The sequence below is a fragment of the Actinosynnema sp. NPDC050436 genome, assembly GCF_040655415.1.
Lineage (GTDB): Bacteria > Actinomycetota > Actinomycetes > Mycobacteriales > Pseudonocardiaceae > Actinosynnema.
On record NZ_JBFAJV010000014.1, the window covers coordinates 56638 to 114139 of the forward strand.

Consider the following 57502-nt stretch of genomic DNA (forward strand, 5'->3'; position numbering starts at 1 on the left):
GTTCGACGAGGGCATGGCGCGCGCCAAGGCGACCGGGCTGTCGTGGAGCTCCTACGGCCTGGAGCTGCGCATCCTCCAGGTCCTGACCAGGTACTACGTCGGCGAGTGGGAAGGCGCGGCGGTCGCCGCCGAGCCGCCCGGCCTGCGGGTGTCCAGCACGGTGTCCGCGCGGCTGGCCGCGTCGGGCACCCACGTCCTGGTCAGCCGGGGCGAGTTCGAGCAGGCCGAGCGGCTGATCGGCGAGCTGCGCGCGGACTGGCACCGCGACCTCCAGATCGCGCTCATCACCGGCGGCACCGGCGCGGAGCTGGCGCTCTGGCGCGGGCAGCCGGAGCTGGCCGTGGACCGGGTCGCCGACGCCATCGCGTGGTCGCGCCGGGAGGGCGGCGACTGGGCGCTGGCGGGCATCCGGCTGGCGGCACTCGGCGTCGCGGGGTACGCCGAGCTGGCCGCCCGCGCCCGCCGGCGCCGTGACCGCGACGCCGAGGAGGCGGCGGTGGCGGCCGGCCGCGACCTGGCCGACTACGCCCGCACGACGGCCGAGATGGGCTCGCCGCGCACCGGCTCGCTGGGCCCGGAGGGTCGGGCGTGGCTGGCCAGGGTGGCGGCGGAGGAGAGCCGGCTGCGCGGCCCGTCGGACGTGGACCTGTGGCGCGCGGCGACCGACGGCTTCGCCTTCGGCTCGGTGTTCGAACAGGCGGTGTGCCGGTGGCGGCTGGCCGAGGCGCTGCTCACGGCCGAGCGCCGGGACGAGGCGGTGGCGGAGCTGAAACTGGCCGACGAGGTGGCGGACCGCCTGGGCGCGGCCCCGCTGCGCGACGCGGTCCACCTGGCCGCCCGCCGCGCCCGGGTGGCCCTGCACGCCGAGACGTCCCGGACCCGCGTGGACCCGTTCACCCCGCGCGAGCGCTCGGTGCTGGCCCTGGTGGCCCTCGGCCGCACGAACCGCGAGGTGGGTGAGGAGCTGTACATCTCGGAGAAGACGGTCAGCGTCCACCTGACCCGCATCATGGCGAAACTGGGCGCGAGCCGCCGCGCGGAAGCCGTGGCGATCGCCTTCGACCGGGGCCTCCTCGACCAGGCGTGACCTGACCCGTACCGGCACTTCGCCTGTTCGGATCGCCAGCGCTGAGGCGCTTGGACGAACGCATGGCTTCGTGCGGGCGTGGCACCGGGGCTCGGATAGCTCAGGCGAGGACTTCGAACCGGCGCACGTTGTCCAGCGCCTGCTGATGTCCCACCCGAGCCAGGTGTCCGACGGCGACGACGATGAGGTTGTCGGCATGTGCGCGGATGGCGTCCTGGTACTGGACCGGCGACAGCGAGACGGAGATGCTCTGCCCGGGGATCTCCCTGCCTTCCAGTTCCAGCAGACCGAGGATCATGACCTGTCCGCCGCGTCCCCCGCCGCCGCGTTCCAACCTGGTCACCCGTCCGGTGGCGGTGGTAGTCCCCGCTCGGATCGTGGCCCGGAGGTGTCTGCCTCCTTCACGCAGGGCAGGCAGGAGCGATCGGTCGAACCTCAGGTCAGGGGTACTCCTGCCCAATGGTCGTGCGGGTGCCCAGGCGAAGTTGAGTTCGAAGGGGATGCCGTCGCCGCCGCTGATGGCGACGAGCGCCTCGCAGAGATCTGCCGAGACCCCCGAGCCGACCACTTCCTCGAAGACCCGGCTGTCCCGCGAGCGGACGCTCTCGACCGCAGCCTGCCGTGCGCCTTCGGCTGCCCGGTACAGCTGGTCGAGGACCACGCGTGGAGGGAGGGCCAGGCCGTCGGTCGTGGGACCTAGCTGGGTCTCAACGCGCATGATGTAGCTACCGCGCTGGCTCTCGCCCAGCCGAACGTGGTCGAGGAATCGCCAGACATCCCGAGGCATCGTCGAGGGCAGGACGGCCGTGGGGTCGTCCAACGTCGCGGTGGAGGCAGCGGCGGCGAACAGGTCGCGGATGCCCTTCACGGCCTGGACGCCCTGCCGGAGGGGAATGCTCCCGCTGGGCGACGCGGGTTCCGTGCGGACGTTCTGGACGTCGACGAGCAAGGACCGGACATCGTGCAGGACGGCCCCGGTGGTGCGTCCCTCCGCCTGCGCGATCGCTTCGAGGACGTCCGCCACCCGTGCCGGGTAGTCGCGCAGGTCGGGGCTGTCCGGGACGAGGGCCTCGAACTCCTCACCTCCACTGGTGCGGTTCCAGACCGTGCTTCGCCGCCACCGACCGGCGTCCCGCCATCCGGCAGCGGTCAGGTAGGTGACGATGTCCGAGGGATCGATCCCGGTCAGCTCGTGCAGCGGCACGTGGAGGCTCATCAGCGTCCGATCCTCGTCGACTGCGGTCCGCTCACCAGGTCGAGCAGTGTCCGGGTGGTGAGCAGGTTTCCCAGCGGGATGTCCACCGCTACCGTGTGCTGCCGCTTGGCATCGACCCGCGCCTGATGCTCCAGCGAAACCCAGTAGGCCAGGTTCCGCACTGTGATGGCGTGCTCCCCGGCGGACACGTAGTCCTCGGGATTCGCAGGAACGATCACCACCACCAGGATGCGCGGTAGTCCGTAGTCATCCCCGGCCAGCTCGTTGTACTGCCGTGACAGCATGCGGTATTTCCAGCGCATGTCGTCGCTCTCAGGCCGCGACCAGGTCTTCACCTGGATTTCGATCTTGGGGTGCCGGGTGCGGCCGGCCTGACCCTTGTACCCGACGACCAGGTCGGCGCCGTCGACGTCCGGGTGCGTGCGGGACACCGTCAAGCCGGAAGCCGCGGCCATCAACGCGACGTACGCCTCGCCGAAGTTGCCCTGCCAGTGCTCCGGGTTCATGCCCATCCGAGTCAGCTGCCTCCTGCAAGAGCGTCGACCACGATTGCGCTGGAGTCGAGCCTCGGTGCCGGACCGCGTCCGGTACCTGCGTGTGCCTCTTTCGGTCCGACCAGGTGTCGGTAGGACTCCGGCAGATCGGCGGGCGCTACCGCGAGGGGAACCCGCTTGCGCCGGCGCACCGGGAGGACCGGCTCCTCGGGGAAGTCCACCGGGGTGTCCAGCACCTCTTGCACGACCAACGCCCTGGCGATCGCTTCGGCGAGCGGGGGAGGGGTGGCGTTTCCCGCGAGCCTGATCCTGCTCCGTTCCTCACCGACGAGTTCCCAGTCCGCCGGAAAACCCTGCAGTGCCAGACGTTCTTGTACGGACAGCGGCCGGTTGTCCCAGTGGAACGGGCCGGCACCAGGTCCGGGAGAGGCGGGCAGGGTCCAGGACGGGCGGTCTTTTGCGAGCTTCAACAGGAAGGACCAGTACCGCGTGCGGTACCCGAACACTTCGGGACCACCTCCCTTCGCGGTCAGGTGCAGGTAGTTCCCGCCCTCGGGGACACAGGCGAGCAGCTCTGCCCACTTGCCCTTCATCGTGGGCAGGGGCTCCGAGTGCTTGATGTGGCCGATGGCGTCCCAGGCACGCAAGGGGCTGTCCTGGTGAGTGGCGACCGGTGGCCTGACGACCGTGCCCTCCCTGCAAGCGATGCAGATCGAGCGCAGGCGGTGTTGGGCCGTCCCGTAGTGCGCCGCATCGAGTTCGAACACCTGCAAGCGGTACTTGGTCTTCCTCTTCCGGTTGATCTCGTTGAGGTGCTGCTCGAGCACCGGCAGCGCGCTGTCCTTGCCGTGGGTGAACCCTCGTACGTTCTCGATGAGCAACACCTTCGGCAGGAAGGAGTCGACGAGTTGCATCATTCCGGTCAAGCTGGCGGCTCGCGGATCGGTCACGCCGGCTCGTCCGCTGCGCGTCCACTGCGCGGCCTTGCTGAACGGCTGGCAGGGTGGACCGCCCGCGATGACGTCCAGCTCACCGCGCGCGATTCCGAGTTTGCGAGGTGTGAGGTGCCTGCCGGCGGCATCGACGTCACCATCCTCGAAGACGCGCCACCCCTGCGGGGCCGAGTTGAGGGTTGCGCGCGCATCGACGTCGATCTCCAGGCACCCGACGGAGTCGAAGCCGGCGGCGTGGAGGCCGAGATCGAGCCCCCCGGCCCCGCTGTAGCAGCTCAACACCCGCGGTCGGTAACCCGCGCTGGTCACTCCGTACCTCCGTTGTGGCGATCCCGCCCAGTCCCCGCCGTCCACCGCCACGTCCGCTCACGACAGGAGCGATCACCACGTCGCGTGGTCGCATGATCATCCACCCTGAACGCGGGCCGACCATATCGCGCCCGGACGGCGCACGAGTTCGTAGGTGGTGACCGGGTGCAGGTCGGGCATGGGCGGCGACGCCTCCAGCGGGTGTCGGACGACGAACGCCGACGAGCCCTGCCCCTCCTCGTACACGACCGGCACACCGTCGGCCTCGTCCACGACCCACCCGAAGTCACGGCTGAACGAGGCAGCCAACGAACGGCTGAGAGTCCGCACGGGGGACAGGTCGATGGTCGAGCCGGTTCCGATGTCGAGGAGGTCGACTGCGAGCCGCCAGTCGAGCAACGGGTGGTAGGGCGTGTTCGAGTGGTCGCGCAGGCACTTGTAGCAAGCGCTGTCACAGACGCTTTCGTGCTCGCGGTACCCGTCAGCCAACTTCTGGGCGTGGTCGATCAAGTCCGCGAAGTTCTTCCCCAGGAAGGTCGCATATCCGGCACCGTTGTCCAGCTTGTCGGCGAGGAAGGCGGCACCGCGTGGCACGTTGTTCTGCGGATTCGGGAAGACACCGACCTTGAGTTCGTCGGGTTCGACATCCATCATCACGCTCGCGGCGTTGCGCAACAGGAACGCGAAGGAGAGCCAGGCGGCACGTCCCTCCAGTCGGAGGGGGCTCAAATCGAACCCTTTCGGGACGCTGGTGATGTCGACGACCAGCGTGTCGGTGACCGACCAGGAGCCCAAGGTGAGCTTCAAGGGGTTCTTGTGGTCCACCGCGGATTCGCGGGGCAGTCGCAGGGCCCTTTGGCGTTCCTGGTCCCGGATGAGGTCCAACGACAGCAGGCCGTCCTCTGACGACCTGACGAACTGGAAACCGTCACCCCGGTTGTCATTGAACACCAGGACCTGGGCCCTGTTCCCGTACAGGAGACCGAATTCGGCGCACGTCCGGGTGACTTGATGGTCCTCCGGTCCCCTGGCCAGTCTGCCGACACCCGCACGTGGGCGCATCTCGAAAGTCCCGTGGTAGTCGGCCGGCTCCTGGTAGTCGGTGCGGAATCCCAACGGCTCACAGACCTGGTCGACCCGGTACTGGTTGTCCTGAGCTTTCGCGCGGCAGGACGAACAGGCATCGGTCTGGCCGTTCTCCTCCACCGCGTAGCAGTTGCGGCACAGACCCACGGACCTGCGTTCGCCTTCCGGGCGGGGCTCGGACACCCACTGGTACGGGCCTCGTCGCCGGTAGTCGACGAGCCCGACCGCCGTGTAAACGCCCTTGTCCTTGACCTGCTCGCCCCCCGGTGCGAACTCGCTGATCGCGATGTCCATGTCCCGGCTGATGACGTCCGTCGCCTCCCGGTCGTGCGGTCGCTCGTGGTACAGGTTCCGCTGTCTCGTCGGGAACCCGAACATGGGAAGCAGCCCGCGCTCGGACAGGTGCTGCGACAGTTCCCGGTCTCTGGGGCCGCCCGACACCAGTTGGTTGATCTCCGCCACCAAGCAGTCCGACAACACCCAGTCGACGAAGGCGTCCCGCTGTTCCGTCACGTCGGCAGACACCTCGGCGAGAAGCTGATCCAACGCGTGCGCCACCGCTGCCGGATTCCGCTTGATCCACTCCTGGACGAGTGGTCGGTAGGAAGCCCAGGTGCTCAACAGGCCGAACTGGCCGTGTGGATTGTGGCCGGACTCGAAGTCGTCGCCCTGGACCTTGGCTATGTAGAGGAACGCCAGCCTGAGGACTTCTGCGGTGAACGAGCGTCGGAGTATGTCCTCGCGCTTGAGGTCGATGTAAGGCTTGGGAGGCGGATCGCCGGTGATCGCGTCCGGGTTGCGGAAGTAGTGTTCGTCATGGCTGCGAGTGCCGCGGCAGACTGTCAACGCCACGGCGAGTGCGTCCTTGCGCCGTCCGGCGCGACCGACTCGCTGCTGGTAGTTGAAGCGTCGCGGAGGCATGTTGGCCAGCATCACGGCCTTCAAACCGCCGATGTCCACCCCGGCCTCCATGGTGGTGGTGACCGAGAGCATGTCGATCTCGTCGACGAGCGGGATCTCGTTGTCGCCCAGGAACACGCGTTGGAACTGCGCTTGGCGCGTCGGACCGTCGTTGGTGTCGGTCTGGCCCGTCAACTCCTCCACGTGCAACCGGAACGGTCGCCCGGCTTCGGTTGCCAGCCAGGCGTAATAGTCGCCCTGTGCCCGGACCGGGGAATAGCCGGTGGCGTCCGGAAGAGCCGCGCAGCACCGGGTGCACACCCCGGCCGCGCCGTGCAGGTGCCGTCGTCGACACTTGGTGCAAACCCACTCGGAGTCACCCGGCACGTAGAACCGGAACCGGTCGGCGTGTACCAGGTAGACACTGCCGATGCCCAGTGCCTGCCGGACATCGTCGAACAAGTCCTCCCAGTGCACCCCGTACTTGTCGGCGACTGCCTTGAGATAGGTGGCGACGTCCTTGGAGAAGCCCTTGGGAGTCCATTCGGCGATTTCGGTGATGCGGTGCTTCAACCCCATTCCCCGGACAACGCTGGACAAGACTTCGCCGAACACCTCCTTGCTCAGGCCGCTTCTGCTCGCGTCGGCGGGGTCCGTACCGATCCTGGCCAATCCCAGCGCCTCGATGTCCCTGTCCGTCTTGGAGAAGACGGTGAACGCGGTCTGCACAAGCAGGCCCGAGCCGAGTCGGGAGCGAAGTTCCGACTGGTCCTCGTTCAGTTCTCGGCCGGGCCGCCTCGTGGGCTTCCCAGTCTCCCACGACTGGTAGAGGGAGGTCCACCGTTGGGAGCCCTTACCCCGAAGGCTCCGGTCCGGCCCACCGGGGTTGACTCCGAGTGCGGTCAGCTGCGGTTCCAGCGCGTTGGCGAGTTCGACCAAAGTCCGACCTCGGCTCCCGTGCTGGAGCCGGAAGCGCTCGATGAGGTCCAGTTGGTCCTGAGACGCCTTCTGGTAGTACGCGGCCTGGAGTGCCTGGCCCAGCGGTGGCGATTCGCGGGAGATGGCCAAGTACGCCTCAGCGGCCTCGAGGCTCGGGTCGCCCTCCACGTAGTCCATGGCCAACTCGAGCTGGGTCTTCGTGGTCTGGACGACGACCCCGACCGCGAGTTGACGCACGAGGTCGAGGTAGTGGGAACGCTCCAGCCCGGCCGCGATCCGTGCAGCATCCTGCCTGCTGTCGGAGAAGACGACGATCTTGCGGTACTCGTCGAGCCAGCGCATGAGCGTGTCGGACAGGATCTGGTTGGTCTTCTCAAAACCGGTACCCATCGTGCGGATGGGTGAGCGGCTGCGCGATGAGTCCGTGACCGGTCTCGAAGATTTGAACATCTCCCAGTCATCGCCGCACTGCGGGCACAACACCGGCATCGGGGGCATGTTCTCCAGAACGGAGTCCGGCTTCCCCGCCGGTTTCTGAACGTGGAAGGCCCACCCCGTCGTGTTGCCGCCGCCCCATTGCAGCCTGCCGCTCGACGGGTTGAAGTGCACCTTCTTGAACCTGAACGTGAATCCCGTGCGTTCCCACTGCTTGGTGTCCACAGACTTGCTCGCGGTGGGCCAGTACACCGTGTAGTTCGCGGCGCTCCGGCTCAAGCCGACTCTGTCGGGCAGCGACTCCAGGTCCACCAACGTGCTGACCAGGAAGTGCTGGCTTTCTCCGAGGTCGCTTTGCGCGTGGAACCCGCCGAGGAGCAGTTCGCCGCAAGTCTGGCAGTACAGCAGTTCAAGAACTCGCGCGCCGCACTCGCACCGGTACCGGGGTTGCGCGTAAACGCGCCCGACGGTGCGTGGGACCGGCGTGAGGTCGGTGCCCCCTCGATCTGGGATGGAAGAGCAGTCCGGGTCGGCGCACGCCCACAACCCCGGTAGGTTCCGGAAGAACAGATGGGCACGGAGACGGATGTCTTGGGGGTTCTCGGAGAGGACGAGCAGAAGATCGTCGAAAGTGCTTTCCGCAGTGTACCCATCCGCATTCGGGAAGAGCTTGGCCGACCACTCTGCGACGCTTTGAGCCCGTGAACTGCCGGACTCGTCGCGCGACGCGCGATCCAACGCCGCGTGAGCCTGGAGACGGTCCTCCAAGTGGTCGATGGGTCGGCCCTCGCGGATGGCGGATGCGGCGTCCCGGAACGACGCGCCGTCATCGTGGATGGTCCGGGGACCGTCCGGTTCCACCTGTCGTCCGCTGAACACCTCGAACGAGTCGGCCGGCTGACCGAAGAACTCCCGGAGGAACTGCTCGTCGCGGCCCTTCTCCAACGAAGCACTGGCGGCGATGATCGACAGCTGGTCCGGCTTCCGGTCGAGACCGAGTCGGGCGAAGAGCTTGCGGAGCAGGTAGGCCACCTCGGTTCCGGCGGTGCCCCGGTAGCCGTGGAGTTCGTCGACGACCAGGGTGAACACGTTCGACGGATCGGCGTCCAGCCACCTGCGCGTGCGTTCGAAGATCCCGTGCTCGCGGTCTCGCATCAGAGCGATGTTCAGCATGCTGTAGTTGGTGATGAAGATGTCCGGTGGAGCAGACTGCATGTCCCAGCGTGAGCGCATCTCGGCGCCGTCCAGGCTCGGGATGAAGAACCTGCTCGCCCTTCCCTCGTCGGTCAACGTGCCGGCCCGCTCCTTGGCCTCCAACGAGCGGATCAGGGAGCGCCGCCGATCGGCGAGTTCGCGCAGGACACCGCGCAACTCCTTGGGGGCCTGCTTGTTGGTTTGAGGAGCGCTGATCGGCGTCTTGCCGGTGTAGCGGCCGAAGAAGAACCTGTTGCCCGCGCGGTTCGCGTCCAGCCACTGGTGCACCGGATCACTGTCCAGAGCCTTCCGCAGACGCACCAACTGGTCTTCGACTAGGGCGTTCATCGGGTAGAGCACGAGTGCCCTGATGGCGGCGGGGCGCGACTCGGGAGACACTCGTTGGGGCGAGTACTGGTCGCCCTTCTCCCACCACCGATTTCCGACCTCGTGCGGCTGACGGGCGGGCCACGCGAGGCTCTCCTGGATCAAGCGGGCGAAGACGGGGATCAGGAACGACTCGGTCTTGCCGGAGCCGGTGCCGCTCGTCACCACCACGTTCTTCCCGGCCAGCCCGGCGTGCAGTGCCTGCTCCTGGTGGAGGAAGAGCTTGTCGATCCCTTCGAGCAGGCCGCTGCTGAGCAGGCCGGCGAGGTCCTCGACGCCGGCGGACCGACAGCTCGTAGCGACGTCATCCGCTGCGAGCTGCCATGTCGGCATGAGTTCCAGGAACGTCTCCTGGAAGAGTGACGAACCGCCGCGGAGGAGTTCCTCGCGTTCCGCGAGGACCGCCTCGTCACGAATGGAGTATGCGGTGTTGTAGTACCGCATGAAGTCATCAAGGAGCGCTTGGCGAAGCGGTCCGACTCCACTCGTTCCTGCCATTGTCCTCCCCCTCGTGTCGTGCTTCGGAACTGCTTGCGGTCGTGACGGCCAGTGTGGCAGGGTCGAGCTGTCCAGTGATGGCGTTGTTGGGCGATTAGGATGCCAGTTTATTCTGGAGCAGCTGGCTGAACTCCTCGTCGATGTTGTGGTAGACCCACCGACGGAGGCCGTTGTCCCAGGTTGGCAAGAACCCGCTGCGCAGGACTGTCGCCCGTTCGAACAGTTCTGGCAGGCGTCGGCCCTTAGCAACTCGCAACTGCCCGGTGTCCCGATCCCATTCGACCGGACTCGACTTCACGGGAGTTCGCTGTTGTCCTGCGCGGACACGTCGGAGTTCGGCGTACCGCACCACCTGCAAGCCGCATTCGAACAGTGGGGCGGGCGGAGCGCCGTGGCGGTAGAAGTAACGCTGCTGTCTGAACAGCTCGACGCAATACGCGCCCGGCTGCGTGCCTCGGCAGTTCTCCTGTTCGTGGAAGTTCAGGTCGTCGCCCAACACGGTCGGTTGGACACCGCCGGGGAGCTGATCGGGGATCTTCCGGGAGAGCAGCAGGTCGTTGAGCGTCGGGGACGACTCCAAGAGGCGGTCCGACACGACCCGTTCGAAGCGGATTCCGAGGTCTGCGCACGCGGAGGCCAGAGCTGAGATGGCTTCGTACTCGATCAACTGCACGGAGGGCCCGGCGGATTGCGCCACGGGTCGCGCGAGCCGGATGCCGTGGGTGTTCCCCTCGATTGCGCGCACCAGTCGGTCGGTCCGCTTCCCGCACAGCAGCGCGTATCCACCGCTGTTCGGGAGTGTCGTGATGGTGGGGGTCGCAGTCTCCCAACGCCCACCATCGATCTCAACGTGCCCCAGTGTCTGCAGGTCGTTGAGGGTCCGTCGCCACCACCTCGGATCTTCCTCGCGGAACAGCCACGTCCAGGTTTCCCTGAAACGTTCGAATGAGCCCTTGTGGCGCTCACTCATCCAACCGAGCAGGAGGTCGTGACCGGTCAACCTCGCACCTCCGGTATGAGCCCCAGCCGTTCGGCAGCGGCGAACCACCCGTTCCACTCGTGAACATCCCGCTCATCGATGATCGCTTCGGCAAGCCGTCGCGCTACAGAACGCCACGAAGAAGACACCTTCGACGGGCAAGCGCCGGTGTACGACACCTCCGCAGGGCTGCCGGGCAACCGGTGAACCTCGATCCGGTCGTCGGTCTCGTCGACCAACCACAACGGGCTGAAGGCGACGTCACGCATCGCTGCGGACACGTCGAAGGTTCGCGCCTCGACCCCCGGTGCGTTCTTCGACAGCCAGAGCGGTGTGCGCGGCACGATCGAGACCGCTTGGCCAGGCATGCCCAGCACGACGTGCTGGCCGCCTGCCCGGACTTCGGGCCATGGCCGGGAGTGCCCTGATCGGCGCTCCACGTCCCGCACGATCAACGATGCGCCGTTCACCAGCACGTCGTGCTCAGCGTCCGCTGACACGACGCCCCCACCACTGGCGATCAACCGCCTCAGCCGTTTCTCTCCCTGTCGGAAGTCCCACGCACGCCAGTAGGTGAAGTCCGGTCGCTGGTCCGCTGCCTCATCGACGAGTCTCAGGGTGAGCTTGCGCCCTCCCGCGTTGATCTCGTGCTTGCCTTCGGCAAGACCGAGTCCCGTCAACCTCACCCTGCCCTCGGAATCGGGTTGTAGGACCGTAAAGTCGTTGAGGGTCACCACGTCGGAGAGCACTTCCAGGTTGACCGAGAGGTCCGGCGGACCACTGGTGAGGTAGGTGTGGCTGCGGCCGTCGACGCACAAGCCGCCGGTGAAGTTGGCCAGGAGTGAATCCCTCGGAGCCAACGAGGCCAGGTTCGCGGGCAGGCGCGTGCTCCGCACGGGCCGGTACTTGAACGCCTGCCAGCCGGTCGGTGGCCGGAGCCGTTGGAGTCGGCGTGGTTCCTCACCGCTCAGCTTGTGCATGGCGCACGTGGCCTCGGGTACCAGATGCTCGCGGACCAAGACGACGAGCTTCAGGTCGAGGGTCACGCGATGTCCCTCGACGAACTCGCCCAACTCGTCGTCGCCTGCCAACACCCGTACGTCGTTCTGCACGCCGGTCAGGCGGAACCGCTCTCTGATGCGCTTACCTGAATCGAGGTCGATGCGGGTTGCTGACACTTCGCCGCCGCCCAGCAGGAGCTTCACGTCCGGAGCGGGCAGGTACGCGTACTCACCCACTTCACCAGCGTCTTCCTCCTGGCCATCGAATCGTATCCGCGCCCCCGTGAAGCGCTCCGGAACCCGGTACACGGCGCTGATCCGGCCATTGAACTCGTCTGCGGTGAGCAGCACCTGCACCAGTTGCCGGTCGTCCTCGTCGCGCCACCCACCGTCCCAGTGGAGGAGTTCCTGGTGCAACATGTCCGCCAGGAGTTCCGACATGGCGTCGGTCTTCCCGTCGAGGATCGAGACGACCCGGCGGGAGAAGGAGGAGCGTAGCCGAGCCGGCGCTCTGCGCAGGTTTTCGAGCAGAACGGTGCCCGGGAGGTCTTCCCCGGGACCGGCCCCGAGAGCGGTGAAGAAGTGGGGAAGCTTGGCGCGATCGGCCGGGCGGAGAATCACCTGCGACGAGGCCCAGCCGACGTTCGGGAAGTGGTGTCCGAGATTCGCCGTGGGAAGGCCGAACGCGCCGTCCTGGCTGGTCAGCCAATCCCGGAGGACGTTCCACAGGGTGCTGATGTCGTTGTCGAAACCGCGTGGCATCCCGCCTGTACGCGGCAGGCCGAGCAACAGCCGGAGTGGCTGGTAGTACGCGTTGGACCCGATGCGCCCACTGACGTCGCTCGCCGCGAGGACGGTGACGGCGAGCATGTCGAGGAATGGCGGGGGTCCCGGGAAACCGGCGGACTTCCACTGGACAGCCGCTCGGAACCAGGGGTGCAGCGGCTCGGCGGCGGTCCTCGACCGAACGGAGGAGAGCAGTGCGTCGACCCCCTGTCCTTCGGGGGCGAGGTCGTATGCGCGGGAGACCGTCTCGATGACCGCTCGGTCGACGCACAGGTACACCGGCCTCCTGGCCATCCCAGGATGGTAGAAGTGGTCGCGCAGCGCCGCGTTCCACTCATTTCCCACTGACACGCCGGCTACCATACGTGGTCTTCGGGTCTTGGCAACAGGGCGTTGTATATCAATTCCACACCCAGAGGTCATGATTGATGGCGGGGGTGTCGGGTGTTGGCTCTGAGTAGGTGACGTCGCAGTTCAGTCGAAGCTCGGTTACACTATCGCGCCGCGTGGTCTCCGACAGATGAGTGTCGCGCAGTCGTGCGGAATGCGGGGACGGGTTGTCCGCAATTTTGCGGGTCTCGTTTGCAGTTTGTGTCGCGGAGGTGTAAGGCTTGGTCTCGATTCTCCGCTTCCATCTGAGATCGCCATCGGAGGAGGCAGGCCAGGTTGTCGTGTGACCGGCCGACCGCACCGGAACCACGTCCAACCGCATTCGTCTCCCGCTATCTGCGGCCCTGTCCACTGCACGAGCGGAGTGTGCAGTACTCGGGCAGGTGCGCGGGTCCGCGCCTGCACAACACATCACCGACGACCTCGCTGGCACGCTTGTCGAAGCTGGGTTGCGCCGACGGTGCGCGGCCAACCCTCCAGGTGCGAGACCTGGGCGATGAGGTCGACAACCCACGGGACTAGGTGGGGTCATCCCCCAGGTTGACGTCGGGTTCCGTCGCCGAGGTGACGACCGTGTACACCGCGCGCCCATACGTTTCCCCCGTCCGCTTGAGCAGAGGGAATGAGGGAGCATGTCCGCACTGGTGTCCGACGTCGGAACCCGTACCGCTGTGGCTGCCGCGAACCTGGTGAAGACCTACGGCAAGGGCGACACCGCCGTCCGGGCACTGGACGGCGTCAGCGTCTCCTTCGAAGCCGGGAAGTTCACCGCGATCATGGGGCCCTCCGGCTCCGGCAAGTCCACGATGATGCACTGCCTGGCCGGCCTCGACAACGTCGACGGCGGCGCGGTGCACATCGGTGGCACGGAGATCACCTCGTTGGGGGACAAGGACCTCACCAAGCTGCGCCGGGACCGGATCGGGTTCGTGTTCCAGGCGTTCAACCTCCTGCCGACGCTGACCGCCGAGGCCAACGTGCTGCTCGGGCTGGAGCTCGCGGGGCGCAAGCCGGACCGGCAGTGGTTCGACACGATCGTCGACGTGCTCGGGCTGCGGGACCGGCTCAAGCACAAGCCGACCGAGCTGTCCGGTGGCCAGCAGCAGCGCGTGGCCTGCGCGCGGGCGCTGGTCGCCAAGCCGGACGTGGTGTTCGCCGACGAGCCGACCGGCAACCTGGACTCGCGCTCCGGCGCCGAGGTGCTGGACTTCCTGCGGATGTCGGTGCGCAAGCTCGGCCAGACCGTGATCATGGTGACGCACGACCCGGTGGCCGCGTCCTACGCCGACCGCGTGGTGCTCATGGCCGACGGCCGGCTGGCCGGCGAGATCGACCAGCCGACGTCCGACTCCGTGCTCTCCGCGCTGAAGCACCTGGGTGCGTGACCTGAATGCTGCGCACGATCATCGCGGGTCTCAAAGCCCGCACCGCCCGCCTGGTGCTGTCGTCGGTGGCGATCGCGCTGGGCGTGGCGTTCGTGACCGGCACGCTGGTGCTGAGCGACGCCATGAGCGACGGGATGCGGGACGACTTCGCCAAGAGCGCCCGCAACGTCGACATCTCGGTCATCACCTCCGGTGACACCAAGGGCATCTCGCCCGAGACCCTGGAGAAGATCCGCAGGACGCCCGGCGTCGCCGGCGCGGACCCCCGCGAGTACACCCCGGTGCCGCTGGTCGCCTCGAACGGCAAGGCCAAGTCCGCGCTCGCGGTGCCGCTGGGCACGGTCGAGGAGCTGCGCGAGTTCGACCTCGCGGACGGCCGCTACCCGACCACCGCGACCGAGGTGGCGGTGGACGTGCGGACCGCGACCACGGCGAAGCTCACCGTGGGCCGGTCGGTCACGTTGCTGGACGAGGACGGGCAGGAGCGCGAGTACACGCTGGTCGGCACCTACAAGCAGGGTGCCGGCGAGATGTCCATGACCGGCCTGGACCACCTCGTGCTGTCCTCGGCCGGGTTCCAGCAGTTCGTCACCGACCGCCTGCCCTACCAGGTGGTCGCGGTCGCGGCCGACGGGTTCACCCAGCAGCAGGTCGCGGACAACGTCCGCCAGGCCATCGGCGACACCGGGTACACCACCCAGACCGGCGAGCAGCTCACCGAGGCCACGCTCAGGCAGATCAGCTCGCAGGCCGCCGAGTTCACCACGTTCCTGCTGGCGTTCGCGGTGATCGCGCTCGTGGTCGCCTCGATGGTCATCTACAACACGTTCACCATCCTGGTCGCGCAGCGCACCCGTGAGCTGGCGCTGATGCGCTGCGTCGGCGCGAGCCGCAAGCAGGTGTTCCGGGGCGTGCTGGCCGAGGCGCTCGCCATGGGGCTGATCGCGTCGGTGATCGGCCTGCTCGGCGGGCTCGGCACGTCGGCGCTGTTGCAGAAGGTGATCAGCGGTCTCGGCGACAGCGGCGCGACCACGGCGGTCCGGCTGCCGCTGTCGGTCACCACGGTGCTCGCCGCGTTCGGGGTCGGCGTGCTGGTCACCGTGCTGGCTGCGGTGCTGCCCGCCCGCAAGGCCACCCGGGTCGCGCCGGTCGCCGCGCTGCGCAACCAGCTCGACAGCCACGAGGAGGTCACGCGCACCGGCAAGCTGCGCGTGCTGTTCGCCGTCCTGCTGGCGGTCGGCGGTGCGGGCGCGGTGGCGCTCGGCATGGGGATGGACGACGAGATGGCCGCGATGCTGACCAGCGGCACGGGCACCATGCTGCTGCTGGCGGCCGTGCTGGTGCTCGGTCCGCTGCTGGTCGGACCGATCAACCGGGCGCTCGGCGTGGTGCCCCGGGCGTTGTTCGGGGTGCCCGCGAAGCTGGCCTCCGCCAACGCCGGGCGCAACCCCAAGCGCACCGCCGCGACGACCGCCGCGCTGATGATCGGCGTCACCGTGGTGGCGCTGGTGACGGTGGTCGCCAACAGCGCCAAGGAGACCGCCAACGCGCAGGTCGACCAGCGGATGCCCGCCGACTACACGATCACGTCCTCGGTGCCCGGCCGCCCGCTGCCCGTGGAGCTGGCCGAGCGGCTGGCCGCCGTGCCGCAGGTCGAGAAGGCCGCGCCCACCACCACGGTGACCGGGCCGGACGCCTACTTCACCGGCGTGGCGCGGGAAGCGCTCGGCGACCTGCTCCGGCCGACCGTCGACAGCGGCTCGCTGGCCGACCTCGGCGAGGGCACCGTCGCGCTGGAGTCCGACTACGCCAAGATGCAGGGGCTCTCGGTCGGCTCCACCACGACGATCAAGACCGACGCCGGCGAGAACGCGCTCAAGGTCGTCGCGCTGGTGTCCGGGCAGCGGCTGGGCGACGGCCTGGTGACGCTGGAGACCTCCGCGCGGATGGACCCGGAGCAGGACGGCTACCAGAGCATCCTGATCAAGCTCAGGCCCGGCGCGGTCGACGGCCGCGCCGCCGTCGAGAAGGTCACCGACTCCTCGCCGCTGGCCGCGATCGACTCGGCGGCGGAGACCAAGGCGCAGTTGAACAAGCAGCTCGACCAGGTGCTGGCGTTCGTGTGGGCGCTGATCGGCCTGGCCGTGGTGATCGCGCTGTTCGGCATCGCCAACACGCTGACGCTGTCGGTGCTGGAGCGCACCCGGGAGTCGGCGCTGCTGCGGGCGCTCGGGCTGACCAGGGGCCAGCTGCGGCTGATGCTGGTGGTCGAGTCGGTCCTGATGGCCGTCATGGGTGCCGCGATCGGCCTGGTGCTCGGCGTCGCGTTCGGCTGGGTGATCACCACCGCCGTGTCGACCGACGCCGTGTCGCTGGCCTTCACCGTCCCGGTCGGGCAGATCGGCGCGATGCTCGCCGCCGCCGTGGTCGCGGCCGTGCTGGCCGCCGCCCTGCCCGCCCGCCGGGCGGCGCGCACCTCGGTGGTCGCGGGGATGGCCGACGCCTGACCGGCGGCCGGGTGGCCCGTTCCGCGTCTTCGGGCGCGGGGCGGGACGCTCGCGTGTCGCGGGTCACAAGAAATCTTGGGTCCGCGCGTCATAGCGGCGGCCGGCCGCCCTCTTACTCGATGCGGGGTGGCTCGGGCGAGGGCCGAGCCACCCCCGCCCGCCGCACCGCCGCCCGCCCGCCGCACCGCCGCCCGCCCGCCGCACCGCCGCCCGCCCGCCGCACCCCCGCCCGCCTGCCGCGCCGCACGGCCTTCCGGCCCGTCGCCGGCCCGCCACGGTCGCCGTCGCACGGCCTGCCGCGCGGACGTGGCCGTCACGCGGAGTCGCGGGGGACCAGGACGGTCGGCAGGACCTCGCGGCGGGCGCGGATGGGCTCCTCGCGGAGCAGGCGCACGAGGTGGGTGACCATGTGCTCGACCTGGTTGCCGGTGTCCTGCCGGACGCTGGTCAACGGCGGCGTCGTGTGCGGGGCGATCATCGGGTGGTCGTCGAAGCCGACCACCGCCACGTCCTGCGGCACGCGCCGGCCGGCGTCGCGCAGCGCGTCCAGCGCCCCGGCCGCCATCAGGTCGCTGGCCACGAACACCGCGTCCAGGTCCGGCACCCGCTCCAGCAGCGCCGCCATCGCGCGCCGGCCGCCCTCGCGGGTGAAGCCGCCGTCCTCGGTCAGCCGGGCCACGTCCTCGTCCGACGCGCCGGTCGCGGAGCGCCACCCCGCCAGCCGGTCCACCGCCGAGTGCTCGTCCAGCGGTCCGGTGACCGTCACGATCCGCTTGCGCCCCAGCGAGACGAGGTGCTCGGTCGCCAGCACGCCGCCGCCCTCGTTGTCGTGGTCGACCAGGTGCAGCCCGCGCAGCGGACCCCACGGCCGCCCGGCGTAGACCACCGGCAGCGGCAGCTTCCTGGTCACCGACGGCAGGTGGTCGCCCCGGTGCGGCGCGAACACCAGCGCGCCGTCGACGTGCCCGCCCGCCAGGAACCGCTCGGCCCGCGCCAGGTCCTCCGGCGAGTGCACGAGCAGCAGCACCATCTGCACGTCGGCGGCGGCCAGCGACCGGGCCGCCGACCGGATCAGCCACGCGAAGTGCGGGTCGTCGAAGATCTTCGGCTCGGGCTCGGAGAAGACCACCGCGACCGCGCCGGTCCGCCTGGTCACCAGCGCCCGCGCGGCCTGGTTGGGCTGGTAGCCCAGCGCCCGCACCGCCGCCGTCACGGCCTCGTGCGCCTCGGGGCTGACCCGGGGCGAGGCGTTGAGCACGCGGGACGCCGTGGCGCGCGAGACGCCGGCCTTCGCCGCCACGTCCTCCAGGGTGGGCCGGGGGCGGGGGTGCGATGGGACGGACACGGGCACCAACTCCTCGCCACACCGAGCCTGACCGGAGCAGCTTAACCGGCCGGACCCGATGTGAGAGCGCTCTCACGGATCATCGGGCGGAGTGCGCGCGGAACGTCGGCGGGCTCGGGTCGACGCGCGCACGGCCGGCGGGCTCAGTCGTCGCAGTGCGGCGGCGGGAACGGGTTCAGGGGGCCGCACGGCCAGTCGGTGCGCTTCGCCGCCGACGTCGTGGACGGCGGTGGGGGAGGGGCCTCGGTGGTCGGCTCCTGGGTGCGCGGCGGGGGCGGGGTGGTGGTCCGCTCCGGCGGCGGGGTCGTCGTCGACCTCGGCACGGCCACCACCGGGTCCGTGGTCGGCGCGGTGGTCGTCGTCGCCGGCGGGGGCGACGTCGAGGACGGCAGCGTGGTGATCCAGGTGGACGACGGCGGCTCGGCCTTCTGCTTGTCGTCCACGCCGTCGAGGTAGACGCCGACGAGCACACCGGTCAGCGCCGACGCCGCCACGGCCAGGCCGCTGGCAGCCCACAGCACCCGCACGGCCAACCTCCGACTGTCGCTCCGCTGGGGCAAACGGCAGAACAGTACCGCTTGATCGACTGGTCTCAGCCGACCCAGGCCACCTCGGCCGACTCCGCCGTCCGGGTGACCTCCGCGAGCACCGCTCTCCGCTCCTTTGCGGTCAACGAGCGGAAGGGCTCGACGGTCACGGTCGTCCGCCGACCTTTCCGCTCCTGCGACCAGACACCCGCCATCCGGCCGTCCACCAGCAGCACCGGGCTGAGCCACCCCTGCGGCCGGTAGACCCGCTCGGGCGAGCCGCCGTCGAGCAGGTGCGCGGCGTGCCGGGTGGCCGCGACGACGTACTGGTCGAACGCGGGCAGCAGCCGCACGCCGACCACCGGCTCGGCCTCGCGCAGCGCCGCGACCAGGTCGGTCCGCGCCCAGTACGGCTCGCCGCCGACGTCGACCGGCGTGATCCGGTCGCCCAGGGCCTTGAACACCCGGCCACCGTCCGGGGGTTTCACGCCCCACCACCGGGCGAACTCCTCGCGCGTCGCCACGCCCTGCTGGCCGAAGAACCGCAGCGCGACCTGCTCCACGGCGTCGGACGGCGGCTCGCCGACCTCGATCCAGGTGTCCGGCCGGGTGAACGCCACCAACTGCCCGTCACCGGGGCCGAAGACCAGCCGGCCCTGGAACGACGCGGGCTTGAGGTACGCGCCCCAGCTCTCCCGGAGCTTCTCGCCGATGTGCGGCGACGTCCGCCGGGCCACCTCGTCGGCCAGCTCGGCGCGGGTCAGCACGCGGCCCTCCAGCGCGTCGGAGACGCCGTCGAGCAGCGCCTGCAACTCCTCGGCGGTGATGTGGAAGTTCCGCAGCCACACCGGCTTGAGGTAGTGGCCGTAGGTGGCGAAACCGGCCTGCCACAGCGCGTACTCCCGCGCGGGCAGCAGGTGCAGGGTGCCGCGCATGGACCACGTCTTGACCAGCGTCCGGTCGGTCCAGAGCGCGTTGTCCACGAAGTCGGGCGGCAACCCGTCGACCCGCGCGCGCAGCGTGGCGTCGGCGGACGACATGAGTTGCGCGTGCAGTCCGCACAGCTCGGCCACCACGTCCAGCGCGTCCTCGGCGGGCCGGCGCACGTCCAGGCTGTGCGCGCGGGTCCGCCACGCGGCAACCTGCCCCCAGGTCAAGCTCACCGGTGCTCCTCGTCGGTCACGGCCCGCTCGGTCACGGTCCGCTCGGTCACGGCCCGCTCGATCGCGGCGAGCCTGCGTTCCAGGCCCGCCGTGCCCAGCACGCGGGCCAGCACCAGCGCCGCCCCCGACAGGCCGGCGACCAGCACCGCGCCGGTCAGGTGCCACGTCGGGGCGTCACCCGTGCAGGTGAAGACGTCGGTGAACCGCTCGGTCGAGCAGGTCACGAACGGCACCGCCGCCAGCCCCACCCCCGCTGCGGCGACCCCGCCCAGCAGCGCCGACCCGAACGTGCGCATCAGCGGGAACGCCGCGTTCACCGCGCCCGCCGAGGCGACGGCGAACAGCAGCGGCACCGGGAGCGGGAACGGGCCGAACAGCGCGCAGCCGAGCATCAGCGCGGCCACCACCGCGAGACTTGTCCGTTCACCCACTTGCCGACCCTAACCCGCGACGCCGGCGCGACGTCAGAACTTCGTCAGGCGTTTCCGGGACCCTGGCGGCTGTCCGGTTCGCCGGTTGCGAGGGGTACCGGCGGGGCGGGTGCTCGGGTGGTCGTCCGGGTGGGACGTGGTGGTCGGGGTGTCGGCGGTGCCCTGGTGGCACCGCTGCGACCCTGCTGCGGCCGGGCTGTGACACGGCTGCGGCGGCTCCGCGACGGCCCGCATTGGTCTGTGCCAGGTATGGCCTCTTCGACGTATTGACGTATCTGGTCTAGACCACATAAAGTGGTGAGCGCCACATCGTCCCTCGTGGATGGGCGGGCGGATGCCCCATCGACGAGGAGCCGGCTCACTGGGGTGGGCCACGGGTGCGGCGGCGGGGCACCTTCTCTCTCCCCACGCCCCGCCGTCGCACTCGGCCACCCCGTGCTCGGCACCCGGCCGCCAGCGCCGGTCCCGCAGTGGCGATGTGAGGGTGGCTCGGTACCCGGTCCTGTCACACTGTGAGCGATGCTCACGAGGACCATCGCCATCCACTACGTCACCGCCGCGCTGCGGGGTGCCGTCCGGCAGGGACAAGACGTGTCGGCGCTGCTCGCCCGAGCCGGCATCCCCGAGGCGCTGCTCGCCGACGACCGGGCGAGGGTCACCCCCGCCCAGTACAGCAAGCTCGTGCAGACCCTGTGGGACGTGCTGGACGACGAGTTCATGGGCTTCGGGCCGCAGCGCAGCAAGCGCGGCACGTTCCCGACCATGTGCCTGCTCGCCGTGCACTGCGCCTCCCTGGAGGACGCGCTCACGCGTGGCCTGGCGTTCTACGCGCTGTTCGACGTGCAGCCGTCGATGCGGCTGGGTGAGCGGGACGGCACGGCCCGGTTCACGCTGGCCGCCGAGGGCGTGGACGACCCGGACCGGTTCCTGGTGGAGTCGCTGCTGGTGCTGTGGCACCGGTTCTCGTCGTGGCTGGTCGGTCGGCGCATCCCGCTGCGCGGCGTGGAGCTGGCCTACCCCGAACCCCCGCACGCCGCCGAGTACCACCTGATCTTCGGCTGTCCGCTGCGGTTCGGCGCGGCGGAGACGGTGCTGGCGTTCGACACCCGGTTCCTGCGGATGCCGGTGGTGCAGGACGAGGCCGCGCTGCGCCGCTTCCTGCGCAACTCGCCGGCCGAGCTGCTGTCCCGGCGCGACTACGGCGCGGACTCGTCCAGCCAGGTGCGGCGGATGCTGGGCGGCGGCGTGGTCGGGCTGGACAACGTGGCCGCGCGCCTGGGCGTGAGCGCACCGACGCTGCGCCGCAAGCTCGCCGGCGAGGGGACGTCGTTCCGCGAGGTGCGGGAGCAACTGCTGCGCGACCAGGCGGTGGCGAGCCTGGTGCGCGGCGGCGAGTCGGTGGAGGAGCTGGCGCTGCGGCTGGGGTTCTCCGAGGCCAGCGCCTTCCACCGGGCGTTCAAGCGGTGGACCGGCAACAGCCCCGGCGCCTACCGGACGGGGGCCGCCGGGCCGTAGGGCGGGTCGGGGCGACTCCTGCCAAGGTGGGAGATCCGTCGACACCACCTGCGGGGGTTCCCGTGACCGGACGTCCGTGGTCGCTCGTGACCGCACTGGTCCTCGCCCTGACCCCGGTCACGGCCGCCCACCCGGAGCCGGTCCCGGGGCCGGCCCAGCGGGGACCGGTCCGCGCCGGGCCGGTCGGCGCGGCGCTCGTGCCCGTCGTGGCCCGCTCCGCCGTGGACCCCGCTCACCGCATCGAGACCTCCCGCACCACCCGGCCGGTCGCGCCGGGCGTGGAGCTGACCTCGTTCGACTGGTACGAGCCCGGTCACGCGGGCGGCTGGGTGCGGGGCGACGCGCTGACCGTCGACCTCACCGCCGGCACGCGGGTCGACTACCTGCACCCCGGCCGGGTCACCACCGCCGAACCGCTGTCCGCGCAGGCGGACCGCGCCCGCGCCGTGGCGGCGGTGAACGGCGACTTCTTCGACATCGACGACTCCAACGCCCCGGAGGGCGTCGGCGTGCAGGGCGGGACGGTGGTCAAGTCGCCCAGCGCCGGGCACCGGCGGGCCGCCGGGGTGGACGCCGCCGGCATCGGGCGGGTGATGGACGTGCTCTTCGACGGCCGGGTCACCCTCCCGGACGGGAGCACGATCCCGGTGGCGCAGCTCGACAACGCCGCCATCGAGGCGGACGCGGTCGGCGTGTTCACCCCGGTGTGGGGCTCCTACAGCCGCGCCCGCGCGGTGCGCGGTGCCGCGAAGGTCACCGAGGTGGTCGTGCGCGCCGGCGTCGTCACCGAGGTGCGCCCGGCCGCCGGCGACGACCCGATCCCGGTCGGTGGTCAGGTCCTGGTCGGCCGGGAGGCCGGCGCGGACCGGCTGGCCGGGCTCGCCGCCGGGCAGCGGGTCGCCGTCGACTACACCGCCGTGGCCGACGACGGCAGCGCGCTCGCGGCGGCGGTCGGCGGCGGGCAGTTGCTGCTCAAGGACGGTGTGGTGGTCGCGTCCGACGACCCGCTGCACCCGCGCACGGCGGTCGGCTTTTCCGCAGACGGCCGCAAGGTGTTCCTGCTCACCGTGGACGGCCGCCAGGACCCGTTCCTGCTCGGACTCAGCTTGAAGGACCTGGCGGCCGTGCTGCGGGAGATGGGCGCGCACAACGCGCTCAACTTCGACGGCGGCGGCTCGTCCACGCTGCTCGCCCGCACGCCCGGTGCGCAGTCCGTGACCGTGGAGAACACGCCGTCGGACGGCGGCGAGCGCCCGGTGCCCAACGGGCTGGCGCTGCACGCCCCGGAGGGCAGCGGTCGGCTCGCCGGGTTCTGGACCCGGACCGCGATCGACCCGCGCCGCGCGCCGGGGGCCGACGCCGGCCACCCCGAGCGCGTCTTCCCCGGGCTGACCCGGCGGCTGGTCGCCGACGGCTACGACGAGACCCACGGCCCGGCGCGGGACGGGTCGCACTCCTGGCACTCCACCCGCCCGGACGTCGGCCAGGTCGTGGACGGCGTGTTCCACGGCCTCGCGCCGGGCACCGCGAAGGCCGTCGCCCGGCGCGGCGGCACGTCGGGCGAGGTGGCGTTGACCGTGCTCGGGCCGCTGTCGCGGCTGACCGCCACCACGCCCCGGCTCAGCCTGCCGGAGGGCGGCAGCGGCGGGTTCGGCGTCGTCGGCCACGACCCGGACGGCTTCACCGCGCCGGTCGAGCCCACCGACCTCGTGCTGGACCACGACCGCTCGGTGGTCGAGGTCGTGCCCGGCGAGGACGGCGCGCTGCGGGTCACCGCGCTCAAGCCGGGCACGACCACCGTGACGGCGAGCGTGCGCGGGACCGCCGTCCGGGTGCCGGTGACGGTGGGCTCCACGGCGGAGACCGTCGCCGACCTGGAGGACGCCGCGTCGTGGGCGTTCGACTCCGCGCGCGGGTCGGGCTCGGTCACGCCGGTCGCCGAGGGGCACACCGGAGCGGGTCTGCGGCTCGGCTACGACTTCGGCCGGTCGACGGCGACCCGGACGGCGTGCGCGGTCCCGCCCGGCCCGATCGTGGTCGAGGGGCGGCCGTTGGCGCTGGGCGCGTGGGTGCACGGGCGCGGGCTCGGCGAGGGGACGGCGTTCGTCGTGACCGACGACGCCGGCCGCACGAGATCGCTCTACGGCCCCGACGTCACCTGGACCGGGTGGCGGTACCTGGAGGTCGCGGTGCCCGCCGACCTGGCCTTCCCGCTGCGGGTCGGCCGGTTCTGCGCCGTCGAGACGAAGGCGGACCGGCAGTACGCCGGCGAGGTGCTGGTGGACGACGTGGTGGCGCAGGTGCCGCCGGACGTGCAGCTCCCCGCCGCGCCCCGGGTCGCGGACCGGATCGTGGTGCGGGACGGCGCGCTCGCCGACCGCGAGTGGCGGTTCGCGGTGGTGTCGGACGCCCACCTCTCGGCCGGGGACCCGGACGGCGACCCGGTGCGCGCCGCACGCCGGACCCTGCGCGAGATCAAGGCGCAGCACCCCGACTTCCTGGTGGTGGGCGGTGACTTCGTGGCCGGGGCCGCACCGCCGGACCTCGCGCTGGCGCACCGGGTTCTCCGGGAGGAGCTGGGGGAGGAGCTGCCGTGGTGCTACGTGCCCGGCGACCGCGAGATCGCGGGACCGGGCACGATCGAGGCGTTCCGCCGCGAGTTCGGCGTCACCCACCGGGTCTTCGACCACCGGGGCACCCGGTTCGTGCTGCTCGACACGTCGACGGGGACGGTGCGGGGCGGTGGTGTCGACCAGGCCGCGGTGCTGCGCGACGCGCTGCGCGACCACGCCCCGGTCGGCTCGGTCGTCGTGGTGCAGCACCACCCGCTGCGCGACCCGGACCCGACCGGGCGCAGCCGGCTCGACGACCGGCGCGAGGCCGGTCTCGTGGAGGGGTGGCTGGCCGACTTCCGCCGCACCACCGGCAAAGGCGCGGTGGTCGTCGCCGCGCACGCCGGGGTGTTCCACGCGTCGCGGGTCGACGGCGTGCCGCACCTGGTCACCGGCAACGCCGGCACGGCACCGCCCGAGGGCGGCTTCACCGGCTGGACCGCGCTCGGCGTCGACCCGCAGGGCCGGGACCCGGTCGCGGCGGAGATCCGGCCGCACGTGGACGACCTGGTGCTGACCGCGCCCGGCGTCGTGCGGGTCGGCACACCCGGCACGGTCGCCGCGACCGTGGTGCAGGGCCCTCGACGGGTGCCGGTGGCGTACCCGGTGAGCGCCGACTGGACCGGTTCTTCCAACGTCCACATAGGACAGAAGTCAGACGTGCAACCGTGGCACGTGGCGCGGTTCGACCCGGAAACCGGCAGCCTCACCGCCGTCCGGCCCGGCACGGCGACGATCGCGGTCACCGTCAACGGGGTCACCCGCCGCGCGGACGTGACCACCGCTTGGCCGCAGCGGAGCCGCAAGACCGCCTAGTACTCCCGATTAACCACGCAACGAAACGGCGGCCGGAGCACTAGCGTCACCTCCGTGGACCGATCGGAGATCTTCGACATCGCGCACCTCCGCCATCCCATCGCGGCGCCGGTCGCGCCCGACAAGGTGCGCGAGTTGGTCGGGTGGTTGAGCCCCGCCGCCGGCGCCCGGGTGGTCGACCTCGGCTGCGGTGAGGGCGAGTGGCTCCAGCAGGTGTTGCTGGACCACCCCGCGACGACAGGCGTCGGGGTCGACCACGTGTTGCCGGCCTCGGCCGCCCGGCGCACCGGCGAGCGCGGGCTGGCGGACCGGGTGCGGTGGATCGAGACCGACGCCGCCGCCTGGAACGACGGGCTCTTCGACGTGGCGCTCTGCGTCGGCGCCCGGCACGCCTTCGGCGGGCTGGAGGACATGCTGGTCGCCGTCCGGCGGCACCTGCGCCCCGGCGGTCAGGCGCTGATCGGCGAGATGATCTGGGAAGGGCCCCCGTCCGCTGCGGCGCAGGCCGCGCTCGGGCTCCCGGCCGACTCCGTCCCCGACCTCGCCGGCCTGGTGCGGGCTTTCCGCCGGCACGGCCTGGAGCCGTCCTTCGGGCACGTCAGCACACTGACCGAGTGGGACCACTACGAGTTCAGCTGGACCGGCTCGCTCGTCGACTGGGCCGTGCGGTCCGCCCCGACCGCCGAGGACCGCGACCAGGCGCTCACCGCCGCCCGCGAGCACCGTGACGCCTGGCTCGGCGGCCTGCGGCGTGAGCTGGGGTTCGCCACCTTCGTCCTGCACGATGTCGCGCCCGAGCCGGTCCGAGAGGCCATCGGCTGCTGATCACGGAGTACCAGGGGGACGCGTACCGCCCGGTGCACCGGGCGGTACGCGTCACGTCAGAACTGCTCGCCCTTCGCGGCGCGGTCGCGCAGGGACGCGGGCGGGCGGAACCGCTCGCCGTAGGTGTCGGCCAGGTAGTCGGCCCGCTCCACGAACGCCGACAGCCCGTAGGCGTTCACGAACTGCAACGTCCCGCCGCTCCACGGGGCGAACCCGAACCCGAACACGCTGCCCACGTTCGCGTCCCGGACCGACGTCAGCACGCCCTCGTCCAGGCACCGCACGGTCTCCAGCGACTGGATGAACAGCAGCCGGTCCTCGACGTCCCGCTCCGTCACCCCCGCGTCGTCGCGCCCGTACCGCGCCAGCCCCGGCCACAGGAACTTCTTCCCGCCCTCGGGGTACTCGTAGAACCCGGCCCCGCCGGACTTCCCGGTGCGCCCCTCGGCGACCAGCTCCTCCAGCACGGCGAACGCGGGGTGCCCGCCCAGCGCGCCGGCCGCCGACGGGTCGTCGGCCAGCGCCTGGTCGCGGATCTTGAGCTGGAGCGTCAGCGTGACCTCGTCGGACACCGCGAGCGGGCCCACGGCCATGCCCGACCGCCTGGCCACGTTCTCGACCAGCGCCGGCCGCACCCCTTCGGCGACCATCGACACCGCCTCGGTCACGTACGTGCCGAACGTCCGCGAGGTGTAGAAGCCCCGGCTGTCGTTGACCACGATCGGCGTCTTGCCGATCTGGAGCACGTAGTCGAACGCCCGCGCCAGCGTCTCGTCCGAGGTCTGCTCGCCCCGGATGATCTCCACGAGCCGCATCTTGGGCACCGGGGAGAAGAAGTGCAGCCCGATGAACCTCGTCGGGTCGCCCACCGCCGACGCCAGGCCGGTGATCGGCAGCGTGGACGTGTTGGAGGCGATCACCGCGTCCGGCAGCGCCGACGCCTCGGCCGCCGGCAGCACCCGGTTCTTCAGCTCGCGGTTCTCGAACACCGCCTCGACCACCAGGTCGCACCCGGCCAGGTCGGCGTCCGAGTCGGTCGGGGTGACGCCGGGGACCCCGTTCGCGCCCCGGGTGGCGGCGTCCAGCGTGACGTCCTTGAGCACCACCTCGATGCCGGCCTCGGCGCTGACCTCGGCGATGCCCGCGCCCATCATGCCCGCGCCGAGCACGCCCAGCTTGGCCACCTCGGTGGCGTCCACAGCGGACGGACGGGAGCCGCCCGCGCCGATCTCGTTGAGCTGGAACCAGAACGTGGAGATCATGTTCTTCGCCACCTGGCCGGTGACCAGTTCGAGGAAGTACCGGCCTTCGACCACCAGCGCGGTGTCGAAGTCCACGAGCGCGCCCTCGACCGCCGCCGCCAGGACCTTCTCCGGGGCGGGGTACGCGCCGTGCGTCTTCTTGCGCAGCACGGCGGGCGCGGCGGCGAGCAGCCCGTACAGCCCGGCGTCGCCGGGCTTCACGTCCGGCACGGTGTGGTCGGGCCGGTCCCACGGCTGCACCGGCTCGGGGTTGGCCTTGATCCACGCGCGGGCCTGGGCGACCAGGTCCTCCGGCGAGGAGGCGAGGGCGTGCACGATCCCTGCCTGCACCGCGCGCGCGGGCCGGAGCTGCTTGCCCTCCATCAGCAGCGGCAGCGCCGCCTGCACGCCCAGCAGCCGCACCAGCCGGGTCACCCCGCCGCCGCCGGGCAGCAGGCCGAGGGTCACCTCCGGCAGGCCGAGCCGGATGCGGTCGTCGTCCAGCACCACGCGGTGGTGGCAGGCGAGCGCGATCTCGAGACCGCCGCCCAGCGCCGCGCCGTTGATCGCCGCGACCACCGGCCTGCCCAGCCGCTCCAGCCGGCGGAGCTGGCCCTTGACCTCCTCCAGGAAGCCGAGCGCCTCGCCCGCGTTCTCCGGCGTGAGCCGGACCAGGAGGTTCAGGTCGCCGCCGGCGAAGAACGTCTTCTTGGCCGAGGTCAGCACCACGCCGGTGACGTCGTCGCGCTCCGCCTCCAGGCGGGCGACCGCCTCGCCCATCGCGGCGTGGTACTCGGCGTTCATCACGTTCGCCGCGCCGGACATGTCCATGGTGAGGGTGACGACACCCTCGTCGTCGCGCTCGTAGTGGATGGCCATCAGACCCTCTCGATGATCGTCGCGATGCCCATGCCGCCGCCCACGCACAGCGTGGCCAGGCCCCGGCGCAGGTCCCGGCGCTCCAGCTCGTCCAGCAGCGTGCCCAGGATCATGCTGCCGGTCGCGCCCAGCGGGTGCCCCATGGCGATCGCGCCCCCGTTGACGTTGACCTTCTCGTCGGGCAGGTCCAGCTCGCGCTGGAACTTCAGCACCACCGACGAGAACGCCTCGTTGATCTCGAACAGGTCGATGTCCTCGACCGTCAACCGCGCCCGGTCCAGCGCCTTGCGCGTCGCGGGTGCCGGGCCGGTGAGCATGATCGTCGGCTCCGAGCCGACGACGGCGACCGACACGATCCGGGCCCGGGGCGTGAGGCCGAGGTCCCGGCCGGCGCGCGCGTTGCCGATCAGCACGGCCGCCGCGCCGTCCACGATCTGCGAGGAGTTGCCGGGCGTGTGCACGTGGTGGATGCGCTCCACCGCCGGGTAGCGGTCGATGGCGACCGCGTCGAACCCCAGGTCGCCGTGGAACTGGAAGGACGGCTTGAGCCCACCCAGCGCCTCCATCGTGGTCGCCGGGCGGATCGCCTCGTCGTGGTCGAGCAGGACCGACCCGTTCTGGTCCACCACCGGCACGAGCGACCGCTCGAAGTACCCCTTGTCCCGCGCCAGCGCGGCCCGCTGCTGCGACTGGAGCGCGAACGCGTCCACGTCCTCCCGGCTGAAGCCCTCCAGGGTGGCGATCAGGTCCGCGCTCACGCCCTGCGGCACGAAGTGCGTGGCCAGGTTGGTCTCCGGGTCCGACGCCCACGCGCCGCCGTCCGAGCCCATCGGCACCCGCGACATGGACTCCACGCCGCCCGCGACCACCAGGTCCTCGAACCCGGACGCGACCTTGGCCGCCGCCAGGTTCACCGACTCCAGGCCGGACGCGCAGAACCGGTTGAGCTGCACCCCGGCGGGCCGCAGGTCCCACCCGGCGGCCAGCACGGCCGTGCGGGCGATGTCCGAACCCTGCTCGCCGACCGGCGAGACGACGCCCAGCACGACGTCGTCCACCGCCGAGGTGTCCAGGTCGTTGCGCCGCGCCAGCGCCGCGAGCACCCCGGAGGCCAGGGTGATCGGCTTGACGCTGTGCAGCGAACCGCGCTTCCCCCTGCCGCGCGGTGTGCGCACCGCGTCGAAGATCAAGGCTTCGCTCATGCTCCCACGGTAGGCAGTGCCGGCCGCCGAGCCCATGACCGCGCGGACTGACTTATTAGCTCACCGCGAGTTCCATCAGCTCGCCCTCGCCCGTGAAGCCCAACCGCTCGTACAACCGGCGGGCCACCGCGTTGCCGTCCCGCACGCGCAAGTGCACCAGCCGCCAGCCGTGCTCCCGCGCCCAGGCCAGCACCTCCGTCACCAGCGCCTCGCCCACGCCCCGCCGGCGGAACAGCGGTTCCACCCACATGGAGTACAGGTAGAGCGCGCCCGTGTGGTCCTCCCGGGGCACTGCGCCGACCATGCCGACGGGTCGTGGTGATTCCGCGACCACCTTCACCCCCCACCGGGGGTGCAGGGCCTCGCGCCAGCGCGCCTCGTCGTAGTCCCGCTCGGCGGACAGCGCCGGATCGGACCCGTGGGGGTCGCCGGCCAGCGCCCCGAGCCTCAGGTCGCGCCAGGTCGCCCAGTCCCCCGGGGACAGCCTGCGGAGGTTCATGCCCACAGTGTCGCGCACCGGCTTGACAATTGCGCTCACGATCGGCGGCCGGTTGTGGGTGCGCCGGTCATGGCGGAGCACCCCGGCCGGTGGGACCGTCGTCGGTATGCCGACTCGCCGCCCGCCCTGGATGACCGACGACCTCGACCAGCTGCGCGGGCTGGCCCGGACGTTCCTGGAGAAGGAGTCGGTGCCGCACCACGAGCGCTGGGCCGCCCAGAAGCACGTGGACCGCGACTTCTGGACCAAGGCGGGCGAGGTGGGCCTGCTGTGCCTGTCGATCCCCGAGGAGTACGGCGGGGGCGGCGGCACGTTCGCGCACGAGGCGGTGCTGCTGGAGGAGCAGGCCCGCGCCGGCGACAGCGCGTGGGGCAACAGCGTGCACAGCGGGATCGTGGCGCACTACGTCCTCGCCTACGGCTCCGAGGAGCAGAAGCGCCGCTGGCTGCCCAAGCTGGCCAGCGGCGAGTACGTGGGCGCGATCGCCATGTCCGAGCCCGGCGCGGGCTCCGACCTCCAGAACATCAGGACCCGCGCCCTGCGCACCGGCGACGAGTACGTGGTCACCGGGTCCAAGACCTTCATCACCAACGGCGCGCAGGCCGACCTGGTGGTCGTGGTCGCCAAGACCGACCCGTCCCAGGGCGCGACCGGCATCTCCCTGGTGGTCGTGGAGACGGCGCTCGCACCGGGCTTCCGGCGCGGCCGGGTGCTGGACAAGGTCGGGCTCAAGGGCCAGGACACGGCGGAGCTGTTCTTCGACGACGTGCGGGTGCCCGCCGGCAACCTGCTCGGCCCGGCCGAGGGGCAGGGGTTCGTCCAGCTCATGCAGCAGCTCCCGCAGGAGCGGCTGATCATCGCGGTGGCGTCCGTCGCGGGCATCGAGGCCGCCGTCGACCTCACCCTGGCCTACGTGAAGGAGCGCACCGCGTTCGGCCGGGAGCTGGTCAAGTTCCAGAACACCCGGTTCACGCTCGCGGAGTGCGCCACCGAGGCGCGCGTGACCAGGTCGTTCGTCGACGAGTGCGTGCAGGCGCACCTGGTCGGCGCGCTGGACGTCCCCACGGCGGCGATGGCCAAGTGGTGGTCGACCGAGCGGCTGTGCCGGGTCGTGGACGAGTGCGTCCAGCTCTTCGGCGGCTACGGCTACATGACCGAGTACCCCATCGCGCGCGCGTGGGCGGACGCGCGCGTGCAGAAGATCTACGGCGGGACGAACGAGATCATGAAGGAAATCATCGCGAGGTCGCTCTAGTGGCCGGGCCGCTGGCGGGGCTGCGCGTGGTCGAGCTGGCGGGCCTCGCGCCCGCGCCGTTCGGCTGCATGGTGCTCGCGGACCTGGGCGCGTCGGTGGTCCGGGTGGACCGGGTGTCCGGCGGCACGGCCGTGCCCGGCGACGTGCTGGGGCGCGGCCGGCGCTCGGTCGCCGTGGACGTCCGGCGGCCGGAGGGCGCGGAGGTCGTGCTCCGGCTCGTGGAACGGGCCGACGTGCTGGTGGAGGGCTTCCGGCCGGGCGTGACCGAGCGGCTGGGCCTGGGGCCCGCGCACTGCCTGGCCCGCAACCCCCGGCTGGTCTACGGGCGGCTGACCGGCTGGGGCCAGGACGGGCCGCTGGCCGACCGGGCGGGCCACGACCTGGGCTACATCGCGCTGGCCGGCGCGCTGGAGCCGATCGGGCGGGCCGGCGGGCCGCCCACCGTGCCGCTCAACCTCGTCGGCGACTTCGGCGGCGGCGGGCTGCTGCTCGCGGTGGGCGTGCTGGCGGCCCTGCACGAGCGGGAGCGGTCCGGGCGCGGCCAGGTGGTGGACGCGGCGATGGTGGACGGCGCGGCGCTGCTGACGACGTTCCTGCACGGCATGAAGGCCGCCGGGGCGTGGCCGGGGGAGCGCGGCACCAACCTGCTCGACGGCGGTGCGCCGTTCTACGACGTCTACGCCACTTCGGACGGCAGGTACGTGGCGGTCGGGGCGCTGGAGGAGAAGTTCTACGCGGAACTGCTGGTCGTCCTGGGTCTGGCCGACGCCGGTGTGCCGGACCGGCACGACCCGGCGCAGTGGCCCGCGCTGCGCGCGCGGATCGCGGCGGCCGTGGCCACTCGAACGAGGGATGAATGGGCGGAACTGGCCGCCGGCACGGACGCCTGCCTGGTCCCGGTGCTGGCCCCCGAGGAGGCCCCGACCGTGCCGCACAACACCGCGCGCGGGACGTTCGTCGAGGTCGGGGGCGTGACGCAGCCCGCGCCCGCGCCCCGGTTCGACCGCACCCCGGCGGCGGCACCGTCCGTGCCCCCGGCCGTCGGGGAGCACACGATCGAGGTCCTGGACGACCTCGGGCTGTCGGCGGTGGAGATTGCCGAACTGCGACGCGCGGGTGTCATCGGGTAACCCGGAGGTGTCCGGAAAAGGGCGCGAAGAATCGCCCGGGGTGCGTGGAGAAATGGAGGGCGGCCGGTGCCGGCCAATGACGCACGGTGTGCGGTCGGGCGCAGACGAGTGACCGGGGCGGCCCGGGGAAAAGTGCTGACGATGTGGAGGAACCTCGGTGCTCGTGCCAGGGGAGTGGGGCGAGTTGCCCGTACCTAGGTCATCGGCGGGGGCTGGGACACCCTTGATCGTCCGTTCGGGTGACTGAAGTCTCCGCCTGGGCGTGGCTCCCGGTGCAACCTGCGCCCGGACGTGGGAACGGGGCGCGTTCTCCCGTCATCGTCCGGGTGAATGGGGGACCATGGGGCGTAACGCGGTGGGCACGACGCCTGCCGGCCGGGCACCTGCGAACGGACGGAGAGGGTCTCGTGAACGTCAAGAAGGTGGTGACGCTGGCGGCCGTCGCGCTGCTGCTGTTCCTCCTGATCACCCAGCCCGACCAGTCGGCGGACGCGGTCAAGACCGGCGTCGGCTGGCTGCGCCAGGGTGCCGAGTCGATCATCACGTTCGTCCGCAGCCTGTTCGCCTAGTCCACCTCGCGGGGGGTGGCCAACCCGGTCACCGGCGGTGACGGTCAAGCCCGCACGTTGCACCGTCTGGGTGGAATGAGGGCTATAACGCGCTGGTAACAGGGTTTTTGACAAACCAGGGTCTAGCGGTTGTCGGTACCCGCTAATACGGTGCGCTGCATTGGCTGATCTTCGACCGACGAGGAGGCAGAATGGTCGAGGACTCCGGAGTCGACGAGCTGCTGCGGCAGTGGGCGGCTGAGCGCTCGGACGACGCCGAGTTGCAGGAGGTGAACCGGATCAAGGACGAGTGGCTGGCCGAGGCCCCGCCGTCCGCGCCGGGGATCCCCGTGCAACGGGCGAACGGCGGGTCGCGCGGACTGGTGCGGGTCGAATCCGCTGACCCGGCCTACGTGGCGGCGATGCGGAAGAGGGCACCCGAGGTGCCCGAGGTGCTGCTCGCGGCTGCCGCCAGCTACTGGCAGCTCGTGGGCGACCTGTCCGAGGCGGAGCGGTGGTGGGACGCGGGCATCAGCCCGTTGGACCAGCGCGCGCTCGACTACCGGGCGGCCGGGTTGACCCCCGCCGACCTGGGACGGCGCCTCGGCCCGATGACGGTGCTCCAGCACCTGCGTCGGGGCAGTGCGGCGGCCTGGTGCGTGGCCAGGTTGCAGCGGCAGCGCCGGGACGGCGTTGCGTGAACCAGCGCCGCGTTGTGAGGGCGCGGCGTCGAGTCGAACACCTGCACCAACCGGGAGGGCGGGCTCCTGTGCGAGGAGCCCCTTCCGCCGAGAAGTGAACTCCGCGAAGTAGTGTGGGAGGGTGCCCGGCACCCTCCTGACACCCAAGAGACTCGCCATCGCGGCGGTCTGCCTGGTGTCGCTGATCGTGTGCTGCGGCCTCGCCTACTGGCAGTGGGAGAGGTTCTCCGAGGCCGGCGGCACGTTCCAGAACCTCGGGTACGTCTTCCAGTGGCCGCTGTTCGGCCTGTTCCCCGTCTTCATGGTGTGGCGGATGCGCAAGCTCGCCGCCCAGCGCCGTGCCGAGGACGCCGCCGGGGGCAGCCGGGAGCCGGTGGCCGCCGCCCCGCGTCCGGCCGTTACCGTGGAACCCGTCAGAACACCCGCGCACGACGACGAGGACGACGAGCTGGCGGCCTACAACCGCTACCTCCGGGAGCTCAACGCGCGGGACCAGCGGTGAGCGAAGGCGGTCGGTAGGCGATGAGCGGTGCGTTGAGCCGGTTCCGGTTCATGGCTTACGTGGTCGGTGTCGGCCTGCTCCTGCTCGTGGTGGCGATGTTCGTCAAGTACGTCGGCGACAACTCCGGGATGATGGCCGTCGTCGGGCCCGTCCACGGCTTCCTGTACGCCGTCTACCTGGTCTTCACGGTCGACCTGGCGCTCAAGGCGCGGTGGTCGCTCAAGGGCTCCGCGCTGGTGCTGCTCGCGGGCACCATCCCGTTCGTGTCGTTCTACGCCGAGCGCAAGGTGGTCGAGAGCGTCAAGGAGGAACGTGCGCTGTGACCGCGTGCCCCACCCCCGCACCGTCCGCTGAGACGGCCGTGGGCGTGCGGCCGGCACCGGTCGGCGTGCCTGCGCGCGGCCGAGGTGTTCCGGCGTTCCCCCGCCTCTACAGGGGTTCGTTCCCGGTGCTGCACGGCGGACGCGCGGCCCGGAGCGGGTTCCCGGAGCGGGCCGTCGACGGCTCCGCGGGCGGGTTCCCGCTGCTCGGCGGCAGCGCGGCCGGGGTGCGCGGGTCGTCGGGTGGTCGGCCGGGCGGCAGGTTCTGTGACCCGGTCCCGGTTGACCGTGCCTACCAGGCACAACTAGCGTCTGGCGGTACCAACTGAACACGGCCGTCGATGTCGCGCGGGAGAGTCCCCGGAAGGGGCGCCGAAGGAGCAACTCCTCCCCGGAATCTCTCAGGCACAGCTACCGCCCGACGAAGGCAACTCTGGAAAGCAGGCGCTGCGCGCCTCGCCCACGGTGCAAGCCGCGCCCCGCGCGCGGTGAAGCTCTCAGGCTCATGACAGAGGGGGAGGCTCACTCGACGAGGAGTCTCCGATGGACCGTGTCATCCTTCACCAACGGCGACCGGCCGACCAGGTCGGTCTCGTCGCCGTGCCCGCCACCAGGGAGGACCACCCCGTGGAAACCCGCCGGACGCCGCTGCACGCCGAGCACGAGGCGCTGGGCGCCCAGTTCACCGACTTCGCGGGCTGGCGGATGCCGCTGCGCTACGACAGCGAGCTCGCCGAGCACCACGCCGTGCGCACGTCAGCGGGCCTGTTCGACCTGACGCACATGGGCGAGATCGTGCTGTCCGGCCCCGAGGCCGGCCGCGCGCTGGACCACGCGCTGGTCGGCCACGCGTCCGCGATCGGGGTCGGCCGCGCCCGCTACACCATGATCACCCAAGCGGACGGCGGCGTCCTGGACGACCTGATCGTCTACCGGACCGGCGAGCAGGAGTACCTGGTCGTGGCGAACGCCTCGAACGCGGCCGTCGTGTTCCAGGCGCTGGTCGAGCGCGCGGAGGGCTTCGACACCTCCGTCGTGGACAAGTCCGTCGACTACGCCCTGCTGGCGGTCCAGGGGCCGGCGTCCACCGCGATCCTGGCCGGTCTCACCACCACCGACCTCGCGTCGGTCAAGTACTACGCCTCCTACCCGACCGAGGTGGCCGGCCGGCCCGCGCTGCTCGCCCGCACCGGCTACACCGGCGAGGACGGCTTCGAGCTGTTCCTCGACCCGGCCGACGCGCCGGCGGTGTGGCAGGCGCTGCTGGAGGCGGGCCGCGAGCACGACCTCCGGCCCGCCGGCCTCGGCTGCCGCGACACGCTGCGCCTGGAGGCCGGGATGCCGCTGTACGGCAACGAGCTCAGCGCCGCGCGCACCCCGTACCACGCCAACCTGGGCCGCGTGGTGAAGCTGGACAAGCCGGAGGACTTCGTCGGCCGCGAGGCGCTGGCCGCCGTCGCCGAGCAGGGCGCGGAGGCGAAGCTGGTCGGCCTCAGGACCACGTCCCGCCGCGCGCCCCGGCACGGCTACCCGGTGCTGGACGCGTCCGGCTCGGTGGTCGGCGAGGTCACCAGCGGCGCGCTGTCGCCGACCCTGGGCTACTCGGTGGCGATGGCCTACGTGCCGCCGGCGCTGGCCGAGCCCGGCACCGCTCTGGCCGTCGACATCCGGGGCAGGCAGGAGCCCGTGGAAGTCGTCGCGCTGCCGTTCTACAAGCGAAACTCGTAAGGGAGACACCATGTCCGAGCACTTCAACACCTCCCTCGCGGAGTTCGACCCGGAGGTCGCCGAGGCCGTCGCGGCGGAGCTCGGCCGGCAGCAGGGCACCCTGGAGATGATCGCGTCGGAGAACTTCACCCCGGTGTCGGTGCTCCAGGCGCAGGGCTCCGTGCTGACCAACAAGTACGCCGAGGGCTACCCCGGCCGGCGGTACTACGGCGGCTGCGAGAACGTCGACGTGGTCGAGCGGCTGGCCATCTCGCGGGTCAAGGAGCTGTTCGGCGCGGGCTACGCGAACGTGCAGCCGCACTCGGGCGCGCAGGCCAACGCGTGCGCGATGTTCGCCCTGCTCCAGCCCGGCGACACGATCCTGGGCCTGGACCTGGCGCACGGCGGCCACCTGACCCACGGGATGCGGATCAACTTCTCCGGCAAGCTCTACGACGTGGTGCCCTACCACGTGTCGGAGACCGACGGCCGGGTCGACATGGCCGAGGTCGAGCGGCTGGCGACCGAGCACCGGCCCAAGCTGATCGTGGCGGGCTGGTCGGCCTACCCGAGGCAGCTGGACTTCGCGGAGTTCCGCCGGATCGCGGACTCGGTCGACGCCTACCTGATGGTCGACATGGCGCACTTCGCCGGCCTGGTGGCGGCCGGGCTGCACCCCAGCCCCGTGCCGCACGCGCACGTCACCACCACGACCACGCACAAGACGCTGGGCGGCCCGCGCGGCGGCGTGATCCTGACCAACGAGGCCGACCTCGCCAAGAAGATCAACTCGGCGGTGTTCCCCGGCCAGCAGGGCGGGCCGCTGGAGCACGTGATCGCGGGCAAGGCGGTGGCGTTCAAGCACGCCGCGTCGCCCGAGTTCGCCGACCGCCAGCGCCGCACGGTCGAGGGCGCGAAGATCCTGGCCGACCGCCTGTCGCAGCCCGACGCGGCGGCGGCCGGCGTGAAGGTGCTGACCGGCGGCACGGACGTGCACCTGGTGCTGGTCGACCTGGTCGGGTCCGAGCTGGACGGCAAGCAGGCCGAGGACCGGCTGCACGAGGTGGGCATCACGGTGAACCGCAACGCGGTGCCGAACGACCCGCGCCCGCCGATGGTCACCTCGGGCCTGCGGATCGGCACGCCCGCCCTGGCCACCCGGGGCTTCGGCGCGGCGGACTTCGCCGAGGTCGCGGACGTGATCGCGGCGGCCCTCCAGGCGTCGCCGGACCTGGCCGAGCTGCGCTCCCGGGTCGAGGTGCTGGCCGCGAAGCACCCGCTCTACCCGAACCTGTAGGGGTTCGGCGTCCGACACGTGGTCCCCCGGCCAACCCCAGGCCGGGGGACCGCGCTGCTCACGGGCCGCGCCGCGTCCGGGCGGCGAACCGCTCGGCGACGGGCTACGCGGCGGGAGCGCGGACGCCGGGCGGCAGGCACTCGACGTTGCGCTTGCCGTCGGGTCGGACCACGAACCACGTGCCGCCCACGCCCTGGCCCTTCCACTGACCGGGTGCCTCGTCCTTTGCGTAGGTGTAGAGCGCCCACCCGGCGAGGGTGACCTGCTCGGTGCCGTCCGCGCGCTTCACCGTGCCGACCAGCGTCGGGTCCACGCCCTCCAGCGCCGGGGTGCCGCCGCCGGCCAGCAGCGGCGGCCAGGTCTCGGCGCACTTGCCCTCGCAGGCGGACTTCGGCGGGTTCGGCGTGTCCTTGTCGAACCGGTACAGGGTGCGGCCGTCGCCGTCCTGCACCACGTCGCCCATCTTCGGCACGCTCTTGGCGACCAGCGCGACCGTCGGCCCGGCGGGCGCGGCCTGCCCCTCGGGCGCACCGGCCGCCGTCTCGGCGGGTGTCTCCAGCGGGGACTGCGAGGTCGTCGCGGGCGGCGCGGCGGGGGTGTCGCCGTAGTCGGCCTGCGCGGCTGCCCCGACCTGGTCGGTGCGCACCGGGGCCGGGTCCTGCCGCCCGGAGGCGTTCGAGGTCCACACGACCAGCGCGAGCACGGCCGCCAGGCCGCCCGCGACGGCGATGGCGATGCGGTTTCGTCGGATCACGCTCAACTCCTCCATGGTCGGTCACCCGCTCCACCGACGACTACGGCGGCCCCGGAACGCCGGTTCAGGGCCGGTGGGCCGATCGGGCGAAGTCAGGGGTGCCGCGCGGCGGGGGTGAACCGGGACGGGGGTGTCGTGCGAACGTCGGGACACCAGAGGTGTGAGGAGGAGTTCGTGGTCGTCGCAACCGCCGGAGTGGCCGGGCGTCTCGCCGCCGTCGTCGAACGTCTGCTGGGTGCGCAACTGCCCATCGGGCTGCGCGCGTGGGACGGCAGCACGGCCGGTCCGCAGGACGGCCCGGTGGCCGTGATCAGGTCCCGCCGCGCCCTGCGCCGGCTGCTGTGGAACCCCGACGAGCTGGGCCTGTCCCGCGCGTACGTGGCGGGTGAGCTGGACGTGGACGGCGACCTGACCGAGGGCCTGGTCCGGTTCTGGGAGCTGGCCCGGCAGGGCAGGCTGGGCAAGCCGAAGCCGCTGGAGGTGCTGGGCGCGCTGCGCACGGCGGCCGGGCTGGGCGTGCTCGGCCCGCGCCCCGCGCCACCCGGCGAGGAGGCCCGGCTGTCCGGTCGGCGGCACACCCGCGACCGGGACCGGGACGCCATCGCCCACCACTACGACCTGAGCAACGCGTTCTACGAGCTGGTGCTCGACCCGAGCATGGCCTACTCGTGCGGCTACTTCACCTCGCCGGGTGCCACGGTCGCCGAGGCGCAGCACGCCAAGCTGGACCTGGTGTGCCGCAAGCTGGGCCTGGCACCGGGGATGCGGCTGCTGGACGTGGGCTGCGGCTGGGGGTCGATGATCGTCCACGCCGCCAAGCACTTCGGCGTGCGGGCGACCGGCGTGACGATCTCGGCGCAGCAGAAGGCGCACATCGAGGCCCGCATCGCGCGCGAGGGCGTGGCGGACCTGGTCACCGTGCGGCTCCAGGACTACCGCGAGATCGCCGGCGAGCCGTACGACGCGGTGTCCACGATCGAGATGGGCGAGCACGTCGGCGAGGAGAACTACCCGAGGTACGCGGCCGTGCTGCACCGGGCGCTCAAGCCGGGCGGGCGGCTGCTGCTCCAGCAGATGTCGCGCGGTGCCAACGCACCCGGTGGCGGCGCGTTCATCGAGTCCTACGTGGCGCCCGACATGCACATGCGGCCGGTCAGCCGGACGCTGGCGCACCTGGAGGGCGCGGGGTTCGAGATCCGGGACGTGCACGCGCTGCGCGAGCACTACGTGTGGACGGTCCGGGCGTGGGCCGAGACGCTCGAACGGCGCTGGGCCGAGGCGGTCGCGCTGGTCGGCGAGGGCCAGGCGCGGGTGTGGCGGCTGTACCTCGCGGGCGGCGCGCTGACCTTCGAGGAGGGTCGGATGGGCGTGGACCAGGTGCTGGCGGTGCGGCCCGGCCCGCGCGGCGACAGCGGGATGCCGGCGACGCGGGAGTGGGCATGAGCTTCGGCTGGAACGTCCTGTGGTCGGCGGTCGTGGTGCTCGTGCTGGTCACGGCGCTGTTCGGCTTCGCCGCGTCGCGCAGGCGGTTCGACTTCATCGACTCGTTCTGGGGCTTGGGCTTCGCGGTGATCGGGGTGCTGACCTACGCCCTGTCCGAGCACTCGACCCGGGCGCTGGTCGTCGCGGTGCTGACGGCGGTGTGGGGCGTGCGGCTGGGGTGGCACATCCACCGCCGCAACCGGCACAAGCCCGAGGACCAGCGGTACGTCGACATGTACCGGCGGGCCCGGGGCAACCCGCTGGCCAAGATGTACCGGGTCTACCTGCTCCAGGCCGGGATCATGCTGCTGGTGTCGCTGCCGGTGCAGTTCGCCGCCTACACGACGGCGGACTTCGGCGTGCTGGACTACGTGGGCGTCGCGGTGTGGCTGGTCGGGTTCGCGTTCGAGGCGGTCGGCGACCAGCAGTTGGAGCGGTTCAAGGCGGACCCGGCGAACAAGGGCCAGGTGATGGACCGGGGCCTGTGGCGCTACACCCGGCACCCCAACTACTTCGGCGACGCGTGCGTGTGGTGGGGGCTGTTCCTGTTCGCCTGCTCCACGCCGTGGGGGCTCGTGCTCGCGGTCAGCCCGCTGCTGATGACCTTCCTGCTCGCCAAGGGCAGCGGGAAACCGCTGCTGGAGAAGGACATCGCGCAGCGCCGCCCCGGCTACGCCGACTACGTGCGGCGGACCAGCGGCTTCTTCCCGCTGCCGCCGAAATCGCCCCGGACGTGAGCGCCGACCCGGTCGCCGCCCGTGGCGACCGGGTCACCCACCGGTGAGGCCATAGGGTGTCCCCGTGGGCAACGAGATCTCCTTCCCGCGCCAGCAAGCGCGCAGCCAGCGGTTCACCCTCGGTGCGCCGCGCAACTTCACCGTCGCACCCGACGGCAGCCGGGTCTACTTCCTGCGGACCGCCTCGGCCACGAGCCGGGCGAACGGGCTGTGGGCCTTCGACACCGCGACCGGGGCCGAGCAGCTCCTGGTGGACGCGGACGCCCTGCTCACCGACCCCGAGGACCTCTCGCCCGAGGAGCGCGCGCGGCGCGAGCGCAGCCGCGAGCAGGCCGCCGGCATCGTGTCCTACGCGGTGGACGCGGACGTCGCGCAGGCCGCGTTCGCGCTGTCCGGGCGGCTGTTCGTCGCGGACCTGGCGTCCGGCGCGGTGCGCGAGCTGCCCGTCACCGGCAGCGTCCTGGACCCCCGGCTGGACCCGACCGGGCGCAAGGTCGGCTACGTCTCGGCGGGCGCGCTGCACGTCGTGGACCTGGGGTCGGGCGACGACCTGGTGCTCGCCGAACCCGACGCCGAGGACGTGACGTGGGGCTTGGCGGAGTTCATCGCCGCCGAGGAGATGGGCCGCCACCGGGGCTACTGGTTCTCCCCGGACGGCGAGCACGTGCTCGCCGCGCGGGTCGACAACCGCCCGGTGCGCCGCTGGTACATCGCCGACCCGGCCAACCCCGCCACGCCGGCCGCCGAGATCGCCTACCCCGCCGCCGGCACCCCCAACGCCGACGTCCGGGTCGCCGTGCTCGGCCTCGACGGCAGCCGCGAGTTCGTCGAGTGGGACCGGGCGGCGCTGCCCTACCTGACCGCCGCGACCTGGTCGTCGCACGGCCGGCCGCTGCTCCAGGTCCAGTCCCGCGACCAGCGCCGGGTGGAGGTCCTCGCGGTCGGGCCGGACGGCGTCGAGGTCGTCGCCGCCGACACCGACCCGCACTGGATCGAGGTCGTGCCCGGCTCGCCGCGCTGGTCGCCGGCCGGCGACCTGGTCCGGGTGGTGCCGGTCGACGGCGCGAACCGGCTGGTGGTGGGCGGGGACGTGTGGACGCCGGACGGCTTCCAGGTGCGCTCGGTGGTCGACGTGGCCGACGACGTGCTGGTGACCGCGTCCACCGACGACCCGACCCAGGTGCACGTGTTCCGGGTGACCCCGGGCGGCGTCGAGCGGCTGTCCACCGAGGACGGCGTGCACGGGGTGGCGCGCGGCGGTGACGTCGTGGTGCTGTCCTCCAGCGGCCTCGGGCACTTCGGGCCCCGGGTGGCGGTGACCGGCGGCGGCACCATCGGCTCGTTCGCGGAGACCCCGGTGCTGACCCCGGACGTGCGCCTGCTGGAGGTCGGCGAGCGCGGGCTGCGCGCGGCGCTGCTGCTGCCCACCGGGCACCGCGCGGGCGAGAAGCTGCCCGTCCTGCTCGACCCGTACGGCGGGCCGCACGCCCAGCGCGTGCTCAGCGCCCGCAACGCGTACCTGACCTCGCAGTGGTTGGCGGACCAGGGTTTCGCGGTGCTCGTGGTGGACGGTCGCGGCACCCCCGGTCGCGGTCCGGAGTGGGAGCGGGCGATCGCGTCCGACTTCGCCGGCGCGACCCTGGAGGACCAGGTCGACGCGCTGCACGCGGTCGCCGCCCGGGAGCCGGACCTGGACCTGGGGCGCGTGGCGATCCGGGGCTGGTCCTACGGCGGCTACCTGTCGGCGCTGGCCGTCCTGCGCCGCCCGGACGTGTTCCACGCCGGCATCGCGGGTGCGCCGGTCACCGACTGGCGGCTGTACGACACGCACTACACCGAGCGCTACCTCGGGCACCCCGACGAGCAGCCCGACGTGTACGACTCGAACTCGCTCATCGCGGACGCGCCGAAGCTGGAACGGCCGCTGATGATCGTGCACGGCCTGGCGGACGACAACGTGGTGGCCGCGCACACCCTGCGCCTGTCGTCGGCCCTGCTGGCCGCCGGCCGCCCGCACACCGTGCTGCCGCTGTCCGGCGTCACCCACATGACGCCGCAGGAGCAGGTGGCCGAGAACCTCCTGCTGCTCCAGGTGGACTTCCTGAAGCGCTCGCTCGGCTAGGCCGCGCCTCCTGAGGTTGCAACCCGAAGCGCCGGGACTCCTGCGGGGGCCCGGCGCTTCGGCGTGCCGGCTCGTCCACCGGCCCTGCTCGTCCGCCGGGCCGTCGGCGGGCTGAGGTCGGCGATGGGGGTCTTGGTCCGCTCGACGGCCGGGCGTGAACCGCTCTCCTCACGACGCACCGACGCAAGAGGCCCGCTCCCCTTGCAGCACAACGGGAGCGGGCCTCGGCGCGGACCGGTCAGGCCAGGGAGTGGCGCACCAGGTACGGCGGGATCGAGTTGCCCAGCAGTGCCAGGTCGTCGATCGTCTCCGGGCGGTACCCGCACGCGGGCAGGCGCTCGGTCATCAGCGCGGTCGGGTCGGCGACCTCGTCGGCGCGGCCGAACAGGTACGCCCACTCGTGCTCGTCCGAGCCGTAGTACGCGACCGTGCCGAACACGTCGTTGAACCGCTGCCACGAGCGGATCAGCGTGCCGTTGCGCCACATCGTCTGGCAGCCGGCCTGCGTCACCACCACGCCGCCCGGCGTGAGCAGCGCCTTGCACATGCGCAGGAACTCCTCGCCGTACAGGCGGTTGTGCTGCGCCTCCTCCTCGCGCTCGTCCGGCAGGTCCACCAGGACGATGTCGTAGCGCTCGGAGGTGGTGCGGATGTGCTCCCACCCGTCGGTGTACCGCACGCGGATCGCGCCGTCGCCCTGCTCGGCGGCGGCGAGTTCCGCCTGCGTGTAGCCGTACGGCAGGTGCTCCGCGCACAGCTTCACGGCTTCTTCGTCGATGTCGATGTGGTCGACCACCGACGCGCCGGCCGCGACGGCCATCCGGCACACCACGCCCTCGCTCGACCCGATGACCAGGACCCGGTCGACGCGGTCGGCGAGCAGCAGCGCCGGCACCATCAGCGCCTCGTGGTAGGTCAGCTGGCTGAACTCGGTGCTCTGCCGGTCGTCGTCGCAGAACAGCGACAACCCCTGCGCGGTGCGCGCGATGACGAGGTGCTGGAACTCGGTCGTGGTGTCCACCACGACGTCCTCGACGTCCCAGAGCCGGTTCAGGCCGGCACCGAGCGGTTCCTTGATCACGCCTGCTCCTCGCCCACCAGGGCGGGCACCTGGGTGCCCCGCCTGATCGTGTCCGTCCGTGCGGACGCAGCACCCAGCGCGGTGGCCAGCAACTGCACCGCGAGCGCGGGCTTGGCGCGCGTGCCGCAGGTGAACACGTCCACGAACACCGCGCCGACTTCCGGGTAGGTGTGGATGGACGCGTGCGACTCCGACAGCAGGGCCAGGACGGTGACCCCCTGCGGCTCGAACTGCTTGGAGACCACCTCCAACACGGTCGCGCCGGCCTGGGTGAGCGCTTCGCCGAGGGCGTGCCGCAGGAACTGCTCGTCGTCCAGCAGTTCGGGGCTCACGCCTTCGAGTTCGGCGAGCACGTGCTGTCCTGCGAACAAGCCGACCGGCTCGACTTCGCACGGGAGTTCGGACATCAATCACTCCAAACATCTTGAGAAGGGGTCGTGCGTCTTACGGGCAGGAGCGCGCTCATCGCACGCAGTAGGTGGCCAACGGCTCGAAGCCGTTGAAGGCCACGGAGGAGTAGCTCGCGGTGTACGCCCCGGCGCACAGCAGGTCCACGTGGTCGCCGGCCCGGAGGTCCAGGGGCAGCTCGTAGCACGTGTTCTGGTACAGCACGTCGTCCGCGTCGCACGTCGGCCCCGCGATCACGACGGGACCGGTCGGCCCGCCGTCGCGGCTGGTCCGCAGCGGGTAGGCGATCGCCTCGCCCTCGGTCTCCGCGAGGCCGCCGTAGCGGCCGACGTCGAGGAACACCCAGCGGCGCTCGTCCGCATAGGACTTGCGCGACACGAGCACGACCTCGGAGCGCAGCACCCCGGACTCGGCCACCAGCGCGCGACCCGGCTCGACCATCACCGCCGGCGCGAAGGCCCCGAAGTGCCGGGCGACCGACGCGGTGATGGCGGCGGCGTAGTCGGCCAGCGGCGGCAGCGGGTCCAGGTACCCGGCGGGCAGCCCGCCGCCCAGGTTCACCGTCGACAGCTCGACGCCCTCGGCGCGCAGCTTCGCGGTCACCTCGGCGGCGTCGGCGATCGCGGCGTCCCACCCGGTCGGGTCGAGCTGCTGCGAGCCGGCGTGGAACGCCACGCCCAGCGGCACCAGGCCGAGGTCCCGCGCGAGGCGCAGGAGGTCGGTCGCCATCTCCGGCGCGCAGCCGAACTTCTTGCCGAACGGGTAGGTGGAGGTGTTGGCGTCCACCAGGATCCGCAGCATCACCGACGCGCCGGGGGCGTGCTCGGCCACCGCCCGCACGTCCTGCTCGCTGTCCGACACGAACAGCCGCACGCCGCGACCGTGCGCGTAGGCGATGTCCCGGGCCTTCTTGATGGGGTTGCTGTAGGAGATCGCCGCCGGCCGCGCGCCCTGCGCCAGGCACAGGTCGATCTCGCGGGGGCTGGCGACGTCGAAGCTCGACCCCTCGGCGGCCAGCAGGCCGACGACCTCGGGCGTCGGGTTGGCCTTGACCGCGTAGAAGATGCCCACGCCGGGCAGCGCGTCGCGCAGCGCGGTGAACCGGTCGCGGACCGTGGGCAGGTCGATGACCAGGCAGGGGGTGGCGGGTCGCTCACCGTCCAGGAAACGACGAATACGAGCTGTTGCCTCGTGGTGGAGCCGTTGGCCGGCAAAGCTCGTCTTCATCTCGCTAGGGGTCCCCCTCCGCAACCGCGTGCTGGCACGGCCGTCCACTCTAGGCGGTCCAGGTGAAGAACGCCCTATCGGCCGGCGAAGTTGTGATGCAGCTCCACCACCGTGATGTCCGGCGGGGCGCCCACGCGGACCGGTGGGCCCCAGAACCCGGCGCCGTTGCTGGTGTACACCTGCGTGCCGTCGACGGTGGCCAGACCGCTGCGGACGGGCTGCTGCAAGCCGACCGCGAGGTGGAACGGGAACATCTGGCCGCCGTGCGTGTGGCCGGAGAGCTGGAGGTCCACGCCGTGCGCGGCGGCTTCGCGCGCCTGCACCGGCTGGTGCGCCAACAGCACCACCGGGTTGCTCCGGTCGCGCCCGCCCAGCGCCCGCGCGAAGTCCGGGCCGTCGTCGAAGGAGCGCCCGGTGACGTCGTTGACCCCGGCGAGGTCGAACCCGGCGCCGGCCCGCTCGACGCGCAGCCGCTCGTTGCGCAGCGGGTGCACGCCGAGCCGGTCCAGCTCGGTCAGCCACGGCTCCGCGCCCGAGTAGTACTCGTGGTTGCCGGTGACGAAGTAGGAGCCGTGCGTGCTCACCAGGTCGCGCAGCGGAGCCGCCGCCTCGCCCAGCTCCTCGACCGTGCCGTCCACCAGGTCGCCGACGACCGCCACCAGGTCGACCTGCTGCTCGTTGATCATCCGCACGATGCGCTCGGTGTGCGAACGGCCCAGCAGCGGGCCCAGGTGGATGTCGCTCACCACGGCGATGCGGTAGCCGGACAGCTTCGGGTCGAGCTTGGCCAGCGCGACGGGCACCCGCTTGACCAGCGGGTCGCCCAGCGCCTGGGTCGCGCCGTAGCCGACCACCCCCACGGCGGCCACCCCGCCGACGGCGGCCAGCGACCGCGCGATGAACAGCCGCCTGCTCGGCCCGTCCGGCGCACCGGGCGGGGTGCCTGCTTCGGTGCCCGTCGTGGTGCCGGCCGGCTCCCGCGCGGGCACGTCGGCCGAGGGCTCGGCCACGTCGGCGGCGGGGACGGCCGCGTCGTGCGCGGGGACGGGCGCGGACCGGCGGCGGGCGGCGCGGTTGAGCAACGCGCGCGGCACCTCCAGCACGGCGAACAGCAGCGCCAGGTAGAACACGCACGCCAGCCACAGGTAGCCCGGCCAGGCCAGGACGCCTACGTTCGTGGCCACGCCCGCGACCAGCAGCGCGAACAGGCCCACCACGACCGCCGTGCCGATCCGCCGCGCCCGGCCGGGAGGGGTGGTGTCGCGGACCGCGCGCCGCCAGACGTAGTAGTGGGCCGCGCCCATGACGACGGCGAACAGCACGATGAACAACTCGCGGCCTCCCGGTGGTGTGCGGCCAAGTCTCCACGAAATTCCGGGCGCACGTGCAACCGCCCGGGTCGCCGGCGGCGTGACTAACCCGGTACCGCGGGATTGGGGAGACAGATGAGTGATCGGGACACCGCGTTCGCGGAGTACTTCGCGGCGCGGTCCGACGCCATGCGGGGCACGGCGTACCTGCTGTGCCACGACTGGCACCGTGCGGAGGACCTGGTCCAGGCCGCGTTCGCCAAGCTCTACGTGGCGTGGCCGAGGATCGACCGGCACGAGGCACTCGACGCCTACACCCGGCGGACGCTGGTCCGGACGTTCGTGTCCGAGCTGCGCCGGGGGTGGTTCCGCAGGGAACGCGTGAGCGACTCGACGCCGGAGGCCGAGGGCGTCGGTCGGGGGTCGGTGGAGGACCGGCTGGTGCTCCTCGAAGCGCTGGCGGAGGTGCCGCCGAGGCAGCGCGCGGTCCTGGTCCTGCGGTACTGGGAAGACCTGTCGGTCGAGGAGACCGCCAGGGCGTTGCGCTGTTCCGAGGGAACGGTGAAGAGCCAGGCCGCGCGGGGGCTGCAGACGCTGCGCGGCCTGATCACCCCGCAGCAGGGAGAAGTGGTGCGATGAACGAGGACGAGCTGAAGAGCGCGTTGCACGACGCGATGGTGGCGAGCAGCCCGCCGCCTCCGATGAGCCCCGACGCCGCGCTGGAGGCCGGCCGGAACGCCCGGCGCCGGCGCAAGGCGGCCTGGGGCGGCGCGGTGGCGGGCCTGGCCGTGGTGGCGATCACCGTGGGCGCGGTGCTGGTGCCGCAGGTCACCGGCGGGGCCGGCGCGGGACCGGTGCTCCAGGCGGGTGGGTCGGGGGTGACGCCGACCGGGCTGCCCGCCACGACCACCGGGACGTCCGCGCCGTCCGGGACTTCGGGGTCGACCGAGACGCCGTGGCCGGACGGGCAGACCGACCGGACCGCGACCAGCGGGCCGCGCGCGGTCAAGTCCGTGACGCTGCTCAACGAGCTGGGGTCGTCGCTCCCGCCGACGTACCAGGCCGTGGACAAGGAGGCCGTCGCGGAGCAGTGGGCCGGGCCGATGCGCTACGCCCAGTCCCAGTTCGACTCCTACGTCGACGGCGACCGGCAGGTGTGGGAGTACCTGGCGACGACCCCGGTGGTGCAGGACGGGGCACCGGGCGTCGGGCGGCTGTGGATCCAGGTCGAGACCAGGGGCAACCGCCTGTCCACCATCGCCACGCCGTGCGACGCCAAGGAGGCCACCTGGGCCATCCGGGGTGCCTGCCAGGTGGTCGACGTGGGTGGGAAGCAGGTCGGCCTGCTCGTCCGGGACCCGGCCGAGGAGTCCGAGATGGACGAGCTGGTGATCTACCGGCACCCGGACGGCACGCTGGTGTCGATCGGGCAGTCCGCCGAGTTCCGGCGCAGCGGGCACCCGGCGCTGGACGGCCAGGTGTTCACCCGCGAGCAGTTGGCGGCGCTCGCCGTCGCGGACCGCTTCCACCTGGACTGATCGGCCGCGGTGACCGGAGGGGCCGGGTGTGTCCGGCCTCTCCGGTCCGGTGCCGCCCGAGGTGGTCCGTTCGGGTGTTTTGCCAGGTACCGTGCTGTGTTGCCATGCGGACCCTGCTCATCGACAACTACGACTCGTTCACGTTCACCCTGTTCCAGTACCTGGCGGAGGTGAACGGGGGCGAACCCGTCGTCGTGCGCAACGACGACCCCCGGTTCCGCCTGTCCGACCTGCGCCGGTTCGACGCCGTGGTGATCTCGCCCGGCCCCGGCCGGCCGGGCAACCCCGCCGACTTCGGCCTGTGCCGCGCCGTGGTCGACCACGGCGACCTGCCGCTGCTCGGCGTCTGCCTCGGGCACCAGGGCCTGTGCCTCGCGCACGGCGCGTCGGTCGGCCTGGTCACGCCCCGGCACGGCGTGGTCGACCAGGTCCGGCACACGGGCGTCGACCTGTTCGCCGGGCTGCCCTCGCCGCTGACGGCGGTGCGCTACCACTCGCTGGCCGTGACGGACCTGCCGCCGTCGCTGGAGGCGGTGGCCTGGTCGGAGTCCGACGGCGTGCTGATGGGCGTGCGCGCCCTCGACCGGCCCGCGTGGGGCGTGCAGTTCCACCCCGAGTCGATCGCCACCGCCCACGGCCACGGCCTGCTGGCCAACTTCCGCGACCTGGCCACCGCCCACGCCACCACCGCCGTGCCCGCCGCCGTTGCACCCGCTGCCGCCGTGCCTGCCGCCACGTCTTTCGCTACCGCGCGTCCGGCCCCGCCAACGGCCGCCGTGCCCACGCCTGCTGAGACGCGGGCGGTCACCGTGCGGAAGGTCGAACTGCACCCGTCACCGGAACGGGTGTTCGCGGAGCTGTACGGGGCCTCCTCCACCGCCTTCTGGCTCGACAGCAGCGAGGTGGGGGCGCGCGGCCGGTTCTCGGTCATGGGCGACGCCGGAGGGCCGCTGGCGCGCATCGCCACCTACGACGTGTCGACCGGCTCGGTCACGGTTCGCAGCGGATCGTCCGGCGACGAGCAGTTCCAGGGGCCGTTCTTCGACTGGTTGGCGGCGGACCTCGCGGCCAATCGGACGGCGGTCCCGGACGTGCCGTTCGAGTTCCACCTCGGGTGGGTCGGCTACCTCGGGTACGAGATGAAAGCGGAATGCGGGGGCGACGCGGCGCACCGTTCGGAGCAACCGGATGCCGCGTTCGTGTTCGCCGATCGGGCGCTGGTCTTCGACCATCTGGAGCGGTGCGTCCACCTGTTGGCGCTCACCGACGCGGACGGGTGGTTGGACCGAACGGCGGCGTTGCTCACCCGTGTCGGCGATAGCCCGCCGGCACCTGTTTCAGGGGCGGTCGCCGAGTCCGTGCGACTGCGCCACAACCGGGCCCAATACCTGAAACTCGTGGACGCGTGCCAAGAGGCCATCACCGAGGGCGAGAGCTATGAGGTGTGCCTGACCAACGAGGTCGCCTGGCACGGCCGGGTCGACCCGTGGGAGGCGTACCGGTTCCTGCGCGCGGAAAGCCCGGCGCCGTTCGGGGCGTTGCTCCGTTTCGACGCGCTGTGCGTGCTCAGCACTTCACCCGAGCGGTTCATCCGGATCGACCGGGAGGGTGTCGTCGAATCCGAGCCAATCAAGGGCACCCGCCCGCGCGGCGCGACCCCCGCCGCCGACCGGGCTTTGCGCACGTCGTTGGCCACCAGCGAGAAGGACCGGGCCGAGAACCTCATGATCGTGGACCTGGTCCGCAATGATCTGGGCCATTGCGCGGAAGTGGGCAGCGTCGAGGTGCCCAGGATCTTCGCGGTGGAGACCTACGCCACGGTGCACCAGCTCGTCAGCACCGTTCGGGCGCGTCTTCGGGCCGGCGCTTCGGCCGTCTCCGCAGTTAGGGCCGCGTTCCCCGGCGGGTCGATGACCGGGGCGCCCAAGATCCGGACAATGCAGATCATCGACGGGCTGGAAGCCGGGCCGCGTGGTGTCTACTCGGGTGCGCTGGGTTACTTCTCGCTGTCCGGAACGGCCGACTTCAGCATCGTCATCAGGACGCTGGTGGCCGACCGGGACAAGGTGAGTTTCGGCGTGGGCGGCGCGGTCATCGCGCTGTCCGACCCCGCCGAGGAATTCGAGGAGACGGCGGTCAAGGCGACCGCCCTGCTCCGGCTGCTCGGCACCGGGTTTCCCGGCCGGGACTGAATGCCCTGACCTGCGGTTTCCGCCGACGAGCTGCGGTCGGCCCGGGTTTTCCCCTGCGGCGGGCGTGGTCGCGCCGCAGGGGAAAACGCCCGGAGCGGCTCAGGAGGCGTGGGCTTCCTGGAACTGCACGACCAGGCCCTGGGGAATGCGGCCCCGGTCCGAGATCTGGTGCCCCTGGGCCCGTGCCCAGTCCCGAATGGCCTGCGCCTGGGCCTTGTCACCAGCCTTTACCGTGCTCTTGCCGGTGCCCTTGCGCTGCTTGCGGCCACCCGCGCGACGCGCCTTGGCGACGAAGTCGGCCAGGGACTCGCGGAGCTTGTCCGCATTGTCCTTGGAGAGGTCGATGGAGTACTCCACACCGTCCAAGGCGAAGGTCACGGTCTCGGCGGCTTCGCTGCCGTCGAGGTCGTCGATGAGTTGGACGACGGTCTGCTGTGCCACTGTTCCTCCGTGTGTGCTCGCATAGCGCGTGTTGCCGTCTACTTGTATCTGCGCCACACGCTTCGGACGACACCATAGTGCACGGAAGGAATATCGCCTAACCTTTCGTCCCGAAAATGTGTCCGATGCCCCCGGACGGGTCATTTTGCCGGCTAAACCACCGCTGCCGAAATGTGAGCCCGCCCTTCGGCGTCACACGTGGTGCCGGTCACACCCGGACGGGTGGCCTATCCTGGTGGTCGGATACCCGCCCAGGGTAGGGAAGGCCGGGAGCGATGCACGGTTACACAGCGGACAAGGACGCTTACCTCAAGCGCCTGCGCCGCATCGAGGGACAGGTCCGCGGCCTGCAGCGCATGGTCGAGAACGACGAGTACTGCATCGACGTGCTGACCCAGATCTCGGCCGCGACCAAGGCGCTCCAGGCGGTCTCCCTGGGCCTGCTGGACGAGCACCTGAAGCACTGCGTCGCCCAGGCCGCCGCCGAGGGCGGCGAGGTGGCCGAGGAGAAGCTCGCCGAGGCCTCCGCCGCGATCACCCGCCTGGTCCGCTCGTAACCCCCGACCACCGCCCGCCCGCGACCGCCGCCGGCGCGTCGGTGCGGCCAGGGGCACGCGGCAGCGCGTCCACCTGATCCAGTACAGTGCTCGCACTGGCCCCCGTAGCCCAACCGGCAGAGGCAGCGGACTCAAAATCCGTCCAGTGTCAGTTCGACTCTGACCGGGGGCACCAGAACTCCTCGCCCGGCCGCTCCGGTCGGTGCCTCCCCGCCCCGGCAGAGTCGGGTCCCCGCACCGTCCGGCGCTCCGGGAGTCCCTGCCGATCCGAAGTGGTGGGTCGTGGTCGTCACCACGTTGGCCGAGCGGCCCGACCTGCTGGAAGCCGCGCTGGGGCTCGGCGGGGTCGGGGCCGAGTTCATGGGGCACGACCCGGTCGCCGAGCTGGTCCGGGCGCGGCGGTTGGCGCGGCGGTGGCCCGAGCACTTCCTCGTGGTGCTCGACGGTGGCGTGCCGGCCGCGCGGGCGGTCGCGGTGCCGTTGGTGTTCCCGGACTCCGAGCGGACGGAGCTGCCCGACCACGGGTGGGACGGCGTGATCCTCTGGGCGGTGCAGGACGCGCTCGACGGGCGGGTGCCGACGTGCGCGGCTGCCCTCGACGTGCAGGTCGCCGCCGGGCGCCGGGGGCGCGGGATCGCCGCCGAGGCGTTGACCCACCTGCGCGATTCGGTGCGGGAGCGGGGGTTGCGGCGGTTGGTGATCCCGGTGCGGCCGACGTCGAAGGACCGGCACCCGGTGCTGACGATGGGGGAGTTCCTGGCGCTTCGCCGACCCGACGGGCTGCCGGCGCACCCGTGGCTGCGCACCCACGAGCGGCTCGGCGGCCGGGTGGTGAAGGTCGCGCCGTTCTCCATGACGGTCGTCGGCAGCCTGGCCCAGTGGCGGTCGTGGACCGGTGGCGCGCTGGTCGACGGGGAGAACGTGGTCGACGGCGCCCTGGCCCCGGTGCTGGTGTCCACGGGGTCGGACGTCGGCGTCTACGTCGAGCCGAACGTCTGGGTCGAGCACGACCTGCCGGCCCAGGACGAGGGCGCGGCTAGAGGGCGTCCCGCACGTCCAGCCGCACGGACGGCGGCAGCGGTGCGGCGCGGTCCGCCCGGAACGAGTCCAGCAGGTACGCCACCAGCCGGCGGGACGCCGCCACCTTCGCCGTGGTGGACGTGGCGGCGATGCCGTTGTTGGCCATCAGCAGCAGGAGCAGGTCGTCGGGCGTGAAGTCGGCGCGCAGCGCGCCGGCCGCCTTCGCCCGCGAGATCAGCACGGCCACCTTCGCCAGCGCCCGGCGGCGTTCCCCGGCCACGTCGACCACGCCGGGGAAGGCCGCCAGGACCGCCGCGCCGAACCCCCGGTCGGCGATCTGCATCGCGGTGATCTTCTCGACGGCGGTGCGGAAGCCGCGCCACGGGTCGGGGTCGGCCAGCGCCTCGTCCACGGCGGCCCCGCACAGGCCGAACTGGTCGGCGAACACCTCGGTGACCAGGGTGCGCTTGGTGGGGAAGCGGCGGTAGAGCGTCGCCACACCCACACCGGCGTGCCGGGCCACCGCCGCCATCGGCACGTCCAGGCCCCGGTCGGCGAACAGCTCGCGGGCCACGTCGACGATGCGGTCGCGGTTGTGCCTCGCGTCGGCGCGCAGGCCCGGCGCGGACTTCGGGGAGCCGGGCACCTCGGGTCTCACCCCCTCATCGTAGGGACGCGCGGTGGTCGCCTGCGGTGGTGAGGGGGTCAGCGTTCGAGGCGGGCGGGGTCGGCGGCCACGGTGTCGCGCAGGCGGGTCAGCGCGCGGTGCTGGGCCACCCGGACCGCGCCCGGGGTCGAGCCCACCGCCTCCGCCGTCTCCTCCGCCGACAGGCCGACCACCACGCGCAGCAGCAGGATCTCCCGCTGCTTCTCGGGCAGCACCCGCAGCAGCTCGGTCAAGCGGCGGGACACGTCGCCGGCCAGGGCGCGCTGCTCGGGACCGTCGCCGGGATCGGGGCCGTCCGGCGGTTCGGCGACCGGCACGGAGCGGTTGCGCGCGGCCGAGCGGTGGGCGTCGGCGACCTTGTGCGCGGCGATGCCGTACACGAAGGCCAGGAACGGCCGGCCCTGCGCCCGGTAGGACGGCAGGGCGCTGAGCACCGCCAGGCACACCTCCTGGGCGACGTCGTCGGACGTGGCGGACGACCGGCCGTCGCGGCCCAGCCGCGCCCGGCAGTACCGCACCACCATCGGGCGGACTGCGGCGAGCAGGTGGTGCACCGCGTCGCGGTCCCCGGCGACGGCCGCCGCGACGTCGTCCTCGGACAGCAGCGACGCGGGCTTGGGGCCGGGTGCCGCCGGGCCGGTGTTCCCGGTGCGCTCGACCAGGGCGCGGGCCGCGTCCGGCTTCACCCGCGCGGCGAGGCCGGTCGACACCTCGTCGGCCAGCGACGAGCCGGCCACCTCGGCGGGCGAGGTCCGGCGGTGCACCCCGGACGAGAGGTCCGTCGTCGACATCACCGGTCTCCTTCCAGGATCGACGCGCGGGCGGTCTGCCGGGCCCGGCGCAGCCGTCCCTCCACCGCTCTCGGCGTGAGGCGCAGGAGCTCCGCGATCTCGGCGTGCGAGAAGTTCTGGTGGTGCAGGAAGAGCACCGTACCGGCGTCCTGGCCGAGGTGTTCGAACAGGGCGTCCACGGCGACCCGCCCGACCACCACGTCCTCCGTCGACCGGCTGCCCTGGTACCGCTCGACCGGCGCCCAGCCGTCGAGCAGCTCGACGTCCTGCCAGTCCCGGCGGGCGCGCTGCCACTTGCGGTAGACGTTGGGGAAGCTCAGCACGCAGGCGTTCTCGAAGTACCGCCGCAGCGTCAGGCCGCCCGTCGGCGACCACTGCCGCCCGGCGATGCCGCGCTCGGCGAACAGGGCGAGGCCGTCCTGCACGACGTCCATCGCCAGTTCCTCGGCATCCTCCGGCAGCACGGGCTGTTGGTGCAGGTGGCGGCCACGGCGGCGGCAGCTCGCGAAGATCGCCCCGGACCCGATCAGCGGTGTAACGAACCCCAGGCCGTACACGACAAGGCGGGTGCGGAGGGCGTCCCACACGGCGTCGGTGAACCCGCGCTCGCGGAGGTGCTCCACGAGCACCTCGTCCGAGTGCCCGGCGGAACGGCCGCCGAGGTCGCGCACGAGGTCGGCGGGCGGTGCGGAGCCGTCCGGTCCGTGGTCCGGAGGCTCGGGTGGTGAACCCTCCATGCGGTGTCCCCTACGTCAACGACATCAGATGGTGCCCTTCACCCTTCCCAATGTCACCGCATTCCGCGGTGCCCATGCGAGATCGCCATTTCCACGTGACGTGGCATCGCCTCCGCCCACCGGGCCGGACCAGGGGCGGTCCGGGCCCGGTCCACTGTGGACTGTGAAGGTCTACTCCCGACCGGCGACCGGATCCGGCCGAACGGGTGCGCGCAGCAGCTCGACCAGCGCCGACACGCTCTGCTCCTGCCTGCCCCCGGCCACCGCGCGCCGCAGCAGGTCGTGCAGGGGGTCGAGCCACCGCCCGTCGAGCCCGGCCTCCGCCACCAGCTCGCGGTCCTGTGTGACGCCCTCGTGGAACAGCCCGACCGACGACTGGAGCCGGGTGTAGTCGCCGGAGTCGACCTCGTCGGCCACCACCGGCAGCACGGACGCGATCATCCCCAGCCACTTGACGGTGTGCGGCACGAGTGATGTCGCCGGCAGCCCGCGCCGGGTGACCAGCGCCGCGCCCTGGAGGAAGCCGACCAGCGCCGGCAGCAGCGTCCCGCCCACCGCCGCCTCGTACAGCTTCGCCAGGTCCACTTCGGTGCCCAGCAGCGACGTGTCGCCGCCCAGCACCCGCAGGACGTCCTCGTGCTCGGCGTACACGGTGGCGTCGCCGCTGTAGTAGAGCTGCGTGTCCGGTGCGCCCACGGCCTCCGGCACGTTCTTGATCGCGCCGTCCAGGAACCGCGCGCCCCGCGCCCCGGCCCACTCCGCCATGCGCCGCGCGCCCGCCGGCGTGCCGGAGTTGAGCGTGACCAGGTCGGGCAGCCGGTCGACCGGGGCCAGCGCGGACGTGGTCGCGTCGTAGGTCGTCAGGCACGCGACGACCAGTGGGCTCGCCGCGACCGCCGCCGCGACGTCGGGGGCCTCCACCACGCCGGTCAGCGCGGCGGCCCTGCCGGGCGTGCGGTTCCACACCGTCGTCCGGTGGCCGGCGGCGGCGAACGCCGCCGCCAGGGCGCGGCCCATCGCGCCGAGGCCGAGCACGGTGACCGGGGTGCTGCTCATGGTTCTCCTCCTGGAGGTCGGTGCCCGCCATGCTGCGAGCACCGCCGGGGCTGATCAAGTACCGTCTTTTTTGCCGGGTACGGACCTTTTCGCCGGGGGGACTGGTGAAGCACCGCAAGTACACCTGTGGTCTGGACGCCGCGATCGACGTGCTGGGCGGCAAGTGGAAGCCGTTGATCCTGTGGGAGCTGCTCGAAGACCCGCTGCGGTTCGGCGAGCTGGGCCGCGCGGTGCCCGGGATCAGCGAGCGGGTGCTGATCACCCAGCTGCGCGAGTTGCAGCACGCCGGCCTGGTGCACCGCGAGTCGCACCCCGAGGTGCCGCCGAGAGTCGAGTACTCGCTGACCGGGTTCGGCCGCTCGCTGATGGCCGCCGTGCTGCCGCTCGGCGAGTGGGGCGAGCGGAACCTGGCCCGGATCGAGGCGATCCCGCGCGACTGACCCGGCACCGCGACCGCCCCGGCCCTGTCGTCACCCGGGGTAGCCGGGTTCGTTCGTCCGGGTGTACGGCCTGGTGAGAGCCACGTCTCCCGATCATCAACGGCGCGTAAAGATGGCGTCGAGGGGTGTCAAGGCGGCATCAGGCGCGTAAAGACGCCCCGCTTCCCGATGCACCCTTTCCGGCGTCAGGGCCTGATGGGACGGCCCGGGAGAAGTCGGGAAGGGAGCGCGTTCATGGCCGACCTGGCTTATGCGCTGCTGCTGATCGGGATCTTCGCGCTGGTGGCGCTCGGCGTGCGCGGACTGGAGAAGCTGTGAGCGGCACGGGAGTCGTGGCGAACGTGGTCGCCGGCGTGCTCGCCCTGGCGCTGCTCGGCTACCTGTTCGTCGCCCTGATCAGGCCGGAGAAGTTCTGATGTCGTCCACTGCGGCCGGCCTGCTCCAGGTCGGCCTGCTGATCGCCGCCCTCGCCGTGGTCTACCGGCCCTTCGGCGACTACATGGCGCGCGTCTACACCGTGACCGGCCACACGCGCTTCGAGCGCGCCGTCTACCGGATGGCGCGCGTCGACCCCGCGTCCGAGCAGCGCTGGGGCACCTACGCGTTGGGGGTGCTGGGTTTCTCGTTCGTCGGCATCGTCCTGCTCTACGTCCTGCAACGCGTCCAGTCGGTGCTGCCGTTCGACTTCGGCCGGGGCGACGTCGGGCCGGGCATGGCGTTCAACACCGCCGTCAGCTTCGTGACCAACACCAACTGGCAGTCCTACGTGCCGGAAACCGTGCTGGGCCACGCGGTCCAGGCGGTCGGGCTCACGGTGCAGAACTTCGTGTCCGCCGCCGTCGGCATGGCCGTCGCGGTCGCGCTGGTGCGCGGGTTCGTGCGGCACCGGACCGACCGCCTGGGCAACTTCTGGGTCGACCTGGTGCGCGGCACGGTCCGCATCCTGCTGCCGGTGGCGCTCGTGTTCGCCGTCGTGCTGGTGGCGCTCGGCGTGGTGATGAGCTTCGAACCGGGCGTGACCGTGGACGGGCACACCGTGGCCACCGCGCCCGTGGCGAGCCAGGAGGTCGTCAAGCTGCTCGGCACCAACGGGGGCGGCGTGCTCAACGCCAACTCCGCGCACCCGTTCGAGAATCCCAGCGCCTGGACCAACCTCGTCGAGGTCTTCCTGATCCTGGTCATCCCGGTCTGCCTGACCCGCACGTTCGGCACGCTGGTCGGCGACCGCCGCCAGGGCGGCGTGCTGCTGGGCGTCATGGGCGCGCTGTGGACGGCGATGCTCGCGGTGATCTGGGTCGCCGAGGCGCACGGCCTGCGCCCGTTGGAGGGCAAGGAACTGCGGTTCGGCGTGCCGTCGAGCGCATTGTTCGCCGACTCCACCACGGGCACGTCGACCGGCGCGGTGAACTCGCTGCACGACTCGTACACCGGGCTGGGCGGCGGCGGCACGCTGCTGAACATGCTGTTCGGCGAGATGACGCCCGGCGGCGTCGGCACCGGGCTCTACAGCATCCTGGTGATGGCGGTGATCGCCCTGTTCCTGGCCGGCCTCATGGTCGGCCGCACGCCCGAGTACCTGGGCAAGAAGCTGGGCCGCCGCGAGGTGACCGCCGCCGCCGTGTCGGTCCTGGCCATGCCGACCGTGCTGCTGGTCGGCGCGGGCACCGCCGCGATCCTGCCGGGGACGCGGGAGGCGTTGACCAACTCCGGCCCGCACGGCCTGTCCGAGCTGCTCTACGCCTACGCGTCCGCCTCGAACAACAACGGCAGCGCGTTCGCCGGCATCACGGTGACCAGCGACTGGTTCCAGGCGTCCCTGGGGGTGTGCATGGCGCTGGGCCGGTTCGTGCCGATCGTCGCCGTGCTGTGCCTGGCCGGGTC

48 protein-coding genes, 1 tRNA gene, 1 pseudogene and 2 riboswitches (2 of these 52 running past the window's edge) are annotated in these 57502 nt (G+C 71.9%); of the genes and pseudogenes, 27 read left to right on the top strand and 23 right to left on the bottom strand.

All coding sequences use genetic code 11. The annotated features are described in order from the left end of the window. On the top strand, positions 1 to 1087 hold the 3' end of the coding sequence (locus tag AB0I60_RS28930) for an AAA family ATPase (RefSeq protein WP_360735142.1). The gene continues 1880 nt to the left of window position 1, outside the view; the window shows 1087 of its 2967 coding nt (coding positions 1881–2967); its start codon lies off the left edge, out of view; the stop codon is at positions 1085 to 1087. A 100-nt stretch (positions 1088 to 1187) separates the two neighbouring features. Here AB0I60_RS28930 and AB0I60_RS28935 read toward each other — a convergent pair whose 3' ends face one another. The 6 genes from AB0I60_RS28935 to AB0I60_RS28960 all read right to left on the bottom strand — a co-directional run bounded on the left by AB0I60_RS28935 (position 1188) and on the right by AB0I60_RS28960 (position 12558). Next, a complete protein-coding gene (locus tag AB0I60_RS28935) occupies positions 1188 to 2303 on the bottom strand; it encodes a hypothetical protein (protein ID WP_360735144.1) in 1116 nt (371 codons plus the stop codon). Continuing rightward, positions 2303 to 2815 (bottom strand): DUF4365 domain-containing protein, encoded by a 513-nt coding sequence (locus AB0I60_RS28940; RefSeq protein ID WP_360735146.1) that lies wholly within the window; start codon positions 2813 to 2815, stop codon positions 2303 to 2305. The genes AB0I60_RS28935 and AB0I60_RS28940 overlap by 1 nt, the downstream gene beginning before the upstream one ends. A gap of 5 nt (positions 2816 to 2820) precedes the next feature. After that, positions 2821 to 4032: a DNA cytosine methyltransferase gene (locus tag AB0I60_RS28945; RefSeq protein WP_360735149.1), complete on the bottom strand. Its 1212-nt coding sequence runs from the start codon at positions 4030 to 4032 to the stop codon at positions 2821 to 2823. Positions 4033 to 4155: 123 nt separating this feature from the next. Further along, positions 4156 to 9444: a DEAD/DEAH box helicase gene (locus AB0I60_RS28950; protein WP_360735151.1), complete on the bottom strand. Its 5289-nt coding sequence runs from the start codon at positions 9442 to 9444 to the stop codon at positions 4156 to 4158. A gap of 148 nt (positions 9445 to 9592) precedes the next feature. After that, positions 9593 to 10498, bottom strand: a complete 906-nt coding sequence (locus tag AB0I60_RS28955) for a hypothetical protein (protein ID WP_360735153.1) — start codon at positions 10496 to 10498, stop codon at positions 9593 to 9595. Further along, positions 10495 to 12558, bottom strand: a complete 2064-nt coding sequence (locus AB0I60_RS28960; protein WP_360735155.1) for a hypothetical protein — start codon at positions 12556 to 12558, stop codon at positions 10495 to 10497. Before AB0I60_RS28960 ends, AB0I60_RS28955 begins: the two co-directional genes overlap by 4 nt. A 728-nt stretch (positions 12559 to 13286) precedes the next feature. Between AB0I60_RS28960 and AB0I60_RS28965 the strand changes: the two genes are divergently transcribed. Together AB0I60_RS28965 and AB0I60_RS28970 are read left to right on the top strand one after the other, a co-directional pair. Next, positions 13287 to 14039: an ABC transporter ATP-binding protein gene (locus AB0I60_RS28965; RefSeq protein WP_360735157.1), complete on the top strand. Its 753-nt coding sequence runs from the start codon at positions 13287 to 13289 to the stop codon at positions 14037 to 14039. A 5-nt stretch (positions 14040 to 14044) separates the two neighbouring features. Further along, positions 14045 to 16546: an FtsX-like permease family protein gene (locus AB0I60_RS28970; RefSeq protein WP_360735159.1), complete on the top strand. Its 2502-nt coding sequence runs from the start codon at positions 14045 to 14047 to the stop codon at positions 16544 to 16546. Positions 16547 to 16859: 313 nt separating this feature from the next. Here AB0I60_RS28970 and AB0I60_RS28975 read toward each other — a convergent pair whose 3' ends face one another. The 4 genes from AB0I60_RS28975 to AB0I60_RS28990 form a co-directional block, all read right to left on the bottom strand. After that, positions 16860 to 17891 carry a LacI family DNA-binding transcriptional regulator gene (locus AB0I60_RS28975; protein WP_360735161.1) on the bottom strand — a complete coding sequence of 344 codons (1032 nt, stop codon included), beginning with the start codon at positions 17889 to 17891 and terminating at the stop codon, positions 16860 to 16862. 143 nt (positions 17892 to 18034) lie between these two features. Then, entirely contained in the window at positions 18035 to 18424 is a 390-nt protein-coding gene (locus AB0I60_RS28980; protein WP_360735163.1) for a hypothetical protein, read from the bottom strand. Positions 18425 to 18483: 59 nt separating this feature from the next. After that, complete coding sequence (locus tag AB0I60_RS28985; protein ID WP_360735165.1) at positions 18484 to 19581, bottom strand: winged helix DNA-binding domain-containing protein; 1098 nt, start codon at positions 19579 to 19581, stop codon at positions 18484 to 18486. Continuing rightward, positions 19578 to 20012, bottom strand: coding sequence for a hypothetical protein (locus AB0I60_RS28990; protein ID WP_360735167.1), 435 nt, complete (start codon positions 20010 to 20012; stop codon positions 19578 to 19580). The genes AB0I60_RS28985 and AB0I60_RS28990 overlap by 4 nt, the downstream gene beginning before the upstream one ends. A gap of 519 nt (positions 20013 to 20531) precedes the next feature. Here AB0I60_RS28990 and AB0I60_RS28995 point away from each other — a divergent pair. From AB0I60_RS28995 to AB0I60_RS29005, 3 genes are all read left to right on the top strand, one after another. Beyond that, entirely contained in the window at positions 20532 to 21527 is a 996-nt protein-coding gene (locus AB0I60_RS28995) for an AraC family transcriptional regulator (RefSeq protein ID WP_360735169.1), read from the top strand. A gap of 86 nt (positions 21528 to 21613) precedes the next feature. After that, entirely contained in the window at positions 21614 to 24955 is a 3342-nt protein-coding gene (locus tag AB0I60_RS29000) for a phosphodiester glycosidase family protein (protein WP_360735171.1), read from the top strand. 54 nt (positions 24956 to 25009) lie between these two features. Further along, the gene (locus AB0I60_RS29005) at positions 25010 to 25780 is read left to right on the top strand and encodes a class I SAM-dependent methyltransferase (RefSeq protein ID WP_360735173.1); all 771 of its coding nucleotides are present in this window, start codon (positions 25010 to 25012) and stop codon (positions 25778 to 25780) included. 56 nt (positions 25781 to 25836) lie between these two features. Here AB0I60_RS29005 and AB0I60_RS29010 read toward each other — a convergent pair whose 3' ends face one another. The 3 genes from AB0I60_RS29010 to AB0I60_RS29020 are packed head-to-tail and all read right to left on the bottom strand — an operon-like array spanning position 25837 to position 29601. Beyond that, positions 25837 to 27900 carry a 3-hydroxyacyl-CoA dehydrogenase NAD-binding domain-containing protein gene (locus tag AB0I60_RS29010; RefSeq protein ID WP_360735175.1) on the bottom strand — a complete coding sequence of 688 codons (2064 nt, stop codon included), beginning with the start codon at positions 27898 to 27900 and terminating at the stop codon, positions 25837 to 25839. Continuing rightward, positions 27900 to 29102, bottom strand: a complete 1203-nt coding sequence (locus AB0I60_RS29015) for an acetyl-CoA C-acetyltransferase (protein WP_360735177.1) — start codon at positions 29100 to 29102, stop codon at positions 27900 to 27902. The genes AB0I60_RS29010 and AB0I60_RS29015 overlap by 1 nt, the downstream gene beginning before the upstream one ends. Positions 29103 to 29157: 55 nt before the next feature. Next, entirely contained in the window at positions 29158 to 29601 is a 444-nt protein-coding gene (locus AB0I60_RS29020; RefSeq protein ID WP_360735179.1) for a GNAT family N-acetyltransferase, read from the bottom strand. Positions 29602 to 29707: 106 nt separating this feature from the next. On the opposite strand from AB0I60_RS29020, the gene AB0I60_RS29025 reads away from it, so the two are divergent. The 8 genes from AB0I60_RS29025 to glyA all read left to right on the top strand — a co-directional run bounded on the left by AB0I60_RS29025 (position 29708) and on the right by glyA (position 37061). Next, positions 29708 to 30856, top strand: coding sequence for an acyl-CoA dehydrogenase family protein (locus AB0I60_RS29025; protein ID WP_360735181.1), 1149 nt, complete (start codon positions 29708 to 29710; stop codon positions 30854 to 30856). Then, positions 30856 to 31986 carry a CaiB/BaiF CoA-transferase family protein gene (locus AB0I60_RS29030; RefSeq protein ID WP_360735183.1) on the top strand — a complete coding sequence of 377 codons (1131 nt, stop codon included), beginning with the start codon at positions 30856 to 30858 and terminating at the stop codon, positions 31984 to 31986. The genes AB0I60_RS29025 and AB0I60_RS29030 overlap by 1 nt, the downstream gene beginning before the upstream one ends. Before the next feature lie 407 nt (positions 31987 to 32393). Beyond that, positions 32394 to 32555, top strand: a complete 162-nt coding sequence (locus AB0I60_RS29035) for a hypothetical protein (RefSeq protein WP_360735185.1) — start codon at positions 32394 to 32396, stop codon at positions 32553 to 32555. A 191-nt stretch (positions 32556 to 32746) separates the two neighbouring features. Continuing rightward, positions 32747 to 33235, top strand: a complete 489-nt coding sequence (locus tag AB0I60_RS29040; RefSeq protein WP_360735187.1) for a helix-turn-helix transcriptional regulator — start codon at positions 32747 to 32749, stop codon at positions 33233 to 33235. 121 nt (positions 33236 to 33356) lie between these two features. Continuing rightward, a complete protein-coding gene (locus AB0I60_RS29045; RefSeq protein ID WP_360735189.1) occupies positions 33357 to 33737 on the top strand; it encodes a hypothetical protein in 381 nt (126 codons plus the stop codon). A gap of 20 nt (positions 33738 to 33757) precedes the next feature. Beyond that, positions 33758 to 34060 (top strand): DUF3817 domain-containing protein, encoded by a 303-nt coding sequence (locus tag AB0I60_RS29050; protein ID WP_360735191.1) that lies wholly within the window; start codon positions 33758 to 33760, stop codon positions 34058 to 34060. Positions 34061 to 34396: 336 nt separating this feature from the next. Further along, positions 34397 to 34484: riboswitch (glycine riboswitch) on the top strand. Beyond that, a riboswitch (glycine riboswitch) is annotated at positions 34485 to 34579 on the top strand. It abuts the riboswitch before it with no gap. 21 nt (positions 34580 to 34600) lie between these two features. Continuing rightward, on the top strand, positions 34601 to 35785 hold the full coding sequence (gene gcvT / locus AB0I60_RS29055) for a glycine cleavage system aminomethyltransferase GcvT (protein ID WP_360735193.1): 1185 nt from the start codon (positions 34601 to 34603) through the stop codon (positions 35783 to 35785). Positions 35786 to 35795: 10 nt separating this feature from the next. Further along, a complete protein-coding gene (gene glyA / locus AB0I60_RS29060) occupies positions 35796 to 37061 on the top strand; it encodes a serine hydroxymethyltransferase (protein ID WP_360735195.1) in 1266 nt (421 codons plus the stop codon). Between the two features lie 103 nt (positions 37062 to 37164). On the opposite strand, the gene AB0I60_RS29065 is transcribed toward glyA, so the two are convergent. Continuing rightward, complete coding sequence (locus AB0I60_RS29065) at positions 37165 to 37815, bottom strand: hypothetical protein (protein WP_360735197.1); 651 nt, start codon at positions 37813 to 37815, stop codon at positions 37165 to 37167. A gap of 174 nt (positions 37816 to 37989) precedes the next feature. Here AB0I60_RS29065 and AB0I60_RS29070 point away from each other — a divergent pair, with 174 nt between their 5' ends. The 3 genes from AB0I60_RS29070 to AB0I60_RS29080 all read left to right on the top strand — a co-directional run bounded on the left by AB0I60_RS29070 (position 37990) and on the right by AB0I60_RS29080 (position 42156). Further along, positions 37990 to 39258: a cyclopropane-fatty-acyl-phospholipid synthase family protein gene (locus AB0I60_RS29070; protein WP_360735199.1), complete on the top strand. Its 1269-nt coding sequence runs from the start codon at positions 37990 to 37992 to the stop codon at positions 39256 to 39258. Further along, positions 39255 to 40034 (top strand): DUF1295 domain-containing protein, encoded by a 780-nt coding sequence (locus tag AB0I60_RS29075; protein WP_360735201.1) that lies wholly within the window; start codon positions 39255 to 39257, stop codon positions 40032 to 40034. Before AB0I60_RS29070 ends, AB0I60_RS29075 begins: the two co-directional genes overlap by 4 nt. Before the next feature lie 64 nt (positions 40035 to 40098). Next, a complete protein-coding gene (locus tag AB0I60_RS29080; protein ID WP_360735203.1) occupies positions 40099 to 42156 on the top strand; it encodes a prolyl oligopeptidase family serine peptidase in 2058 nt (685 codons plus the stop codon). 238 nt (positions 42157 to 42394) lie between these two features. On the opposite strand, the gene AB0I60_RS29085 is transcribed toward AB0I60_RS29080, so the two are convergent. The 4 genes from AB0I60_RS29085 to AB0I60_RS29100 form a co-directional block, all read right to left on the bottom strand. After that, the gene (locus tag AB0I60_RS29085; RefSeq protein WP_360735205.1) at positions 42395 to 43237 is read right to left on the bottom strand and encodes a spermidine synthase; all 843 of its coding nucleotides are present in this window, start codon (positions 43235 to 43237) and stop codon (positions 42395 to 42397) included. After that, complete coding sequence (speD, locus tag AB0I60_RS29090; protein WP_360735207.1) at positions 43234 to 43644, bottom strand: adenosylmethionine decarboxylase; 411 nt, start codon at positions 43642 to 43644, stop codon at positions 43234 to 43236. The genes AB0I60_RS29085 and speD overlap by 4 nt, the downstream gene beginning before the upstream one ends. Before the next feature lie 55 nt (positions 43645 to 43699). Continuing rightward, complete coding sequence (locus AB0I60_RS29095) at positions 43700 to 44872, bottom strand: type III PLP-dependent enzyme (protein ID WP_360735209.1); 1173 nt, start codon at positions 44870 to 44872, stop codon at positions 43700 to 43702. A gap of 74 nt (positions 44873 to 44946) precedes the next feature. Next, the gene (locus AB0I60_RS29100; RefSeq protein WP_360735349.1) at positions 44947 to 46194 is read right to left on the bottom strand and encodes a metallophosphoesterase; all 1248 of its coding nucleotides are present in this window, start codon (positions 46192 to 46194) and stop codon (positions 44947 to 44949) included. Positions 46195 to 46317: 123 nt separating this feature from the next. Here AB0I60_RS29100 and AB0I60_RS29105 point away from each other — a divergent pair, with 123 nt between their 5' ends. The 3 genes from AB0I60_RS29105 to pabB all read left to right on the top strand — a co-directional run bounded on the left by AB0I60_RS29105 (position 46318) and on the right by pabB (position 49912). Further along, positions 46318 to 46821: a SigE family RNA polymerase sigma factor gene (locus AB0I60_RS29105; protein ID WP_360735211.1), complete on the top strand. Its 504-nt coding sequence runs from the start codon at positions 46318 to 46320 to the stop codon at positions 46819 to 46821. Continuing rightward, positions 46818 to 47720 carry a hypothetical protein gene (locus tag AB0I60_RS29110; RefSeq protein WP_360735213.1) on the top strand — a complete coding sequence of 301 codons (903 nt, stop codon included), beginning with the start codon at positions 46818 to 46820 and terminating at the stop codon, positions 47718 to 47720. Before AB0I60_RS29105 ends, AB0I60_RS29110 begins: the two co-directional genes overlap by 4 nt. A gap of 104 nt (positions 47721 to 47824) precedes the next feature. After that, positions 47825 to 49912, top strand: a complete 2088-nt coding sequence (gene pabB, locus AB0I60_RS29115; RefSeq protein ID WP_360735215.1) for an aminodeoxychorismate synthase component I — start codon at positions 47825 to 47827, stop codon at positions 49910 to 49912. A 99-nt stretch (positions 49913 to 50011) separates the two neighbouring features. Here pabB and AB0I60_RS29120 read toward each other — a convergent pair whose 3' ends face one another. Beyond that, positions 50012 to 50353, bottom strand: a complete 342-nt coding sequence (locus tag AB0I60_RS29120) for an Lsr2 family protein (RefSeq protein WP_015104119.1) — start codon at positions 50351 to 50353, stop codon at positions 50012 to 50014. A 275-nt stretch (positions 50354 to 50628) separates the two neighbouring features. Between AB0I60_RS29120 and AB0I60_RS29125 the strand changes: the two genes are divergently transcribed. The 3 genes and pseudogenes from AB0I60_RS29125 to AB0I60_RS29135 form a co-directional block, all read left to right on the top strand. After that, positions 50629 to 50910 carry a metal-sensitive transcriptional regulator gene (locus AB0I60_RS29125; RefSeq protein ID WP_360735217.1) on the top strand — a complete coding sequence of 94 codons (282 nt, stop codon included), beginning with the start codon at positions 50629 to 50631 and terminating at the stop codon, positions 50908 to 50910. A gap of 98 nt (positions 50911 to 51008) precedes the next feature. Next, positions 51009 to 51085 (top strand) — tRNA-Leu (locus AB0I60_RS29130). 185 nt (positions 51086 to 51270) lie between these two features. After that, positions 51271 to 51627: pseudogene (locus AB0I60_RS29135) on the top strand (GNAT family N-acetyltransferase); the annotation flags it as partial. Between the two features lie 319 nt (positions 51628 to 51946). Here AB0I60_RS29135 and AB0I60_RS29140 read toward each other — a convergent pair. The 4 genes from AB0I60_RS29140 to AB0I60_RS29155 form a co-directional block, all read right to left on the bottom strand. Next, complete coding sequence (locus tag AB0I60_RS29140; RefSeq protein ID WP_360735219.1) at positions 51947 to 52588, bottom strand: helix-turn-helix domain-containing protein; 642 nt, start codon at positions 52586 to 52588, stop codon at positions 51947 to 51949. A gap of 47 nt (positions 52589 to 52635) precedes the next feature. After that, entirely contained in the window at positions 52636 to 53202 is a 567-nt protein-coding gene (gene shbA, locus AB0I60_RS29145; RefSeq protein WP_360735351.1) for an RNA polymerase sigma factor ShbA, read from the bottom strand. A gap of 185 nt (positions 53203 to 53387) precedes the next feature. Beyond that, positions 53388 to 54125: a sigma factor-like helix-turn-helix DNA-binding protein gene (locus AB0I60_RS29150; protein WP_360735221.1), complete on the bottom strand. Its 738-nt coding sequence runs from the start codon at positions 54123 to 54125 to the stop codon at positions 53388 to 53390. A gap of 171 nt (positions 54126 to 54296) precedes the next feature. Continuing rightward, the gene (locus AB0I60_RS29155) at positions 54297 to 55181 is read right to left on the bottom strand and encodes an NAD(P)-binding domain-containing protein (RefSeq protein WP_360735223.1); all 885 of its coding nucleotides are present in this window, start codon (positions 55179 to 55181) and stop codon (positions 54297 to 54299) included. Between the two features lie 101 nt (positions 55182 to 55282). Here AB0I60_RS29155 and AB0I60_RS29160 point away from each other — a divergent pair, with 101 nt between their 5' ends. The 4 genes from AB0I60_RS29160 to kdpA all read left to right on the top strand — a co-directional run. Continuing rightward, entirely contained in the window at positions 55283 to 55621 is a 339-nt protein-coding gene (locus AB0I60_RS29160; protein ID WP_360735353.1) for a helix-turn-helix domain-containing protein, read from the top strand. Between the two features lie 195 nt (positions 55622 to 55816). Beyond that, entirely contained in the window at positions 55817 to 55939 is a 123-nt protein-coding gene (locus AB0I60_RS29165) for a hypothetical protein (RefSeq protein ID WP_360735225.1), read from the top strand. After that, a complete protein-coding gene (gene kdpF / locus AB0I60_RS29170; RefSeq protein ID WP_360735227.1) occupies positions 55936 to 56037 on the top strand; it encodes a K(+)-transporting ATPase subunit F in 102 nt (33 codons plus the stop codon). Before AB0I60_RS29165 ends, kdpF begins: the two co-directional genes overlap by 4 nt. Continuing rightward, positions 56037 to 57502, top strand: partial view of a potassium-transporting ATPase subunit KdpA gene (kdpA, locus tag AB0I60_RS29175; protein ID WP_360735229.1) — the 5' portion only. 157 nt of this gene lie beyond the right edge of the window; the window shows 1466 of its 1623 coding nt (coding positions 1–1466); its start codon is at positions 56037 to 56039; its stop codon lies beyond the right edge, outside the window. Before kdpF ends, kdpA begins: the two co-directional genes overlap by 1 nt.

Excerpts from the sequence above, each read along its gene's own strand:
- AB0I60_RS28965 (WP_360735157.1), top strand. The coding sequence starts at position 13,287 with ATGTCCGCACTGGTGTCCGACGTCGGAACCCGTACCGCTGTGGCTGCC.
- AB0I60_RS28960 (WP_360735155.1), bottom strand. The coding sequence starts at position 12,558 with ATGGCCAGGAGGCCGGTGTACCTGTGCGTCGACCGAGCGGTCATCGAG.
- AB0I60_RS28950 (WP_360735151.1), bottom strand. The coding sequence starts at position 9,444 with ATGCGGTACTACAACACCGCATACTCCATTCGTGACGAGGCGGTCCTC.
- AB0I60_RS28940 (WP_360735146.1), bottom strand. The coding sequence starts at position 2,815 with ATGGGCATGAACCCGGAGCACTGGCAGGGCAACTTCGGCGAGGCGTAC.
- AB0I60_RS29150 (WP_360735221.1), bottom strand. The coding sequence starts at position 54,125 with ATGGAGGGTTCACCACCCGAGCCTCCGGACCACGGACCGGACGGCTCC.
- AB0I60_RS29020 (WP_360735179.1), bottom strand. The coding sequence starts at position 29,601 with ATGAACCTCCGCAGGCTGTCCCCGGGGGACTGGGCGACCTGGCGCGAC.
- AB0I60_RS29040 (WP_360735187.1), top strand. The coding sequence starts at position 32,747 with ATGGTCGAGGACTCCGGAGTCGACGAGCTGCTGCGGCAGTGGGCGGCT.
- AB0I60_RS29015 (WP_360735177.1), bottom strand. The coding sequence starts at position 29,102 with ATGAGCGAAGCCTTGATCTTCGACGCGGTGCGCACACCGCGCGGCAGG.
- AB0I60_RS28995 (WP_360735169.1), top strand. The coding sequence starts at position 20,532 with ATGCTCACGAGGACCATCGCCATCCACTACGTCACCGCCGCGCTGCGG.
- AB0I60_RS29010 (WP_360735175.1), bottom strand. The coding sequence starts at position 27,900 with ATGGCCATCCACTACGAGCGCGACGACGAGGGTGTCGTCACCCTCACC.
- AB0I60_RS29165 (WP_360735225.1), top strand. The coding sequence starts at position 55,817 with ATGGGACGGCCCGGGAGAAGTCGGGAAGGGAGCGCGTTCATGGCCGAC.
- AB0I60_RS29125 (WP_360735217.1), top strand. The coding sequence starts at position 50,629 with ATGCACGGTTACACAGCGGACAAGGACGCTTACCTCAAGCGCCTGCGC.
- speD (WP_360735207.1), bottom strand. The coding sequence starts at position 43,644 with ATGTCCGAACTCCCGTGCGAAGTCGAGCCGGTCGGCTTGTTCGCAGGA.
- gcvT (WP_360735193.1), top strand. The coding sequence starts at position 34,601 with ATGGACCGTGTCATCCTTCACCAACGGCGACCGGCCGACCAGGTCGGT.
- pabB (WP_360735215.1), top strand. The coding sequence starts at position 47,825 with ATGCGGACCCTGCTCATCGACAACTACGACTCGTTCACGTTCACCCTG.
- AB0I60_RS29095 (WP_360735209.1), bottom strand. The coding sequence starts at position 44,872 with ATGAAGACGAGCTTTGCCGGCCAACGGCTCCACCACGAGGCAACAGCT.
- AB0I60_RS28935 (WP_360735144.1), bottom strand. The coding sequence starts at position 2,303 with ATGAGCCTCCACGTGCCGCTGCACGAGCTGACCGGGATCGATCCCTCG.
- AB0I60_RS29025 (WP_360735181.1), top strand. The coding sequence starts at position 29,708 with ATGCCGACTCGCCGCCCGCCCTGGATGACCGACGACCTCGACCAGCTG.
- AB0I60_RS29110 (WP_360735213.1), top strand. The coding sequence starts at position 46,818 with ATGAACGAGGACGAGCTGAAGAGCGCGTTGCACGACGCGATGGTGGCG.
- AB0I60_RS29105 (WP_360735211.1), top strand. The coding sequence starts at position 46,318 with ATGAGTGATCGGGACACCGCGTTCGCGGAGTACTTCGCGGCGCGGTCC.
- AB0I60_RS29050 (WP_360735191.1), top strand. The coding sequence starts at position 33,758 with ATGAGCGGTGCGTTGAGCCGGTTCCGGTTCATGGCTTACGTGGTCGGT.
- AB0I60_RS29155 (WP_360735223.1), bottom strand. The coding sequence starts at position 55,181 with ATGAGCAGCACCCCGGTCACCGTGCTCGGCCTCGGCGCGATGGGCCGC.
- AB0I60_RS28970 (WP_360735159.1), top strand. The coding sequence starts at position 14,045 with ATGCTGCGCACGATCATCGCGGGTCTCAAAGCCCGCACCGCCCGCCTG.
- AB0I60_RS29075 (WP_360735201.1), top strand. The coding sequence starts at position 39,255 with ATGAGCTTCGGCTGGAACGTCCTGTGGTCGGCGGTCGTGGTGCTCGTG.
- glyA (WP_360735195.1), top strand. The coding sequence starts at position 35,796 with ATGTCCGAGCACTTCAACACCTCCCTCGCGGAGTTCGACCCGGAGGTC.